General features: G+C 52.8%; 62 protein-coding genes, 1 pseudogene and 1 riboswitch (2 of these 64 running past the window's edge). Of the genes and pseudogenes, 55 read left to right on the forward strand and 8 right to left on the reverse strand.

Translation table 11 applies throughout. From position 1 onward, the window contains the following. The 4 genes in view from JMF85_RS15625 to JMF85_RS15640 are tightly spaced (each overlapping or abutting the next) and all read right to left on the reverse strand, a layout consistent with a single transcriptional unit that may run on beyond the window. Nucleotides 1-66 carry the beginning of an energy-coupling factor ABC transporter ATP-binding protein gene (locus JMF85_RS15625; protein ID WP_236595868.1) on the reverse strand. The gene continues 771 nt to the left of window position 1, outside the view, so the window shows 66 of its 837 coding nt (coding positions 1-66); its start codon is at nt 64-66; the stop codon falls past the left edge of the window. Then, nucleotides 66-806 (reverse strand): energy-coupling factor transporter transmembrane component T family protein, encoded by a 741-nt coding sequence (locus tag JMF85_RS15630; protein ID WP_054795809.1) that lies wholly within the window; start codon nt 804-806, stop codon nt 66-68. Before JMF85_RS15630 ends, JMF85_RS15625 begins: the two co-directional genes overlap by 1 nt. Further along, nucleotides 803-1,081: a PDGLE domain-containing protein gene (locus tag JMF85_RS15635; RefSeq protein WP_054795810.1), complete on the reverse strand. Its 279-nt coding sequence runs from the start codon at nt 1,079-1,081 to the stop codon at nt 803-805. The genes JMF85_RS15630 and JMF85_RS15635 overlap by 4 nt, the downstream gene beginning before the upstream one ends. Next, complete coding sequence (locus JMF85_RS15640; protein ID WP_054795811.1) at nt 1,078-1,716, reverse strand: energy-coupling factor ABC transporter permease; 639 nt, start codon at nt 1,714-1,716, stop codon at nt 1,078-1,080. The genes JMF85_RS15635 and JMF85_RS15640 overlap by 4 nt, the downstream gene beginning before the upstream one ends. Nucleotides 1,717-1,891: 175 nt before the next feature. Between JMF85_RS15640 and nikR the strand changes: the two genes are divergently transcribed. The 4 genes from nikR (at nt 1,892) to hrpB (ending at nt 5,854) form a co-directional block, all read left to right on the forward strand. Then, entirely contained in the window at nt 1,892-2,356 is a 465-nt protein-coding gene (nikR, locus tag JMF85_RS15645) for a nickel-responsive transcriptional regulator NikR (RefSeq protein ID WP_127604436.1), read from the forward strand. 148 nt (nt 2,357-2,504) lie between these two features. Next, on the forward strand, nt 2,505-2,690 hold the full coding sequence (locus JMF85_RS15650) for a hypothetical protein (RefSeq protein ID WP_054795813.1): 186 nt from the start codon (nt 2,505-2,507) through the stop codon (nt 2,688-2,690). Between the two features lie 63 nt (nt 2,691-2,753). Beyond that, the gene (locus tag JMF85_RS15655; protein ID WP_127604434.1) at nt 2,754-3,158 is read left to right on the forward strand and encodes a YmaF family protein; all 405 of its coding nucleotides are present in this window, start codon (nt 2,754-2,756) and stop codon (nt 3,156-3,158) included. A gap of 185 nt (nt 3,159-3,343) precedes the next feature. Continuing rightward, entirely contained in the window at nt 3,344-5,854 is a 2,511-nt protein-coding gene (gene hrpB / locus JMF85_RS15660) for an ATP-dependent helicase HrpB (RefSeq protein WP_201318474.1), read from the forward strand. Nucleotides 5,855-5,918: 64 nt separating this feature from the next. On the opposite strand, the gene JMF85_RS15665 is transcribed toward hrpB, so the two are convergent. Next, the gene (locus JMF85_RS15665) at nt 5,919-6,242 is read right to left on the reverse strand and encodes a hypothetical protein (protein WP_127604431.1); all 324 of its coding nucleotides are present in this window, start codon (nt 6,240-6,242) and stop codon (nt 5,919-5,921) included. Between the two features lie 207 nt (nt 6,243-6,449). On the opposite strand from JMF85_RS15665, the gene JMF85_RS15670 reads away from it, so the two are divergent. The 8 genes from JMF85_RS15670 to JMF85_RS15700 all read left to right on the forward strand — a co-directional run bounded on the left by JMF85_RS15670 (nt 6,450) and on the right by JMF85_RS15700 (nt 15,563). After that, nucleotides 6,450-7,706 carry a M48 family metallopeptidase gene (locus JMF85_RS15670; RefSeq protein ID WP_201318475.1) on the forward strand — a complete coding sequence of 419 codons (1,257 nt, stop codon included), beginning with the start codon at nt 6,450-6,452 and terminating at the stop codon, nt 7,704-7,706. 25 nt (nt 7,707-7,731) lie between these two features. Continuing rightward, nucleotides 7,732-8,385: a hypothetical protein gene (locus JMF85_RS15675; protein WP_127604429.1), complete on the forward strand. Its 654-nt coding sequence runs from the start codon at nt 7,732-7,734 to the stop codon at nt 8,383-8,385. Between the two features lie 468 nt (nt 8,386-8,853). Next, nucleotides 8,854-11,205 carry an RNA polymerase recycling motor HelD gene (gene helD, locus JMF85_RS15680; protein WP_201318476.1) on the forward strand — a complete coding sequence of 784 codons (2,352 nt, stop codon included), beginning with the start codon at nt 8,854-8,856 and terminating at the stop codon, nt 11,203-11,205. A gap of 141 nt (nt 11,206-11,346) precedes the next feature. Then, nucleotides 11,347-12,228, forward strand: a complete 882-nt coding sequence (locus tag JMF85_RS15685) for a YihY/virulence factor BrkB family protein (protein ID WP_201318477.1) — start codon at nt 11,347-11,349, stop codon at nt 12,226-12,228. 122 nt (nt 12,229-12,350) lie between these two features. Then, nucleotides 12,351-13,349 carry an HD domain-containing protein gene (locus JMF85_RS15690; protein WP_155614333.1) on the forward strand — a complete coding sequence of 333 codons (999 nt, stop codon included), beginning with the start codon at nt 12,351-12,353 and terminating at the stop codon, nt 13,347-13,349. Between the two features lie 227 nt (nt 13,350-13,576). Then, on the forward strand, nt 13,577-14,536 hold the full coding sequence (locus tag JMF85_RS15695) for a D-alanyl-D-alanine carboxypeptidase family protein (RefSeq protein WP_201318478.1): 960 nt from the start codon (nt 13,577-13,579) through the stop codon (nt 14,534-14,536). 101 nt (nt 14,537-14,637) lie between these two features. Further along, a complete protein-coding gene (locus JMF85_RS28410) occupies nt 14,638-14,772 on the forward strand; it encodes a hypothetical protein (protein ID WP_269103453.1) in 135 nt (44 codons plus the stop codon). Further along, nucleotides 14,769-15,563: a lipid II flippase Amj family protein gene (locus tag JMF85_RS15700; protein ID WP_141333921.1), complete on the forward strand. Its 795-nt coding sequence runs from the start codon at nt 14,769-14,771 to the stop codon at nt 15,561-15,563. The genes JMF85_RS28410 and JMF85_RS15700 overlap by 4 nt, the downstream gene beginning before the upstream one ends. A 145-nt stretch (nt 15,564-15,708) precedes the next feature. Here JMF85_RS15700 and JMF85_RS15705 read toward each other — a convergent pair whose 3' ends face one another. Continuing rightward, a complete protein-coding gene (locus JMF85_RS15705; RefSeq protein ID WP_127604421.1) occupies nt 15,709-16,047 on the reverse strand; it encodes a WGxxGxxG family protein in 339 nt (112 codons plus the stop codon). Between the two features lie 267 nt (nt 16,048-16,314). On the opposite strand from JMF85_RS15705, the gene JMF85_RS15710 reads away from it, so the two are divergent. The 32 genes from JMF85_RS15710 (at nt 16,315) to JMF85_RS15865 (ending at nt 45,376) form a co-directional block, all read left to right on the forward strand. Beyond that, nucleotides 16,315-16,710 carry a DoxX family protein gene (locus JMF85_RS15710; RefSeq protein ID WP_127604714.1) on the forward strand — a complete coding sequence of 132 codons (396 nt, stop codon included), beginning with the start codon at nt 16,315-16,317 and terminating at the stop codon, nt 16,708-16,710. Nucleotides 16,711-16,784: 74 nt separating this feature from the next. Continuing rightward, nucleotides 16,785-17,480, forward strand: coding sequence for a pirin family protein (locus tag JMF85_RS15715; RefSeq protein ID WP_127604419.1), 696 nt, complete (start codon nt 16,785-16,787; stop codon nt 17,478-17,480). 149 nt (nt 17,481-17,629) lie between these two features. Then, nucleotides 17,630-18,793 carry a HEAT repeat domain-containing protein gene (locus JMF85_RS15720; protein ID WP_201318479.1) on the forward strand — a complete coding sequence of 388 codons (1,164 nt, stop codon included), beginning with the start codon at nt 17,630-17,632 and terminating at the stop codon, nt 18,791-18,793. Between the two features lie 181 nt (nt 18,794-18,974). Next, nucleotides 18,975-19,706: an MBL fold metallo-hydrolase gene (locus JMF85_RS15725; protein WP_201318506.1), complete on the forward strand. Its 732-nt coding sequence runs from the start codon at nt 18,975-18,977 to the stop codon at nt 19,704-19,706. Between the two features lies 1 nt (nt 19,707). Beyond that, nucleotides 19,708-20,337 (forward strand): TetR/AcrR family transcriptional regulator, encoded by a 630-nt coding sequence (locus JMF85_RS15730; protein ID WP_201318480.1) that lies wholly within the window; start codon nt 19,708-19,710, stop codon nt 20,335-20,337. A gap of 78 nt (nt 20,338-20,415) precedes the next feature. Continuing rightward, nucleotides 20,416-20,991, forward strand: a complete 576-nt coding sequence (locus JMF85_RS15735; RefSeq protein ID WP_201318481.1) for a permease — start codon at nt 20,416-20,418, stop codon at nt 20,989-20,991. A gap of 348 nt (nt 20,992-21,339) precedes the next feature. Then, entirely contained in the window at nt 21,340-21,768 is a 429-nt protein-coding gene (locus JMF85_RS15740; protein WP_201318507.1) for a GNAT family N-acetyltransferase, read from the forward strand. Between the two features lie 35 nt (nt 21,769-21,803). Next, nucleotides 21,804-22,415 (forward strand): TraX family protein, encoded by a 612-nt coding sequence (locus JMF85_RS15745; protein WP_127604411.1) that lies wholly within the window; start codon nt 21,804-21,806, stop codon nt 22,413-22,415. A gap of 126 nt (nt 22,416-22,541) precedes the next feature. Further along, a complete protein-coding gene (locus JMF85_RS15750) occupies nt 22,542-22,763 on the forward strand; it encodes a cysteine-rich CWC family protein (protein WP_201318482.1) in 222 nt (73 codons plus the stop codon). A 69-nt stretch (nt 22,764-22,832) separates the two neighbouring features. Next, nucleotides 22,833-23,558 carry a ZIP family metal transporter gene (locus JMF85_RS15755; protein WP_127604407.1) on the forward strand — a complete coding sequence of 242 codons (726 nt, stop codon included), beginning with the start codon at nt 22,833-22,835 and terminating at the stop codon, nt 23,556-23,558. 35 nt (nt 23,559-23,593) lie between these two features. Further along, nucleotides 23,594-24,055, forward strand: a complete 462-nt coding sequence (locus JMF85_RS15760) for a DinB family protein (protein ID WP_054795828.1) — start codon at nt 23,594-23,596, stop codon at nt 24,053-24,055. 34 nt (nt 24,056-24,089) lie between these two features. Further along, entirely contained in the window at nt 24,090-24,626 is a 537-nt protein-coding gene (locus tag JMF85_RS15765; RefSeq protein ID WP_054795829.1) for an NUDIX hydrolase, read from the forward strand. 273 nt (nt 24,627-24,899) lie between these two features. Further along, on the forward strand, nt 24,900-27,014 hold the full coding sequence (locus JMF85_RS15770) for an LTA synthase family protein (protein WP_201318483.1): 2,115 nt from the start codon (nt 24,900-24,902) through the stop codon (nt 27,012-27,014). A 183-nt stretch (nt 27,015-27,197) separates the two neighbouring features. Next, entirely contained in the window at nt 27,198-27,434 is a 237-nt protein-coding gene (locus tag JMF85_RS15775; RefSeq protein WP_164751699.1) for a DUF6953 family protein, read from the forward strand. After that, nucleotides 27,431-27,988: a cyclase family protein gene (locus JMF85_RS15780; RefSeq protein WP_141333927.1), complete on the forward strand. Its 558-nt coding sequence runs from the start codon at nt 27,431-27,433 to the stop codon at nt 27,986-27,988. The genes JMF85_RS15775 and JMF85_RS15780 overlap by 4 nt, the downstream gene beginning before the upstream one ends. 65 nt (nt 27,989-28,053) lie before the next feature. Then, complete coding sequence (locus JMF85_RS15785; RefSeq protein ID WP_201318484.1) at nt 28,054-28,932, forward strand: radical SAM/SPASM domain-containing protein; 879 nt, start codon at nt 28,054-28,056, stop codon at nt 28,930-28,932. Nucleotides 28,933-29,107: 175 nt separating this feature from the next. Beyond that, nucleotides 29,108-30,712, forward strand: coding sequence for a LytS/YhcK type 5TM receptor domain-containing protein (locus JMF85_RS15790; protein ID WP_201318485.1), 1,605 nt, complete (start codon nt 29,108-29,110; stop codon nt 30,710-30,712). A gap of 7 nt (nt 30,713-30,719) precedes the next feature. Then, on the forward strand, nt 30,720-31,463 hold the full coding sequence (locus JMF85_RS15795; RefSeq protein WP_054795830.1) for a LytR/AlgR family response regulator transcription factor: 744 nt from the start codon (nt 30,720-30,722) through the stop codon (nt 31,461-31,463). A 184-nt stretch (nt 31,464-31,647) separates the two neighbouring features. Further along, nucleotides 31,648-33,708, forward strand: coding sequence for a carbon starvation CstA family protein (locus JMF85_RS15800; protein WP_127604397.1), 2,061 nt, complete (start codon nt 31,648-31,650; stop codon nt 33,706-33,708). A gap of 4 nt (nt 33,709-33,712) precedes the next feature. Beyond that, nucleotides 33,713-33,907, forward strand: coding sequence for a CstA-like transporter-associated (seleno)protein (locus JMF85_RS15805; protein WP_054795831.1), 195 nt, complete (start codon nt 33,713-33,715; stop codon nt 33,905-33,907). Nucleotides 33,908-34,142: 235 nt separating this feature from the next. After that, nucleotides 34,143-34,227, forward strand: a riboswitch (cyclic di-GMP riboswitch). Nucleotides 34,228-34,305: 78 nt separating this feature from the next. Next, a complete protein-coding gene (folE, locus tag JMF85_RS15810; protein WP_174817546.1) occupies nt 34,306-34,890 on the forward strand; it encodes a GTP cyclohydrolase I FolE in 585 nt (194 codons plus the stop codon). A 16-nt stretch (nt 34,891-34,906) separates the two neighbouring features. After that, nucleotides 34,907-35,722 (forward strand): 6-carboxytetrahydropterin synthase, encoded by an 816-nt coding sequence (locus tag JMF85_RS15815; protein ID WP_127604395.1) that lies wholly within the window; start codon nt 34,907-34,909, stop codon nt 35,720-35,722. 1 nt (nt 35,723) lies between these two features. Next, nucleotides 35,724-36,443: an SDR family oxidoreductase gene (locus JMF85_RS15820; RefSeq protein ID WP_127604393.1), complete on the forward strand. Its 720-nt coding sequence runs from the start codon at nt 35,724-35,726 to the stop codon at nt 36,441-36,443. Between the two features lie 158 nt (nt 36,444-36,601). After that, on the forward strand, nt 36,602-37,393 hold the full coding sequence (locus JMF85_RS15825; protein ID WP_127604391.1) for an ATP-binding protein: 792 nt from the start codon (nt 36,602-36,604) through the stop codon (nt 37,391-37,393). A gap of 16 nt (nt 37,394-37,409) precedes the next feature. After that, complete coding sequence (locus JMF85_RS15830; RefSeq protein ID WP_201318486.1) at nt 37,410-38,456, forward strand: alpha/beta hydrolase; 1,047 nt, start codon at nt 37,410-37,412, stop codon at nt 38,454-38,456. Nucleotide 38,457: 1 nt separating this feature from the next. Next, nucleotides 38,458-38,700, forward strand: coding sequence for an acyl carrier protein (locus tag JMF85_RS15835; protein WP_201318487.1), 243 nt, complete (start codon nt 38,458-38,460; stop codon nt 38,698-38,700). Beyond that, nucleotides 38,697-40,139, forward strand: coding sequence for a class I adenylate-forming enzyme family protein (locus JMF85_RS15840; protein ID WP_201318488.1), 1,443 nt, complete (start codon nt 38,697-38,699; stop codon nt 40,137-40,139). The genes JMF85_RS15835 and JMF85_RS15840 overlap by 4 nt, the downstream gene beginning before the upstream one ends. Nucleotides 40,140-40,158: 19 nt before the next feature. Then, nucleotides 40,159-41,748, forward strand: a complete 1,590-nt coding sequence (locus JMF85_RS15845; protein ID WP_127604383.1) for a methyl-accepting chemotaxis protein — start codon at nt 40,159-40,161, stop codon at nt 41,746-41,748. Nucleotides 41,749-41,799: 51 nt separating this feature from the next. Beyond that, on the forward strand, nt 41,800-42,111 hold the full coding sequence (locus JMF85_RS15850) for an STAS domain-containing protein (protein WP_196426869.1): 312 nt from the start codon (nt 41,800-41,802) through the stop codon (nt 42,109-42,111). Nucleotides 42,112-42,115: 4 nt separating this feature from the next. Then, nucleotides 42,116-42,958 carry a PP2C family protein-serine/threonine phosphatase gene (locus JMF85_RS15855; RefSeq protein WP_127604379.1) on the forward strand — a complete coding sequence of 281 codons (843 nt, stop codon included), beginning with the start codon at nt 42,116-42,118 and terminating at the stop codon, nt 42,956-42,958. A gap of 13 nt (nt 42,959-42,971) precedes the next feature. After that, the gene (locus JMF85_RS15860) at nt 42,972-45,035 is read left to right on the forward strand and encodes a FapA family protein (RefSeq protein WP_127604377.1); all 2,064 of its coding nucleotides are present in this window, start codon (nt 42,972-42,974) and stop codon (nt 45,033-45,035) included. 14 nt (nt 45,036-45,049) lie between these two features. Next, nucleotides 45,050-45,376: an STAS domain-containing protein gene (locus tag JMF85_RS15865; protein ID WP_127604375.1), complete on the forward strand. Its 327-nt coding sequence runs from the start codon at nt 45,050-45,052 to the stop codon at nt 45,374-45,376. Between the two features lie 22 nt (nt 45,377-45,398). Here the strand turns inward: JMF85_RS15865 and JMF85_RS15870 are convergent, their stop codons facing one another. Further along, nucleotides 45,399-45,695, reverse strand: a complete 297-nt coding sequence (locus JMF85_RS15870; RefSeq protein WP_054795846.1) for a hypothetical protein — start codon at nt 45,693-45,695, stop codon at nt 45,399-45,401. A gap of 153 nt (nt 45,696-45,848) precedes the next feature. On the opposite strand from JMF85_RS15870, the gene JMF85_RS15875 reads away from it, so the two are divergent. Then, nucleotides 45,849-46,199 (forward strand): hypothetical protein, encoded by a 351-nt coding sequence (locus JMF85_RS15875; RefSeq protein WP_054799160.1) that lies wholly within the window; start codon nt 45,849-45,851, stop codon nt 46,197-46,199. Nucleotides 46,200-46,268: 69 nt separating this feature from the next. On the opposite strand, the gene JMF85_RS15880 is transcribed toward JMF85_RS15875, so the two are convergent. After that, nucleotides 46,269-47,180, reverse strand: a complete 912-nt coding sequence (locus JMF85_RS15880; protein ID WP_054795848.1) for a DMT family transporter — start codon at nt 47,178-47,180, stop codon at nt 46,269-46,271. A 100-nt stretch (nt 47,181-47,280) separates the two neighbouring features. Here JMF85_RS15880 and JMF85_RS15885 point away from each other — a divergent pair, with 100 nt between their 5' ends. The 10 genes and pseudogenes from JMF85_RS15885 to JMF85_RS15930 form a co-directional block, all read left to right on the forward strand. Further along, nucleotides 47,281-48,168 (forward strand): LysR family transcriptional regulator, encoded by an 888-nt coding sequence (locus JMF85_RS15885; protein ID WP_127604373.1) that lies wholly within the window; start codon nt 47,281-47,283, stop codon nt 48,166-48,168. A 133-nt stretch (nt 48,169-48,301) separates the two neighbouring features. Continuing rightward, nucleotides 48,302-48,516 (forward strand): annotated as a pseudogene (locus tag JMF85_RS15890) (hypothetical protein); the annotation flags it as partial. Between the two features lie 60 nt (nt 48,517-48,576). After that, nucleotides 48,577-49,524: a DMT family transporter gene (locus tag JMF85_RS15895; protein ID WP_164751696.1), complete on the forward strand. Its 948-nt coding sequence runs from the start codon at nt 48,577-48,579 to the stop codon at nt 49,522-49,524. Between the two features lie 161 nt (nt 49,525-49,685). Further along, nucleotides 49,686-50,438 carry an IclR family transcriptional regulator gene (locus JMF85_RS15900; RefSeq protein ID WP_258313361.1) on the forward strand — a complete coding sequence of 251 codons (753 nt, stop codon included), beginning with the start codon at nt 49,686-49,688 and terminating at the stop codon, nt 50,436-50,438. 54 nt (nt 50,439-50,492) lie between these two features. Further along, the gene (locus tag JMF85_RS15905) at nt 50,493-51,227 is read left to right on the forward strand and encodes a class II aldolase/adducin family protein (RefSeq protein ID WP_127604367.1); all 735 of its coding nucleotides are present in this window, start codon (nt 50,493-50,495) and stop codon (nt 51,225-51,227) included. Further along, nucleotides 51,224-52,474, forward strand: a complete 1,251-nt coding sequence (locus JMF85_RS15910; protein WP_127604365.1) for an aromatic ring-hydroxylating dioxygenase subunit alpha — start codon at nt 51,224-51,226, stop codon at nt 52,472-52,474. The genes JMF85_RS15905 and JMF85_RS15910 overlap by 4 nt, the downstream gene beginning before the upstream one ends. A 1-nt stretch (nt 52,475) precedes the next feature. Beyond that, on the forward strand, nt 52,476-52,673 hold the full coding sequence (locus JMF85_RS15915) for a hypothetical protein (RefSeq protein WP_054795852.1): 198 nt from the start codon (nt 52,476-52,478) through the stop codon (nt 52,671-52,673). A gap of 3 nt (nt 52,674-52,676) precedes the next feature. Next, nucleotides 52,677-53,879 carry a Gfo/Idh/MocA family protein gene (locus JMF85_RS15920; protein WP_127604363.1) on the forward strand — a complete coding sequence of 401 codons (1,203 nt, stop codon included), beginning with the start codon at nt 52,677-52,679 and terminating at the stop codon, nt 53,877-53,879. A 99-nt stretch (nt 53,880-53,978) separates the two neighbouring features. Further along, nucleotides 53,979-55,100 (forward strand): TAXI family TRAP transporter solute-binding subunit, encoded by a 1,122-nt coding sequence (locus tag JMF85_RS15925; protein ID WP_201318489.1) that lies wholly within the window; start codon nt 53,979-53,981, stop codon nt 55,098-55,100. Nucleotides 55,101-55,159: 59 nt separating this feature from the next. After that, a protein-coding gene (locus JMF85_RS15930) for a TRAP transporter permease (RefSeq protein WP_155614318.1) crosses the window boundary here: on the forward strand, nt 55,160-56,786 show its 5' portion. The gene runs 314 nt beyond the window's last position; 1,627 of the gene's 1,941 nt are visible here — the first part of the coding sequence; the start codon lies at nt 55,160-55,162; its stop codon lies off the right edge, out of view.

Below are 56,786 nucleotides of genomic sequence, written 5' to 3' on the forward strand. Positions count from 1 at the left end.
TGCAGGCTGAGCGTCGCTGCCGCCGTACCGGTATACGACGTTGTCGAATTGAAACATAGGCTCCATCATCCGATCTCCTTCCATAGCTTGTCCGCAAGGAACAGCAGTGCGACCGGCACGGTCGCGAGCGCCGCTAACGCGCCGTCTGCCGAACGGTAGGCGGGGAGCGGGGATTGCGCAGGTACGCCGCGGTAGCCGCGGGACATCATTCCCCAATAAATACGTTCGGACCGCTGCAGCGATCGCTGTAACAGCAGTCCGAGCAGCCGGGCAAGCTCGAGCGTTTGCCGGTAGTTGAAGTAAGCGCGGAGCCGCAAGCCGCGGCTGCGGCGCGCTTGCATCATGCGGAATGCTTCGTCCCGAATGACGAGAGTAAAACGCAGCGTAAACAGAATCAGTTCGATGAAAATCCCGGGAACTTTCAATCGAAGCAGCGCTTGGAAAAACGAGGGAAGCGGCAGCTCGTGGAAACAAACCGTCAGAGCTTGTACGGTGAAAAGCAGCCTGGCCGCATACACGGCCGCCTTCTCTGCGCCAGCGGCGGACAAGGTTAAGCCGTTCCCAAGGGCAATGCCCGTCCCGCTCTCATACAAGGGGAAAAATAAAAACGAGAACAGGACGAACGGAACGATAAGCCGAGCTCTTCCCCAGAAAGAGCGGAGCGGTACATTTGTCATAATCAGGTAAAGCTGTCCCCAGACAAGCAGCGCTCCGAGTATGTCCAACCGGTTCATGCTGACCGCCATCACGATACAAAGCAAGGTTGCCGCAATCCGGAGCGGGGGATAGCGTACGATGGTCTTCATCGGGTTTTGCGGCTGATCAGCTTGCCCAGCAGCAGAAACAGGACGAATGTCAGCACAGTGCCGAATATACCGGCCAGACTGCCCGAATACCAGCCTTCGACTCCCGGAAAGGTATAGTCCGGAAACCAGGACCCAAGCAGCGTGCCGGCCTGTTCGATATATCCGATTTCCTCACCGGCTTTCTCGAAGCCGTCCGGGTGGCTGGAAGCGAGCAGGGAGACGAAGGCGGCGATCAGCAGCGAAGCGATCAGCCAGAAACGAACCGGTTTGTTCATAAGGAAGCGGTCTCCTTCCCTGGCAAATAAAACGACGAACGCAGCGCGATAGGCAGAACGACGGCTGTGATCAGGCCTTCACCGATCCCAATCCACGTATGCCAGAATACAAGCGCCGCCGCCGCGTCCCCCAAACCTACGACGCCGGACAAGGCAAGCTGCACCGAGGCGGCCAAAGAGACGAGTACGACCGAGCACCAAGCGGATACGAACGCCGCCGCCGCTTTGGGGATGAATGAGAGTTTGCTCAAGAGCTTATGGGTGACGACGGCGAAGGCAGGAGCTAGAATCGCCATGTTCAGCACGTTCGTGCCAAGCGCCGTAATGCCTCCGTCTTGAAAGACGATAGCTTGAATGGCCACAACCACTGTCATGACCAGCGTTGCCGGCCAGAAGCCGAACAGCAGTGCCGCCAGTGCGCCGCCGATCAAATGGCCGGAAGCCGCTGCGCCGAGAATCGGAAAGTTGACCATCTGCGAAGCGAAAATAAACGCGGACATGACGCCCATTACCGGTACAGCCCGATAGTCAAGCTGACGGCGCGAGTGCCGGACGCTGCCTGCCAATACCGCAGCCGATACGATGGCGGAAGCGCTCCAAACCGCGGGGGATAAAATCCCGTCCGGGATATGCATTCGTTTCTCCTCCTTCTGTATGTAGGAATATGCATGATTTCAAACCATATCATATCACTGTGCTACTTTTATGTAAATGAATAGCACGATATTCGCACATCAAGGTGGAAGGTTTATTTCTTCAGCGCGCATATGCTAGAATAAACAGAGAGATTGTACGCGTCGAGGTGTAAATATGGAAAAAGACGTCTTAACACGATTTGGCGTGTCGATGCCGGAAGAGCTGATCAAGCAATTCGATCTCTATCTGACGGAACAAGGTTATACGAACCGTTCGGAAGCGATCCGGGACCTCGTCCGGCGGGTCCTCCTTGAACCGGGCGGCATGGATACCGATCAGCTGGTCGCCGGAACTATCGTGATGGTTTACGACCATCACGCTTTCGAGCTGCCGCTCACCTTGATGGAGCTCCAGCATGATTATCACCATCAGATTATTTCCACGATGCATGTGCATCTGAATCACCATCAATGCATGGAGATTATCGTTGTTCGTGGCATGCTCGGTCAGCTGCATGAGCTTCGGCAGCGTATACAAGTGTTGAAGGGCGTACATTACGCCGAGCTTTCGGTTACGTTCGTCGACAATCACGAAACGCCGCAAGACCCTCACACGCCGCACGGACATTCGCACGCTTAGGCGAACCGATCGGCAATTGTTTCTGGATGGCTTCAATAATTTGTCAAGGAAAAGTCGGCTCCGCTATATGCTTCCTCTTTTATTTATGGTATTTTGTAAACGGTAGGGCATTTGCCCGTAATGTGAAGCAAAGGGGAAGTTATATCGGATGGCGACGATCGTCATGTTAGTTTGTTTGGTTGTGATGGGGTCATTCTTCAGTCTCTCGTTCGTATTGGCCTTTAAGAAGAAGAAAACGGCAGCTATTATGTGGCTGATCGTCGGCTTCGTCAGTGCGTTTCTGTTTTATTACGGGATTTATCAAGGGTGGATTTTGATTCCCGAGCAAAAATAAGGCATGAACGGACGATACTCCCGCGTACAATGTGAAGAAATTCGGCGTGGGGGGGGGGAGTCGATGCGGAAATTTCAGGAGCTGCCCGGGGCCACCGCGCCAAGGCCTCTGGCCCATGCGCATTACGCGGGCGGCTGGACGGACACCGTGCTCGGACATGCGCATTCGCTCGAGCTGTTTACTTATCCGGTGAACGGAAGTGCGGCCGATGGACATGTACATACGTTTCAAGGCCATACGCATATGAGCGCCGGACATTTTCACCGATTCTTCGGTTCTACGGGTCCGGCCATCGCGCTGCCGAGCGGGGAGCATATCCATCGGGTCGAATTCAGTTTGGACGATGAGCCCTTCGAACCGAAAGGGAACTTTTATAAAACGGTGCTTTCGGTGAAGCGGCACGTCCATCATTTTGCAGCCGCGTCGGGGCCGGAGATCGGACACGATCTCGGGACTTGGGACGAGTGAGCGGGGGGGAAAGATCTGGCGGCTCCACTTCGGAGAAGCCGGGTCTTTTTGTCGTGGCGTCTTGGCCCAAGCTTCGGCAGCTTAGGCGTCGGCCTGCCGCATTTTACCTGTAAGTCAGGGTGTTCGGTGAGAGGTCGGCCTATCCTGAAACCATGAGTTGATATTCAGAGCAAGAGGTGACCGGGTTGTTACAATTGCCAATAGATGCACTCATTCCGGACGTTCGCCGTACGCTGTCCGCACATGCGCGGGCGGTGCTGGTGGCGGAGCCGGGAGCGGGGAAGACGACAAGGGTTCCTCTGGCGCTGTTGAACGAGCCCTGGCTGCAAGGACGCAAGATCCTCATGCTGGAGCCGCGGCGTTTGGCGGCGAAGGCAGCGGCGCGTTATATGGCCGAAATGCTGGGGGAGAAGGTCGGTCAAACGGTCGGGTATCGGGTAAGACTGGAGACGAAGGTAAGCGCGCAAACCCGGATTGAGGTTATTACCGAGGGCGTGCTTACGCGTCTGCTGCAGGCCGATCAGGCGCTGGAGGATACGGGCGTCGTCATCTTTGATGAATTTCATGAACGCAGCCTGCAAGCCGATCTCGGTCTGGCCCTTTGCTTGGAGTCGCAAACGGTGCTGCGTGACGATCTGCGGATTCTGGTTATGTCGGCGACGCTCGACGCAGCGGCGGTTAGTGCGCTGATGGGCGATGCGCCTGTATTGGTTAGCGAGGGACGGAGCTATCCGGTCGTCACGCATCATTTGCCGCGTAAACGGGACGAGACGGTTGAGCAGGCGACGGCAAGAGCGATCGAAATGGCGCTTGCGCGGGATGAAGGCGATATTTTGGCCTTTTTGCCGGGAGCGCGGGAAATCCGGCGTGTCGAAGCCATGTTGGCAGGTTTGAAAAGGGTTCCGGGCATTCGTATCGCGCCTCTGTACGGCATGCTGCCGCAGCAAGCGCAGGAGGCAGCGCTGCAGCCCGGACAACAGGGAGAGCGGAAGATCGTGATCTCGACGCCGATCGCCGAGACGAGTTTGACGGTCGAAGGCGTGCGCATTGTCGTCGACAGCGGCTTGATGCGTGTGCCGCGGTTTTCGCCGCGCACCGGCATGACGCGTCTCGAAACGGCCAAGGTGTCGCGGGCGTCCGCCGATCAGCGGCGAGGACGCGCCGGCCGGCAGGCGCCGGGCGTCTGCTACCGGCTATGGTCGGAAACGGAAGACCGGGCGCTGGCGGAGCATCGTACGCCGGAGATCGCCGAAGCCGATTTGGCCCCGCTTGCCCTGGAGCTGGCCGCCTGGGGAGTCGCGGATCCCGGAGCGCTCCAATGGTTGACGCCGCCGCCGGCTGCCGCCTATGTGCAAAGCGTCGAGCTCTTGAAGCAGCTCGGCGCGTTGAATGCGAGCGGCGCTCTTACCGGGCACGGCCGGCAGATGGCCGAGCTGGGGATGGAGCCCCGTCTCGCGCATATGGTGCTCCGCGCGATTCCGCTTCACCTGGGGGAGATGGCCTGCGAACTGGCCGCTATGCTGCAGGAGCGGGATGTGTTCGGCGGCGACCGGCAGGGCGACGATGCGGATATTCGGCTGCGATTCGCCGCGCTGCACGATTTTGCGAGGCAAGCCCAGGCTGCGCAGGGGACGGCTGCCGACGCGGCGGTCAAACGGCGCGTTCTGGAGGAAGCGGCGCAGTGGAAGCGGAGGCTTGGCTTGAGCGGTGCGACTAGCGCGGACAAGGACGCAAACTGCGGGCTGCTGCTTGCGCTGGCTTACCCGGATCGAATCGGGCAAAACCGCGGGGACGGACGGTTTATTCTCAGCGGAGGGCGCGGAGCGGTGTTCGGCAAGCCGCAGCAGTTGTCGCAAGAGGCTTATCTGGTGGCTGCCGAGTTGGACGATCAGGGAACGGACAGCCGCATCCGGCTTGCCGCACCGCTAACCTTGGACGACCTGTACCGGCACTTTGACGAACTCATCGTCCGGGAAGCGGTTGTCCGATGGGACGACCAAGCCCGTAATGTGCGGGCGCGCAAACGCGAACGGCTCGGTGCGCTGCTGCTGAAAGAAACGGTATGGCCGAATCCGGAGCAGGGCGAGGTCGTCCAAGCGCTGCTCGAAGGTGTGCGTACGGAGGGCCTCGACCTGCTGACGTGGACCAAACCGGCGAAGCAGCTGCGTGAACGGCTTGCTTTCATGCATCGCCATGCGCGCGGGGACGGCTGGCCGGACGTTTCCGATGAAGCGCTGCTGGAGGGGCTGGACGAATGGCTGGCGCCGCATCTGTACGGGATGAAGCAGCGCGAAGATCTGCAGCGGCTGCAGCCTGCCTCGCTGCTCGAAGGCATGCTGTCCTGGCCGCAGCGTCAAGCGCTGGAGCAGGATGCGCCTACGCACGTAACCGTGCCCAGCGGCTCGCGCATTCCGATCGACTACAGCGATCCGGATGCGCCGGTGCTGGCCGTGCGGCTGCAGGAGATGTTCGGGCTGCAGCATACGCCGCGATTGGCCGGTGGCCGGGTGCCGGTTGTTCTGCACCTGCTGTCGCCGGCACACCGTCCGGTGCAGGTGACGCGGGATTTGGCCAGCTTCTGGCGGGATGCGTACTTCGAGGTGAAGAAAGATCTGAAGGGCCGGTACCCGAAGCACGTCTGGCCGGACGATCCGCTGGCGGCGGCCCCGACGAATCGGGCCAAGCCGCGAAGCTGAAGGCATAAAGAGAAGAGACCGCCCGGCACGATGGCCAGGGCGGTCTCTTTCGAGATTGGAATTGTTATTTTACGCGGTACGTGAAAGACTTTGCTTGGGCAGTCCGGAACAAATACCAGCCGCCGATGATCATGGCTGCCGAGATCAGCAGCGCGATAAATTTAGGCAGCCAGTAGAGCAGCAGTACGCCGCCTGCGATGAGGCCGAGCACGCTGCAAATTTTTTTCAGCGCGTTGTCCGCTGTTCGGAGAAAGCGAAATCCGAAGTACAGCAGAATGAAAGCTAAAGCGTACGAGATAAACGCTTCAAACCCGCCCCAAACAAATAATGTGCATACGCCAAGCAATCCCAGCGCGATGCCTCCGATCGATCTGCCGTTCCATACCATATTGTTCTTCACCTGTCCTTTATTCAGTAGTTCGTCATAGGTTTATTGTAAACGATTTAGGCGCAATCGGAAACCGTCCGAAGACGGACGCTAAGCTGGACCTAGGTCGGGGTTGCGTATGATGCGCGTAGGAGGGGAAGCCGCGTTGCAACAACAGAGTCCGAACAGGTTATAATGGACGTATATCCCATTTAAAGGAGGTCGGTTATGCAGGCGCAAACCTCTTGGCGAAAAAAATTCGCGGTTGCTTTTATCATTTACGCTGCTGCGATTGGTCTCTACCTCGCTGCGGCGACAATCCATCCGATTCCGGAAGCTTACCGCGGAACGGCGGCCGATCCCGCCACGTTCCTCGATCCGGCGAAATACAGGCAGAGCCTCCTATATTCGGCACAGCGGAACTGGATTTTTTTCATCAGTTATCCATGGGAATGGGCTGTTTATTTGTACCTCTTGTTCAGTCGAAAAGGGGCGGCTTGGCAATCCAGGCTGGAGCAATCGCCGAAGCTTCGGAAGTTCACGCTGCCGTTATTTGTGCTACTGCTGCAAGGCTTCGTGTTCCTATGCTTTTTGCCGCTTCGGGTGCTCAGCTATATGTTATCGCGAACGAACGGCATCTCGACCCAAGGATGGGGGAGCTGGCTGCAGGACCGGGCCGTCGACTTTGGCGTTAACTATGTGCTGATCGTGATCGTGGCTTCCGTCGCTTTCCTGATTATGCGAAAGGGCGGGCGCTGGTGGCTGAAGCTGTGGCTGCTGTCGATTCCGTTCACGCTGTTTATGATGTACATCCAGCCGGTCGTCATCGACCCGCTCTATAATCAATTCAACCGGCTGTCCGATCCGCAGCTGGAAGCGAAAATTTTGTCGCTTGCGGACAAAGCGCACATCCCGGCCGAGCGCGTGTATGAAGTCGATATGTCGGAGAAAACGAACGCCTTGAACGCGTATGTGAGCGGCATCGGGGGGAGCTTGCGGATCGTGCTGTGGGATACTACGCTTCAGCGTCTGAACGAGCCGGAAATTTTACTGATCATGGCGCACGAAATGGGGCATTATGTGAAGCATCACTTGGAGTGGAGCGCGATCGGTGCCGTCGGCTCCAGCTTCGTGCTTCTGTGGGCCGGGAGCTTCGCCATTCGCCGTTTGCTGAAGCGATACGGCGATGACTGGGGCATCCGCCGTCTGCATGAGCCTGCTGCGCTGCCGGCGGTGCTGCTGCTCATCTCGGTGCTCACCTTCGTCTCCCTGCCGGTCAGCAATGCCGTTTCCCGGCAAGCGGAGCATGCGGCCGATATCTATGCGTTTCAGCTGATCGGCAGCAAGGAGGGGGCCGTCACGATGTATCAGAAGCTGGCCGAATCGTCATTAAGCGAAATGAATCCGCCGTTGCTCGTCAAGCTGTTTCGCTCCACCCACCCGAGCCTGATGGACCGCATTTTATATTCCCAAGATGCGCCGTAGACGTCATATTGTGTTGATGCCGGGTATGGCTACAGCGCCTCGCTTTATGGATGCGATCGGCGAAGCGCTCGCCGATCGGCTGAAGGCGCATGGCGATGATCGCCCCTCGGTGCAGACGGTGTTTCCTTATGGTGACTGGGGACGGCATCTTGTGCTGCAGCTTCGCGAAATCTCCGTCGACCTCGGCTTGTCCCCGGGACGCGCCGAGCGTTCTATCGGCGCCAGACGTATCCGGGCCGAGCTGCAGGAGTTAACGACGCTGGAAGAAGTGCTTATCGTCGGTCATAGCGGCGGTGGCGTAGCAGGGCTTCACGTATCGCGGTGGCTGCGGAAGGAGTTTCCGCACCTGCGCCTTCGCAACGTGCTCGTCGGATCGCCCAAATGCCGGGTGCTGCCTGACGAGCAGCATGCGGTTCTGGCGATCCGGGCGTCATCCCTTGACGGCCGAACCGTCGACCCGGTCGGACGGCTCGGCAGCTGGGGCGGATGGGAACGGACCCTGCTGGGTCTTGTCCGGTGGAACCGCTGGAAGTTCGCACCGCAGACGCGTATCGAGCTGCCGATCGTCGGCGGGCATCCGGATTATTTTCGCGGGTATGCGCCGTATGTGGATGAGACGGGGATGTCGAACCTGGAGAAAACGGCAGGATGCATCGAGAATTGGTTATCTGCCCATTAATCGCGGGGGGGCGTGGAGCAGAGCGTAATAGCGTCCCGCTGCACAGCAGGATAATGAAAAAAAACGACCTGAATCAGGTCTCGAATTAGGTAGGGGTCGCCGGCTTGGCGGGGGGCGGTGCGAGTTTGGCCCGTTCCCCGCACCAGGCGTATTTTTTGTCAAAAGGCCGCGTTTGGTGCGGTTGCCCGGGAAATGAAGATTAGGAAATAAGGGAAATACGGAAAATACGGAAATCCAAGAGATCCAAGAAAACCAGCCTCTGCTGCAAACAGAAAAAGAACGATTGTGGAATCGTTCTTCGAAGTTAACAAGTATGAAATTGATTTACATGACGGGCCGTGTTAAAATCAAATATAACGCTTGAAAATTTAAAGATAAATAATCATAATTATCTAATTTAATATTACCACAATAAAAAGCCCGTGTCAAGCGTTTCCCCTCACATTTTTTTATTAAAGGAGAAGTCGCATGAATTCCAATGAACATCCGCAATGGCAAGAGGAACAACAACGCGTCCGTCACGTGGCGGCGGAAATCCGGGAACGGATCGGATCGCTGCAGGAACAGCTTGGCGCGATTCGCTCCGATATCGTCACGCTCCGCACACACTTCTGGGACGATGTAACGGTTAACTTCGAGGATGCGGCCGAAGCGGCCGAAACGTATGCGAGCATGAAGCAGCAGGCCGAGGTATTGTCCGAGCGGGAACGCAGTCATAAGCATGCCCGGGCGCAGCTGCTCGTTCTGGAGCGGCTGAAAGACTCCCCTTACTTCGGGCGCATTGATTTTCGCGAAGACGGAGAATCCGCTGCCGAGCGAATCTATATCGGCATCGGCTCGCTTCTTGAGAAATCGGGCGAGACCTTCCTGATTTACGACTGGCGCGCTCCCGTCTCCGGCATGTATTACGATTATGCGCCCGGCCCTGCGCAGTACGATACGCCGATGGGGCGAATAAGCGGAACGATGGAGCTGAAGCGGCAGTACATGATCCGGGGCGGCGAGATCCGCAGTTTGTTCGACACCGGGATTACGATCGGCGACGAGCTGTTGCAGCAAGTGCTGGGCAAGCAGTCGGACACCCAGATGAAAAGCATCGTCGCGACGATCCAAAAGGAGCAAAACTCCGTTATCCGCGACACCAGCAGCAAGCTTCTTGTCGTTCAAGGAGCGGCAGGCAGCGGGAAGACGTCCGCCGCTCTGCAGCGGGTTGCTTATTTGTTGTATCGGTATAGGGAGACGTTAAGCGCCGAGCACATTTTATTGTTTTCGCCGAACCCGATGTTCAACAGCTATGTGTCGACCGTCTTGCCCGAGCTGGGCGAAGAAAACATGGAGCAGACGACGTTCCAGGAATACATTGAGTTCCGTCTTGGAGATGCGTTCGACATTGAGGATCCGTTCCGCCAGCTGGACGATGCATTGACGATGATGGACACGGCCGATTATGACGTGCGTATGGAGAGCATTAAGTTTAAAGCGAGCCTCTCGTTCCTGCAGGTCATGGAAAGGTATGTGAACGGTTTGAAGGAGGAAGGACTTGTTTTCAAACCCGTTATGTTCCAAAACCGCGAGCTGATCGGTGCGGAGGCGATGCGTCAGCAGTTTTATGCGTACGACCCGAGCTGGTCGATTCCGAACCGGCTGCGCCAGCTGGTTGAATGGCTGCAGCAGCAGCTCAAACAATTCGCGCGGGCCGAGAAGCGCAAGCCATGGGTCGAGGACGAAATTGAGCTGCTCGATCAGGACGCTTACATGGAAGCGTATGAGGCGCTGCGCCGCAAGAAACGGTTTACCGAAGAGTCGTTCGACGATTTCGAACAGGAAAAGGCAGCTTTGGCCGCGATGGTTGTCAACGGGCATTTTAAGCCGCTGCGCAGCTGGGTGAAACGGCTCAAATTTGTCGATCTGCCGGCGACGTACGCTGCGTTATTCGCAAGTCCCCGGAAAGCTCTCGATTGGGCCGGCGAAGCGGGGCTGCCCGGATGTTGGCCGGCGGTTTGCGCTCTAACCCTTGATCGGTTGAAGCGTGGAGAGCTGGCGAACGAGGACACGACGCCGTTGTTGTATTTGAAGGACCGCATCGAAGGCGCGCACCGCAATCTGAAGGTGCGGCATGTGTTTATTGATGAAGCGCAGGATTATTCGCCGTTCCAATTCGCGTATTTGATGCAAATGTTCCCGAGCAGCCGATGGACCGTGCTGGGCGATTGGAATCAAGCGATTCACGTACAGGCGGCGGACCGCGACCGGTTCGGCGATTTGATCGCGCTGTTCGGCGAGGAGCAGTCCAAACGTATCGTGTTCACCAAAAGCTACAGGTCGACCCGGCAAATCGTCGAATTTACGCGCGGGATGCTGGTCGGAGGGCAGGTTATTGAGCCGTTCAACCGCGACGGTCTCCTGCCGACGGTAACTTATGCCCCCGATCTTGGCGCCATGCGCGAACAAATCGTACGGCAGCTTGAGACACTGCTCGAAGAAGGGCACCGAACGCTTGCCGTTATTTGCAAAACGGCGGCCGAAAGCCAGGACACGTATGCGGCGCTGAAAGAGCGCTTGCCGGTTCGGCTGATCAGTACGGAGACGGTTACGTTCGAGCCCGGTCTGCTGGTCATCCCCGCCTATTTGGCCAAAGGGGTGGAGTTCGATGCGGTTATACTGCATAACGCCTCGGAGGAACGGTACGGGCGGGAGAGCGAAAGACGTTTGTTTTACACGGCATGTACGCGGGCCATGCATGAGCTGCACTTGTTCCATACAGGGAAAGTAAGCCCCTTTGTGGCGCAAACGCCGCCGGAAACTTATATAAAGCGCTGATGCGGAAAACGGCCGGTCTATTCAAAACCGGTCGTTTTTGCGTCAGCCGGGAAGAAATCGGTTATAGTGAATAAAATAAAGTCTACGGACTATGCTGGTAAGGAAGCCCAAATTAACGATTGAAGGAGGTGCGGGAGTCGGATGAAGAAAAAAAACGTTTTTTTTCAAACCTTAATTTGCCGGTTTCAAGATGACGATGTGTCGGCGTTGGCCGCTCAATTGACTTATTATTTGATCCTGTCGTTCTTCCCGTTTCTCATCTTCGTCGCGGCACTGCTTAGTTTTACCCGTTTTTCGGCTATAGACGCGCTCGAGCGGTTAAGCTTGTTTTTACCGGAGATGTCCAATCAGACGATCTCGGAGGTTTTTTATGAAATCGAGCAGACCCGCAGCGGCTCGCTGCTTTCGTTCGGATTGATCGCGGCGCTCTGGTCGGCGTCCAACGGCGTCAATGCGATTATTAAGGGACTTAACAAGGCGTACGATGAAGAGGAGAACCGCCCGTTCTGGCTCGTCCGTTCGATGTCGCTGCTGACGACGGTCGTTCTTGCGGTTGCGATCCTGTTAAGCTTCAGCATGCTCGTGTTCGGCCGGATGATCGGCGAATGGATTTATCATACGGCACATTTGCCGGGCGATTTCTCGCAGTTATGGGGATGGGTTCAGTATGCAATCCCGCTCGTCGTGTTATGGACGATGTTCGTGCTGTTATATTCGTACTTGCCAAATGTGCGGCTAGGGTATAAAGCGGTCATTCCGGGCGCGATCTTTGCGACCGGCGGCTGGATTGTCGTCTCGATGCTGTTCTCCTTCTACGTGAATCACTTTGACAGCTATTCGAGAACGTACGGCAGCATCGGAGGCATCATCGTTCTGCTGACCTGGTTGTACTTATCGAGCATGATTATATTGTTGGGCGGCCAAATCAACGCAACGCTTCATTTTATGAAGACAGGAAGGGAGAAGCCGCCGTGCAAAGCGTTCTCGTTGTCGCTTTTCGGATGGAGTCGTAAGTCAACGTGAATGAAGTTAATTACATAAATTATTAATTACATTAATTAAAATCCGGCAAAACTGCAAGGAGTAGACGCCATGTCTTCGCCGCCGTATAATAAGATTTCATCTTTTTGGCGGGAGGCCCCTATATGAACCATGGAAAAGATCGCTATGTCAGACAGCCGGCGAACGCAAGCACCTGCTGGGAGCCGATGTATCGCTTGGACGTGCCGCTCGACCCGCTTGAGCGGGGGCTGCTTATGACGGGCGAACTATGGCGGCTGCATCGCGTATCCCATTTCGGAGCGGCCGCTTTAGCCAGTCCGGTCAAACACTCGCGGTACGAGCATACGTTAGGGGTATGGGCGCTCGCCAAGACGTTTTTCCCGGAATGGCGCGAGCTGCATGCGGCGGCGCTGCTGCACGATATCGGCCATCTGCCTTTCTCTCACGCGGTGGAGAAAGCGATCGGGCAAGATCACCATCGCATGACCGAACAATTGATCTTGTCGGCGCCGATAGCCGGTTTGCTGAGCAAACACGGCTTGTCCGCATCGGATATCGTCGACTTACTGAATACCGACTCCCCGTTGACGCACCGATCCGGTTTTTTGGGCTTGGATCACCTGGACAGCTTCCTGCGCGACACGCATGCAGCGGGCTTGTACGATCGGCATCCGGCGGAGCTGATCCGAAACATTCGTTTCGAAGGCCATGTTGTGAGCACCGATGAAGAGACGGCCTCTCATATACTGGAAGCCGTTGTTCGCGATCACCGCATATTCCTGCATCCGTACCATCTGGCCCTGGATGCGCTGCTGTCGAAGGCCGTGCTGGGTCTCATTCGCGAAACGCCCTGTTTCGCGGAGGAGATCCGGACGATGACGGACGACCGGCTGCTGGCTCGATTCGAGTCGTCCGGGGACGACGAGGTTCGGGCCATGGCGAAGGTGCTGTTTCATCAACCGCATCGGCTCCGCCCGAGTGAGGCGCATGCCCCGCATGCGATTCGGGCGGAAGTCCGCAAGCTGTATCCGAAGCAGCCGCTCGTCAATGGCGTTCCGCTCACCGAGCTGCGGGATGATGCGAAGCTTCTCCTGCAGGAGCTGGAATCGCTGCGCGGCGTGTTCTTTTACCGGATCGATTAGCCGCCGCGTTCGTCGGGAAGGGAGAGTTCTGATCGGCAGATGCAGGGAATCGGATCGCTTGAAGCGTCTCTACAGAGAAGAGGCGCTTTTTGTATTGCCAATCATACCGATACGACCTCAAAAAAATTTGCAGCCTTTATTCAGCGGAACATACAGTTGTGACGTCTATATTAGAGTAAGGCTCAAATCTTGGTCGAAAATGTTGAAGCAGGGAGGAGTATTGCGTCATGAAATGGATTCGCCGCATGTTGTTAATTGGCATAACCGCCGTTATCCTGGCTATAGGTTGGCCGCACCTCGACCGCCTGAAGCCGGCAGCGGCCTTCGCGTGGCGCTCCGTCAGCAGCGGGGAATTTCTGAAGCCGGGCCCCGTCATTCAGGGGGAAGCCGCCGTGCTCGTGAATGGGGAGACGGGGGAACTTCTGTTCAGTAAACGGGCAAGCGAACGCATGTACCCCGCAAGCACGACGAAAGTGATGACGGCGCTTATCGCCTTGGAACGGTTGAAGCCGGAAGATCGGATTACGGTTGGCGACGAGGTGAGCTTGCGTACGCCCGGTGAAAGCTCCGCAGGACTGACCGCCGGTCAAAAGCTGACGCTGCGCGATCTGATCGCGGCCATGATGCTGCCGTCCGGCAACGACGCCGCCCGCACGGTCGCCGTCCATGTGGCCCGCAAATCGTGCGGCGCCAAGCTGAAGACGCGGGAAGCGATGAACTGCTTTGCGAAGCTGATGAACGAACGGGCGAAGCAGCTGGGGGCGGACGACTCCCACTTCGTCAATCCGCACGGGCTGCACGACCCTGACCATTATTCGACGGCTCACGATCTTGCGATCATCGCCGTGAAGGCGATGGAGCAGCCGGAGTTTCGCCGCATCGTAGCAGAGCCCGAGCATCGGGTTGCAGGCAGCGCGGGGACCGGTTCTACGGTTTCGAGCAGCGGTTCCCCGGCCCCGCAGCGCTATACGAACCGCAATTTGCTGGTGCAGCCGAGCGGCGGTTATTATTTTCAAGGCGCTAACGGGGTGAAAACAGGATTTACCGATGAAGCCGGCTATTGTTTGGTCGCTTCGGCTCAACGCGGCGGCACTCAACTGATCTCCGTCGTGCTGCGGTCGACGCAATCGGAAGTCTGGACCGATTCGACAGCGCTGTTGACGTACGGTTTCGGGAAATCGTCGTAACGCGTAGAATTGCGGCGCATGCAAAACCGCCGTATGACGGCTTATTTACATTCGGTACCGAATTCGATATAGTGTCTGTAGCTGCTGGAAAGTTATTCCTAATGGACGAGCTTGCCGTATTCATTCGGGGGGTGAACCGGACACCGGGTTCGGTTCCGGCAGCCGGACAGAAAGGACTGTCGGAGGAGACGCAGTACAACGATGTCTTAGGCGGGATGGGAGAGGGAGTCCGGTGATCAGTACGTTGATGTGGGTGTGCATCCTTACTCTGGTGATTCATAGCGTTGAAACGCTGTCTTACGCCATCCGGTTGTCGGGCGTACGCGCCGGGAAGCTGGCTGTCGCGCTATCCATAACGGGGGTCGTCGTGCTTGTGTCGCGTACCGCGAATTTGATTCAAGCGCCGTTAACGGCGAAGCTGATCGACCAGGCGAAAGGCAGCGAATCGTTTCCGCTGGAAACGTATTTCAGATACATTTTGGGCGCATCTTCGCTCGGGACGCTGGTCGCGATTGCGCTGTTTCCGACCTTTGTCTTTTTGTTCGCGAGGGTCATTGCGCATTTGGAAATCGAGGGCTCGATCCCGAAGCTGATCTCCAGCGTCACTGTCGATAAAATCAGGCACGCGAAGCATCACCTGCGCAAACCGCGTCTTTCCATGCTGCGTAGTCTCCGATATTACGGCATTCCGAAGCGGCTGCTCGTCTTGAACGCCGTCGTCACCGCAATCTATACGGTAGGCGTCCTGTCTTCGTTGTATGCGGCTCATCTGGTACCGGCCTACAGTATGACGGCATCGCAATCGTCCGGACTCATCAACGGAATTGCGACGATTATGATGACGGTGTTTGTCGACCCTCAGCTGGCGCTCATTACGGATAAAGCGATTGCGAACGCCGAGGCGCGGAGCAAGCTCGGACGTATTTTCGGCCTGCTGATGATTTCGCGGTTTGCGGGCACGCTGCTTGCGCAGCTTTTTTTCTTACCGGGTGCGTACTGGGTCAGTTTGGTAGTACAGTGGCTGTAACATGGAGGCACTCGACGTTAGCGGGGAATTGACGCACGGATTGATGGATGGAGGATGACCGGGAATGGAGAACAGGATGCATTCGCCGCTGGGCCCCTTGGCTATTAACGTACGGATTCGAACCCGAAAAGCAGCCCGTGATGCATTAACTTTCGTTCCGACCCCGTCTTCCGGCAAGCCCGCACAGCCCGAGCAAACCGAGCAGCCCCCAGTTGGCCCGGCTGGTGGCGTCGGCTGCATTCGTCTGGAAAGCTTGAATCCCGCCGTAGGGAAGAGGAGTTCCTCCGAGGCCTGGCGGTACGAAGCCCGGCGTACTGCCGGATCGACCGAGCTCCGCCGTACGGTCGAGGCCGGCGCCGGCCGGGCTTGCTGGCGCGGCTGCGAGGGGCGTTATCTGCAGCGACACAGCAGCGAAAGCCGTCGTCACAGGCACGGACGCAGACAGAGCGGCGAACACGATGAAAAAGAACCAGCTTTTCAACATTCAACATGACCTCCGTTAGCCGGGGAACCCATTTTTCTGATAGCATTCCCCAATTCGCCTGCGCGCTTGACATCAATCAAGGAATATTTCGATACCTGTTGACAGCGGTCAAACGATCCGATATATTTATCTTAAATTAAAGATAATTCGACGGGGACGATCGGCCGAAAGGTTGAATTATTTTTATGTATAAATCTTAATATTAAGATTTTATTGCGTGAAGTCTTAACTTTAAGATAAAATAAAACTTTGGGAGGCTTTTTTATGATGATGGACACCGGATTGTTGATCATTCGTTTGGTTGTTGGCTTGACGTTAGCGGCGCATGGCGCTCAGAAGCTGTTCGGCTGGTTCGGAGGCTACGGTCCGAAAGGCACGGGGGGCTGGATGGACTCCATCGGTATCAAGCCGGGCGTACTTATGGCGGTGCTCGCCGGGTTGATGGAGCTCGCAGGCGGCATATTGTTCGCTGCGGGGCTGTTCACACCGGTTGCCGCCGCGTTGATCGCGGTCACGATGCTTGTTGCGATCGTGAAAGTGCACGCTGCTAACGGCTACTGGGTTTCGTCGAACGGATACGAATACAACCTGGTGCTGATTGCTGTTTCGGTCGGCATCGCATTCATCGGCGCCGGCGCTTATTCGCTTGACGCGCTGCTGTGAGCATTGGGCCCGCTGCGCCCGATGGGAGCGTACCTCCTCACCTAATACTGTCAAGAGAATGGAGGATTTATTCGATGATACGCATTTATCCCGCTGCTTCCCGTTACTCTGCTGACCACGGCTGGTTGAAAAGCAATTTTAGTTTCTCCTTCGGCGACTACTACGATCCTGAGAACATGAACTTCGGCGTCTTGCGGGTGTTGAACGACGACACGATTGCAGGCGAACGCGGCTTCGGGGCTCATCCGCATCGCGAGATGGAGATCGTCACGATTGTCCTGAAGGGTCAGCTGCAGCATGAAGACAGTACCGGCCACAAAGCCGTCACAACGTTCGGCCAAGTGCAGCGGATGTCGGCGGGCACGGGCATCATTCATTCGGAGGTCAACCCGTCCAGCGAAGAAGTACAGCTGCTGCAGCTTTGGTTCATACCGGCCGAACGGGGATTAACCCCGTCATACGAAACGACGGATTACGACTTGACGAAGCTGCGCCACCAATTGCTGCCGGTCGTTTCCAACGCATCCGGTCCCCATATCGCGCACATCCATCAAGATATGACGATCTATTTGAGCGAGCTGGAGAACGAAACGATCGACTTTCAGCAGAAGGAAGGGCGGCGTACGTTCCTGTTCGTCATTGAAGGCTCGCTGACGTTGAACGGTGACAACAAGCTCGATCGCCGGGATTCCGCGCGAATCGAGGACGTTACCAACCTGTCCCTTCAAGCCGAAGGTCAGACGCTGTTTATGCTGATTGACCTTCCCTAAAATCAAGATTCCGTAAACGAGGTGCCGGTCCTTCGCTGCAAATGCGGGGACCGGCACTTATTTTTATGTGAAAAATCTATATTTTTCAAGTTCAAGCGAATACGTTATACTGTTGCTATATCTTTTCCATCTTGGGGGTTGAACCGTACATGAGCCAGAATGGCGATTACGGCGCGATGGGGCGCCAATATTTACAAGCGGAATCATATGGCGTCGCGGCTTTTTGTTTATATCGCGCGATTTTGGAAAATAAGGAAAACGCCAGTGCGTGGAACGGCTTGATCCTCGCCTTGACTTTCATGCGTAAGGAGTACGATGTCCAGACGGTGCTTGCGAGATTTGCCCTGCAGCCGCAGGTCCCTTATGATCCGGACATGATTTCGTTCGCGATGATGATGTGGCAGAACAACCCGCGTGCGCTTGGGGAATGGATGGCCGCGGTGTCCCGGATGCGGGGGACCGGCGAGCATAAAGCGATGCTGACCGGGCTGGAGGCCGACCTGAAGAAAGCATACGGCGACCTTGTGGAGCAGCACGGCGAAGAGACGTTACAGGAAAAAGGCATGATCCCGCTTGCGGAATATGCCGCCAGACGGATTGAACTTGACTGGATTCACGAAGGCGGATCCGTCGATACGATATATAACAACGCGAAAGAATGGATCGAAGATCCCGAGCAGGCGCTCTCGTGCGTTCGCTTGCTTTGTATGCTGCCGGACCCGCGCAGCGAGAAGCTGCTGCGTCGCGTTTGCCGCAACGAAGAGCTGGATAGCAAGGTGCGCACCCATGCGCTGCTTGCGCTGCGCTGGCTGGGCATACGCGGCAACGTGAAGTTCCATAACTTCGGCGAATCATTCGTCGTTAATCTGGACAATCCGCAGCCGGAGCTGACGGTCTCGGTACCCGCCGTCTTCAAGCCGGCCTTGAACCGGATGATGCTGTGGGTTGCTAAAGAACAAGGTCATGTTACAGCGGACGAATACGAAGCGGCCGCGTCCACCGACGAACCGGAATTTTCGGACGAACTGGCCGAGAAGGTGAAGAATGCCGAGCTTCCTTCGCTGCTGCAGGAAGTCGTGCATACGCTGATTCGTGCCGCCTATGACAAATATTATCCGCTCGTCCCCACGATTCGCGGGACTCGGGACTGGGCAGCCGCATTCCTGATGCTGATGAAGGATTACGCCGTCGGCGTCGGGATGGGTTGGCCGCTCGGCGAACCGGAGCAGATCGAGCAAGCTGTGCTTCACCGCAATTGGCTGCTGAGCGGTTCGCCGGACTTCTATGAAACGCTGCAGTCCGTCCATGCTTAACGCGCCGACCCCGTTATGAAGAGAAGAACCGATTTCCCGCATAGAGCTGACGGCGGGGAGGCGGTTCTTTTTGTTATTGAACATAAAATGAAGCAAGCTGCCATTTTTTACTTGCCAAAACTAATAACATTAGTTATTATAAAACTAACGATATTAGTTTATGGGAGCGGTGAATCTTATGATGCGTATGAAAAGAGAATTGACTTTGGCGCAACTGACATTTTTTCCTAGGTTATTTCCGGTAAATTGTTATTTGATTGAGGAAGAAGACGGTTTAACGCTTATCGATGCCGCGCTTTCGGTAAGTTTGAAGGGGATTCTGCAAGCGGCTCGGCTCATCGGGAAGCCGATCGTGCGCATCGCGCTGACGCATGCTCACGGGGATCACGTAGGGGCGCTTGACGGACTGAAGCGCCAGCTGCCGGACGCGCCGGTTCTGATCTCGGTCCGCGACGCACGGTTAATGCGCGCGGATTCTTCCTTGGATCCGGGCGAGCCTCAACGGCCGATCCGCGGCGGCCTGCCGAAGAAGCTGCAAACCCGTCCCGATGTTCTGCTGAAGGATGGCGACCGGATCGGTTCGCTGACGGCCGTCTCCGTACCGGGGCATACGCCTGGCTCGATGGCCTTCTACGACGAACGCACCGGCTTTCTGATCGCCGGGGACGCGATGCAAACAAGAGGCGGAATTGCGGTATCGGGCCAGATGGTGCCTTGGTTTCCTTTTCCGGCGATGGCTACGTGGGATAAACAAACGGCGCTGGACAGCGTCCGGAAGCTGCGCGAGCTGCAGCCCTCGATGCTGGCGGTCGGTCACGGCGATCTGCTGCCGAACCCGCTTCAGGCGATAGACCGCGCGATTGCCCAAGCCGAACTGCGATTAAACGGAAAACCCGCACAAAGGAGCGTTTAGCATGTCACCGAGAATGGGATTGGATTTACCGGCTATTTTACAGGCAGCCACCGAAATCGCTGATCAGCAGGGGCTGGAGAACGTCAGTTTGGCCGGGCTTGCGAACAAGCTGGACGTTCGCTCTCCATCGCTTTACAACCATGTGAACGGGCTTCCCGGTTTGCGCAAGAAGATGGCCGTGTACGGCATCGGGCTGCTCACGGCCGACATGAGGCACGCTGCCGTCGGCCGGTCCGGCGACGAGGCGCTGCGCGCCATTGCCCGCGCCTACGTGAGCTTCGTGAGGAAGCATCCGGGCTTGTATGAGGCGACGCTGCGGGCGCCGGAGGCTGACGATGAGGACCACCGCCGCGAATCGGAGGCGCTTGTCGCCCTGGTCGTCCGTGTGCTTGACGTGTACGAATATCAGGGGGAGGACGTTTATTACGTCGTCCGCTGCTTTCGCAGTATGCTGCACGGCTTTGCCTCCCTGGAGCAGCAGGGCGGCTTCGGGATGCCGCTTGGCTTGGACGATACGCTCGAGCTGCTGATCGATGCGTTTCTGGCCGGCATGCGGGTGTTGAAGCAGCAGCGGGTTAGCGGTCTGACGAAACCCGATGCATGGAGCGAGAGAGCGGGGGATACGCGATGACTTTTATCGGATTCCTGTTTTTGTTCAGTGTGGTCTGCGGAATTTTAGATGCGAAAGCACGCAAGGGGGGATGGTAAGATGTTTGCCGGACATTTTGGATTGGCTGCCGCGGTGAAGGCGAAGACGCCTGAAGTACCGTTGTGGGCATTAGTCGTAAGCACGCAGCTGCTGGACGTCGTCTTCGTCCCTTTGTTTCTGGCGGGGGTGGAAACGATGGAGCCGGTCGGGGCGGGAGGCTACGGAGAAAGCATCATTCATGCCGATTATTCGCACTCCTTGCTGGGAGCGCTGCTCATCAGCCTGCTGGCCGGCTGGATCGGCGGCCGCTTATGGGGGCGGCGAGGAGGTCTCGTTATTGCCGCCGTAGCGTTCAGTCACTGGCTGCTCGACCTGGCGGTGCACCGGACGGATATGCCGATATTGCCCGGCAATACCGGAGATTTGCCGCTGCTCGGATTCGGCTTGTGGACCTCGGCATCGGCCAGTATCGCCGTTGAGGCGATCCTGCTTGCCGTCGGCTTCTTCTTATACACGCGCTCTATAGTAGGCGCGAAGGGAGTGAAGTCGAACCGCGGAATAAGGTTTGCCGCGATTGGAACGATGGGGGGGCTGCTCGTTTTGTCGCTGCTGGCGGATGTGCTGGGGATCGGTTGACAGGCTGATTTTGTAACTTTTTCCTGGCGGCTTGCGTTAGTTAGGTGAACGTACCGATAGGAGGAAACAAGCTCATGTGGAAAAAGCGCTGCTGCTTGCCGCTTCGCTGCTGCTGCCGCTAACGTGCGCTCCTGCAGAGGCGGCTAAAGTCAGGCCGCTCATAGGCAAAGCCTCCAAAGCCGGTTGCGGATGACGCGACGGTGATGGGGGCTGCTGTTCGTAAGCCCGAACCACCCGGGCAAGGGGAAGCAAGCTATTCCTTCGCAGGCTTGCAGGAGTCGGGCCGTCTGGTGTCGAAAGCAAATGCGAAGCAATTTCCTGTATAAACAAGAGACGGAGTGAGACATGATGTTAACCAACCTCAAAACCCAATTGCAGGAGCCTGCCGTCCGGGAGCTCCTGGAGTATTCGATATTTCCCGATCCCGACCTGCTGGAGCAAGTCGTCGGCGAGTACGAGCGAAGTGAGGAACTCGAGCTGTATGGCTATGAAGAACAGGGGGAACTGGTCGGCATTGTCGGTTTTACGGTGTCGGATCGGAACGAGATGGAAATTAAACATCTAGCCGTTCACCCCGACGCGCGCGGGCGCGGTTACGGCAGGGGACAAATACTAGAACTGCTCGCGCTCAAAAAACCGGCCCGTATCGTAGCGGAGACCGATGAGGAAGCGGTAAATTTTTATCGGAATATCGGGTTCACCGTGATCGGATTGGGGGAAAAATATCCTGGGATCGAACGGTACCGCTGTGAATACGAGGCCGAAATCGACGAATAACCGGTCCTAATCACGCGTAAGGGGGAGTGGTTGTCATGTGGCAATGGGTCGCCATGATCAGCATGACCGCGGATCATATCGGTTACGTTTTTTATCCGGATGACCCGTTATGGCGGGTTGTCGGAAGGATGGCTTTTCCCGTTTATGCGTATTTGCTCGTTCAAGGCTACCTGCATACGCGCAGCGTCTGGCGCTATTTGCTGCGTCTGTTGTTTATTTTCGCCGTCGCGCAAATTCCTTATATGGCTTTGTTAAAGACGCTGGAGATGAATGTCGTCGGCACGCTGTTGATTAGCTTGACGGTTCTCTGGGCGATCGACAAGCTTTCATGGGGGTTGAAGACGGCCGTAATCGCGGCTGCCGCGGGTCTGCTCCTATGGATTCCGTTCGATTATGGGGTGTACGGGCTTATCCTCGTGCTCGTGTACCGGTATGTCCGCACGTATTGGGCCGTTGCCGCACATGCCGTCTTGACGCTAATCCTGTATGCGGGCGTTCCTATCCAAATGTTCAGCGTATTGGCGACGCTGCTTTTATATGCCGGGGCATTGCCGATAAGCCGTCAGGTGCCGGCTTGGCTGTGGCGCAGTTTTTATCCCTTGCATTTAGGGATACTGTTCATTTGGTTCACGCTTCAGATCAATTAGCGGCATAAATTATTAATCGAATTAAATAGATAGAAGGGGCATCCCTGGGAGTGTCCTTTTTTGACAAGTCCATGATATGATAGAGCACATGAAGACGGGGCCGGAAGCGGGAAAGGCGGTGAGCGCGTGAATAATGGAACGGCCTGTGCCGGGCAATGTCCGCTTTGCGGAGCGGATAACGGGTGCAGTTACGTGCAGGGGAAGCCGATCGAAGCGTGCTGGTGCTGGAAGGCGCTGGTCCCCAAGACGCTGCTGGAACGGATCCCGGACGAGCGAAAGGGGAAGGCGTGCGTTTGCAGGCCATGCGTGAACGCCGGCGAGAGCGCTGAACGAAACGTGCAGGGCTGATTTTCGGGCAGCTTTCGATATAATGGAAATACTTACATCATAGTCTAGTCGTACAAGGAGGCGAAATCTATCGAGACGTTGCTGATCGGGAGCATTTGTTCGGCGCTGTCGACCGGATTAGGCGCGTTACCGATCTTATTTTTCAAAAAGCTGACCCACCGTTGGCGGGATTTGCTTCTCGCCTTTACGGCGGGCGTGATGGTGTCCGCTTCGATGTTCGGTTTAATCCCTCAGGCGCTTGACGTTTCCAACACGTTCGTCGTTTCCGTCGGCGTCATGATGGGGGTAACGATCTTAAGCTTAATGGAGAAGTTCATTCCTCACATCGATGTGGAGCGTCCGCAGAAGGTCATTTCGGATAAAGCGTTCTTGGTGGTGGCGGCATTATTCCTGCACAATATACCCGAGGGTCTTTCGGTGGGGGTCAGCTACGCGCACGTGAACCCCGAGCTCGGCGCTATCGTGGCGATCGGAATCGGGCTGCAAAACATGCCGGAGGGGCTGCTCGTCGCCTTGTTTTTGAGCTATCAGGAGATTAGCCGTTGGAAGGCGTTTCTGGTGGCGACGCTGACCGGTGTTGTCGAGATTTTTGCCGCGCTGCTCGGTTACGGAATGACCCATTACGTGCAAGGGCTGGTCCCTTACGGTCTGTCGTTTGCCGCGGGTGCCATGATGTTTATCGTATACAAAGAGCTGATTCCGGAAAGCCATGGCGACGGGAACGAGCGGATTTCCACGTTTTCTTTCATCTTCGGGCTGCTCGCCATGATTGTCCTGATGGACCTCTTTAGTTAATTGACCGATCACTCCTGGACGAAAGGAACTACCGTATGATAACGATCAAAACACATCTGGAACGTATGTTTGATCATGTGCATTGGGCCAACCTGCGCATCCTCGCAGCGCTGCAGGCCTCCGATGGCAAACCGGATAAAGCCGTCAGGCTGTTCGCCCATATTTTGGGCGCCGAGAACGTATGGTTGACCCGGATGAACGGGGAAGACGGCGGATCGTTTCCGATCTGGCCGGAGGCCGATTTGGCGGAGTGCGGGCGTATGGCGGAAGCGAATCGGGCCGGGTATGCACGATTGTTCGAACGCTTGAACGAGAGCGACTTGTCCGAAGCGACGACGTACCGGAACACGAAAGGCGACGTTTTTCAGACGGTGCTGGCCGATATTTTAACGCATGTGTCCATGCACGGCAGCTATCATCGCGGTCAAGTGAACGCGCTGCTGCGCGCCGAAGGCTTCGAGCCGGCCAATACGGATTACATTACGTTCGTCCGGTAATGCGGCGATAATTTCCTGTTCAAGAAGGTGCGGTATGTTAGCCTATAACATTTGTTTTATTCGAAGAAGCGATGAAATTTTACTGCTAAACCGGAATAAGCCCTCCTGGATGGGCAGATGGAACGGCGTAGGCGGGAAGGTCGAGAACGGCGAGACGCCGCGGGCTTCCGTCCTGCGGGAAGTATATGAGGAGACCGGCATCCGGCTGGATACGGTTCGCTTCAAAGGGATCGTCACTTGGCTGGTGGACGGCCGGCATTACGGCGGCATGTATTTGTATACGGCCGAGCTGGAAGCGGCTTACCCCTATGAAACGCCGATCAAGACGGAAGAAGGCATCCTGGACTGGAAGAAGATCGATTGGATCCTCGACCCGAACAACGAAGGGGTCGCGTCCAATCTCCCGCGGTTTATTCCGTTGATGCTTCAGGAGGACGGCTGCTACGATCATCATTGCCTCTTTATGAACGGTGCGATGACCGGCGTCGTGTCCAGACCGATCGCCGCCGCCACGGAGACCGATGCGGCGCTGCTGGCAGGCGCCAGGGAGAAAGCGGAGCTCACCCCATAACGTAATGCGATTTACACCCCGCAACCTGCGCCTGCGGCTATGTTGCGGGGTGTTTGCTTGATCCGGACAAAAACAGAACGTAGCCGGGAATATGCAAACGGGGGAAGATCGAATGTCGCGCGGGTAAACCGAAATCCATGGACTGGATATTAACTAAAAATTAATGCAAGAGAAGCTGAAAAACGTAAAGTATGCTATACTGAGACTAGGTGCTTCATAAAAAATTTATAATTCGAGCGACCTACTATATCAGACATCGAATGTGAGGAGAACATGGGGGAACTACAGCTTGCGATTCGTCATTATGGCATTCAAACGGCGCGGCGGTTGCCGTTATTTTTATGTTCAGTTTGGATCGTATTTTTAGTCGAGCTTCTGAGCCGGGGCAAGTGGGGCGATACGTTCGGCTGGACGTTCCTGGCGATTCCGAAACTGACGCTGAACGCCTTGGTCGTGTTGGGGCTGTTGCTGCTGCTCAGCGCGCTTACGAACAGTGTCCGGCTTTCGTTCTGGCTGGTGGCCACCGTCTGTCTGGCGTTCAGTCTCATCAGCGGGATCAAGCTGGAAATTCTCGGCGTCCCGTTCCTGCCCTGGGATCTGCTGCTTACGAGCGAAACGAAGGACATGACACCTTATATCGGCGGCCTGTTCAATTTTACGGTGATATCAGGAGTTGTCGTGTTTATTGCAGTCAGCCTGTTGTTACTTTATAAGCTGCCGCGAGTCGCCGTGAAATTGAAATGGAAGCACCGTACGACGATGGGGTTGTTCTCCGCGCTTCTGCTGGTTTCGATCTATAACGACGGAGCCATTTCCTTGAAGAAACTGGCCAATATAGAAAACCTGGCCTGGGATCAAACGGAAAATGTGAAGACGAACGGCTTTCTGTTGTCGACGATCATGAATTTAAAGTTTTTGAACTTGAAGGAGCCGTCCGGCTATAACGATCAAAGCATCCGCTCGATTGCTTCGTCCGTCCCCCCGGCGGTACCGGTTGCAGGGGATGTGAAGCCGAACATCATTGTCGTCCTCAGCGAATCGTTCTGGGATGCGACGCAAGTGAAAGGCTTGACGTTCAGTCAAGACCCGATTCCCTTTTATCACGCGCTGAGCGCTAAATATTCGAGCGGAACGATGCTTTCTCCGCAATACGGGGGCGGTACGGCCAATGTCGAATTCGAGGTATTGACGGGCAATTCGATGCGCTTCCTGCCGCAAGGTTCGATTCCATATAATCAGTATGTCGATAAAGGCATCGATTCCATGGCCAGCATATTGAAGCGTCAAGGGTACGACACGACGGCGATTAATCCATTCCATAGCTGGTTTTATAACAGCAAGAAGGTGTATGAGAACTTCGGTTTCTCGAAGTACATCTCGCAGGAGTTTTTTGAACCCGACTATGAAGGTCCTTATTTGTCCGACCGCTCCGTGGCGAAGTATATTATCGAATCCGGGGAGAAGACGCCGGGGCCCGATTTTATTTTTGCCAATACGATGCAGAATCATTACCATTACTACCCCGGTAAATTCAAGGAGAATACAATCGAGGTGACCGGCGTGACCGGCGAAGCGAAGGGTCTCTTCGAAACGCTGGCCCAAGGCTTGCAAGGAGCGGACAACATGCTGAAGCAGCTGGTCACGTACTACGAGCAGAAACAGGAGCCGACCATTATCGTATTTTTCGGCGATCATTTGCCAAGCCTCGGCGAAAATTATAAAGCTTATAAAGATAGCGGCTACCTGCAAGAGAACGACCCGGATTTTCTGAATAAAATGTACCGTGTCCCGGTGCTCGTATGGAACAACTACTTGCCTCAGCATCAGGACAAGCTGGACATGAGTCCTTCGTTCCTCAGTTCATACGTATTGAAGCTGGCTGAGCGCCCAGGCACTTATTACACGGATTTTTTATATCAGCTTTCGCAAAAGTCGCCCGTCATCCCGCCGAAAAACATGTACGCGGCGATGGGGATCGATGAGAATGCGCTGCAAAGCTATGAGAAGCTGCAATACGATATTATGTTCGGCAAACAATATGGATACGGCGATTGGGCCGGGACGATCAAGGACCCGAATTACGTATTAGGGCCCGGCAAGCTCGAGATCGAGGACATCCAAGTCCAGGCCTCCGGCGACGATCAGGTTGTGAAGGTGTCAGGGCAAAACCTGCCGCACAATGGCGTCGTGCTTATCAACGGTCAACCGGCTGTCACCGAATGCAAGAAGCTTGGCGAATTAACAGCGGTCGTAACGCCGGAAGCTGCCGGTTCGCAGGAGTTCAATATCGAAATCGTGGTGAAAGATTCCAAGGATATCGTGGTCGCCACCTCCAATAAAGTCGCCTATTCGGCGAATGCGGCAAATGCGGCAAATGAGGTGAAGTAGCCATTCGTACAAACACCCCTTAAGTCAGGCGATGGGATTTACCGCCAGGTAGGTCTAAGCCACTGCCAAGGGGTGTTTTTCTGTTGACGGTACACGTTCCTCCACGCGTACCAACGGTTCGCTAAATCAGCAGGTTTCGGCTATACTGAACAGGGAACCCTTATCAGTTAGGAGAGAATAGATGTGGAATATTCAGCCCAAGATGTTGCGGATTGGATGCTCGCCAAGGTCAAGAATGCGGGCATTTTATATCAAAGCGACGCCGTTAACCATATTGTCAGCCACTTCGGAGAATCCTATATTTATGTGAATGAGAACGGAAATACGTCCATTTCCAAAGAGGTCAAAAAATTATTCAAGAAACTCCATGGCGGCCGGGTTGCCTGGGATCGGGACGGCTTCTTCTGGGGATGGACATGAAGATCATTGATTTATCCGTACCCTTATATACGGGCATGCCTGTTTTTCCCGGCGATCCGGAAGTACGTGTTGCCGTGGTGCAAACCTATGAAACGCATGCGTGGGAATTGCGGCAGCTCATCCTCGGTTCGCATACGGGTACGCACGTTGACGCCTTTTCTCATATGCATGCAGGTCTGGAAACGTTAGATGAAATACCGCTGGAACGTTTTTTTGGCAGGGCTCGGGTTGTCGATCCCCGGCAACCGGATTGGCCCAGAGACAGAGGATTGTTGTTTATAGATGAGGTCGGAATAGAAGCAGCCGGTAAAATCATCGGGTTGAATCCGGGATTTGTAGGCGGGAATCTAACGGAAGAGTTAGAGAGAGCTCTACTCGGCGAGAGAATCATCACGTACACGGATTTAATTCATTTGGACCGGCTGCCGAAGGAAACAGACTTTATGTTTTTTGGAGTGCCCTTAAAGATTAAGGGCGGGGATGGTTCGCCGGTCAGGGCTTTTGCTATTTTGGAAGACGAGTCTCCCGGGATTTCATTGAAAGAAACGCCATGAACGGTTAAAATGAACGGGGAAGCTACTAGCTGCGTACAGCGCAAATAGGATCGGAGTATGGATGGATGAAGAAGTTTAAGAAGTTTTATATCGAAATTACAAGCGTCTGTAATTTGGCTTGCAGCTTTTGTCCGCAAACGAAGCGGCAAGCCAATTTTATTAAAATCGAAGATTTCAAAAAAACGCTCGATCAAGTTCGGCCTCATACGGATTATATTTATTTTCATTTAAAAGGCGAGCCGCTGCTTCATCCCAAGATCGATGAACTGCTCGATATCAGCCATGAAAAAGGGTTTAAAGTCAATATTACGACCAACGGGACATTGCTCCATAAAGCCGGACCTAAAATCATGATGAAACCGGCGCTTCGTCAGATGAACTTCTCGCTGCATAGCTTTGACGGACATGCCGGCTCCACCGACAAGGAAGGCTACATTTCCAGTGTTTTGTCCTTTGTAAAGGAAGCGGTACAGAAAACCGGCATGATCATCTCATTGAGGCTATGGAATCTCGATACGGACAATGCAACGAACCAGCAAAGAAACCGAAATCGCGAAATTCTGGAAATCATCGAACGCGAATTTCATCTGCCCTACAGAATCGAAGAAAAATTCGTGCGAGGCAGCGGATTGAAAATTGCCGACCGTATTTATTTGAATCAGGATCATGAATTTCAATGGCCCGATCTCAAGGCGCCGGAAATAGAGGGAAGCGGATTCTGTCATGCGCTTCGGAACCAGGCGGGTATACTTGTGGACGGAACGGTAGTGCCTTGCTGTCTGGACGGAGAGGGCGTTATTAATTTAGGAAATATTCACCGGACGCCGTTCTCCGAGATCGTGGAGGGAGAACGGGCGAACAATCTGTATAACGGTTTCTCCAGAAGAGAAGCGGTTGAGGAATTATGCAGGAAGTGCGGGTATCGCACAAGATTCAGCGTGTAATCGTTTCGAAGGCTTGGTCAGAACGCTGCTGCTGTGGCGATCTGACCAGCCTTTTTTTGCTTTGCGGTGCAAGAATGTCGACAGCTGACCGTTCACTGGAAACGAAATTGTACTGCAAGTGCGGTTCATATCTGCTAGGATAACGTTAAAAGGGTACGCAGGGGGGCATGAAGCGATGCTGCAGCTATTCGTCGATATGATCGAGCGGGTCGGCTTTCTGATAGCGCTCGCATTTGCCTTTTCCCGCGGCCGCTGGATGCGCAGCTATATGAGCTATCAAGGGGACAAGACGTATCAATGGCGGTTTCTTGTTTTTTTCACCGCCTATGCGGTTATCGGAACGTACTCTGGTGTGACCGTCTCCAATTATACGTATCAACCGGCCCCGTGGATCGGCGAGGTTTCCCCGACAGCGGCCATTGCCAATTCCCGGACCGTGGGCGTTGTCATTGCCGGCTTGCTTGGAGGGGTGAAGAGCGGACTGATCGTCGGTATCGCTGCCGGCGTGCATCGTTACAGCCTGGGCGGATTCGTAGCGGTCGCCTGTATGGTTGCTCCTATCCTTCAAGGCGTGTTGGCGGGGCTTTGCCGCAATGCGTTCAAGAGGCGCTTCCGCAAGGTAGCGTCGGTCCAGCTCGCCTTCGTCGTCGGATTCATGGCCGAGTCGCTGCAGATGGGGCTCATTTTATTGCTGGCTAAGCCATGGGAAGAAGCGGTCGGCTTGGTATCGCTCATCGGATTTCCGCAAACGTTCGCTAACAGCGTCGGGGTTGCGCTTTATTTTGTGCTGTACAATACGATGGAGCGGGAAGAGGACCGTATCGGCGCGGAGCATGCCCACCGAGCGCTGCAAATCGCCGATATGACGATGCCGCTCTGGCGGCTGGAGTTCGAGAAGGCGGTTCAGGAAATCGCCAAGGTGTTGAATGAAGAGACGAAAGCGGTTGGCGCGTTTTTCACCAAGAACGGTTCCGATTGGGTGATGGAAGGAAGAAAGACGAAGTTTTGCATCGACCTGTTCGTTGGCATTCCCAATCAGCGGCCGATCGGACAGTTCCGGTTGTATTTTGAACGGGAGCAGGATGACAATCCATCCCGCCGGCGTATGCTGACTTCCCTGGCCGGACTATTGTCCCAGCAGTATGCGTTTGTCGAATCGGAGAGGCAGGCGCAGCTTCTTGCGGAAGCCGAGATTCGCTCGCTGCAGGCCCAGATGAATCCGCATTTTCTGTTTAACGCGCTGAACACGGTCAAATCGTTCATTCGCACCAAACCGGAAGAGGCGCGTCAGATGGTGATGCATCTGTCGAAATTTTTACGCAAAAATATGAGCAACGGCAACCAAAGAATGGTTACGATTCGCGACGAATATGAATTGGTAATGTCCTATCTGAGTCTGATTAAAGCGCGTCTCGGGGATCAGCTGGAGTTTTACGCCGATATTGACGAACGCGTACTGGATCATCACATTCCTCCGTTTACGATTCAGCCTCTCGTCGAGAACGCTATCGTGCATGGGATCAAGGGCATCGAGAGGACCGGCGTGATCCGGCTCATCGTGAAGGAGGAGCCGGAAAGCGGCGAGAGGCATGCGCGAATTACGGTCGAGGATAACGGAGTAGGCTTGACCTTCATCCGGGAGGACGGGCAGGAAGATCATACAGGCATGGCTTTGCGTAATATCGAACAGCGTCTGAGCTATCATTACGGGAAAGTGCGGCCGCTTGAAATCGAGAGCAGTCCGGGGGAAGGAACGAAAATTACTTTTTGGGTGAGGTGAGGGATCCATGGGTTGGAATATCGTAATTGCCGATGATGAAGCACCGGCAAGGGAAGAGCTTGTATATTTGTTGGAGCAGCTCGCTGACGTGGACCGGGTGACTCAGGCGAACAGCGGCATGGATGCGATTAAGAAAGTGAAGGAACAAGCCCCGGATGTCCTGTTCCTCGACATGGACATGCCGGACTTGAACGGGCTTCAAGTGGCGGAAATCGTCGGCGAGCTGAATTCGCAGGTGAAGATCGTCTTCTCCACCGCCTATGACCAATATGCCGTCGATGCGTTCAAGGTGCGGGCTTTTCACTATATGCTCAAGCCATTCGACGAAGATGACTTGGACAGCGTCTTCCGGGAGCTGCGCAAAACGCGGACGGGAACGGGGACGAAAGCCCCAGCCATCCCGCCGGCCGGAAATTCGTGCGTCAAGCTGGCGCTCGAAATGGAAGAAGGCATTAAGTATGTGTCCCCGAAGGACATCATCTATATTAGCAAGGAGGGCAAGTATGTCCAGGTTCATATTCGCGATAAAGCCTATCACGTTACGTACACGTTGGTAGAGCTGGAACAGAAGCTGGAGCCGTTCGGTTTCTTCCGCTGCCATAAGAGCTATCTCGTCAATCTGGCCGCCATCGCCGAGCTGAAAACGTGGGTCAACGGGGCCTACAATCTGCTGATGGACGATGAGGCGCGAAGCACGATACCCGTCAGCCGCAATTATGTGAAAGCGCTGCGTTTGAAACTTGAAATTTAACATCATAGATGACAAATTCGGCATGATGCGCTTCAGGCGTATCGCGAAGACTCCAAACGATTTATACTATTTGCAAGCGCTCTCAAAACAAACCGGTTGGAGGAATGCAAGACGTACAGCCAGCTTGGGCCTGGTTCGTACGGACTGTGTTCGCGCGACAATAACGCTTACGAGGAGTGGGATCATGAAAAACAAATGGGTTTCGTACGGGGTTTGGGGGCTGATCGCGGCGTTAGGCGCGCTAGGGTTCGCGATGATCGCGCTTGCGAACGGCGAGAAAATTTCGGCGGCCTGGCTCATCATAGCCGCAATCTGCACTTATGCTTTTGGTTACCGTTTCTATAGCCGGTTCATTGCCAGGAAGATCTACGAATTAAACGACAACCGGGCAACGCCGGCCCATGTGCATAACGATTCCAAGGACTACGTCCCGACGAATAAATACGTGCTCTTCGGCCATCACTTTGCGGCGATCGCCGGAGCCGGTCCGCTGGTCGGTCCGATTTTGGCCGCACAAATGGGGTATTTGCCGAGCATTCTGTGGATTATTATCGGAGCTGTACTTGCGGGCTGTGTGCAGGACTTCGTCACGCTTGTCGGATCCATGCGGCGGGACGGGAAGTCGCTCGGTCAGATGGCGAAAGACGAAGTCGGCCGATTCGGCGGCACGTTAGCTTCTATTGCAACGCTGGCGATCCTCATTATCATCGTCGCCGTACTTGGACTCGTCGTCGTGAAAGCGTTGGCGGAGTCTCCGTGGGGAATGTTTACGATCGCCATGACGATGCCGATCGCCATCTTCATGGGCTTCTACATGCGATTTATTCGACCGGGGAAAGTCATTGAGGGCTCCATTATCGGTTTTGTTCTATTGATGATCGTATTATGGGCAGGACAATTTGTTGCCGCCAATCCGGTGCTGGCGAAGATGTTCACCTTCACCGCGCCGCAGATCGCCCTGATGATGGTCGTATATGGCCTGATCGCTTCGATTTTGCCGGTGTGGGTACTGCTTGCACCCCGAGATTATTTAAGCTCTTTCTTGAAAATCGGCGTCATCATTTTACTGGCGGGCGGTATTTTGGTGACATTGCCGGAGCTGCAAATGCCGGCTGTGACCAAGTTTATCGATGGGACCGGTCCCGTATTCTCCGGCAATTTATTCCCGTTCTTGTTCATTACCATAGCATGCGGCGCCGTTTCCGGCTTTCATTCCCTGATTTCTTCCGGGACGACACCAAAGCTGATCGAAAGAGAAAGTCATGCGCCCTTCATCGGATATGCCGGTATGGCCGCGGAATCCTTCGTCGCCGTCATGGCCTTGATCGCCGCGTGCGCCTTGGAGCCCGGCATTTACTTCGCTATGAACTCGTCGCCGGCCGTTATTGGAACCGATCCCGCTGCCGTCGCCGCCAAAATTTCATCCTGGGGCTTCACGCTGACACCGGAACAAATTACGAACACAGCCAAAGAAATCGGTGAAAACACCATTCTCTCCAGAACGGGCGGGGCGCCGACGCTTGCCGTCGGCATGGCGGAAATCTTTTCAACATTCCTGGCCGGGGCCAAGGCATTCTGGTACCATTTCGCGATTTTGTTCGAAGCGGTCTTTATTTTAACGGCTGTGGATGCGGGCACACGGGTAGGACGCTTTATGCTTCAGGATTTGATCGGCAACTTCTACAAGCCGTTTGCTCAAACGAAAGTGTTCAAGTATAATTTCCTGGCTTCGTTTATTGTTTGCTTGGCCTGGGGCTACTTCTTGTATCAAGGAGCCATCGATCCGTTCGGCGGCATCAATTCGTTGTGGGCGCTGTTCGGGATTGCGAACCAAATGTTGGCTGCCATCGCTCTCGCCGTCGCGGCGACGATTATGATTAAAATGGGCAAGGCCCGCTACGCTTGGGTAGGAATCGTGCCGTTCGTGTTCCTCGCGGTAACGACATTAACGGCCGGCTTCCAAAAAACGTTCTCCTCTCAGGCAAGCATCGGCTTTTTGGCGGCTGCGAAGAAATACCAGGACGGGATCGATCAGGGGCAAGTCATCGCGCCTGCCAAAAATATGGACGTCATGCATCAGATTGTGACGAACAACTATATCGATGCAGGCCTCACGATCTTCTTCGAGATTGTGGTGATCCTGATGATTATTGAATCTTTACGCGTCTGGTACAAAATTTTGATCCAAAAACAAAAACCGGTATTAAAAGAAGCGCCGTTTGTCAAATCTACTTTTGGAGCCTGATGCCATGAGAACGATAACGAGCTTTGCCAGCAAGGCCAAAGCGACAATCAAGGTCATTTTCAGTATTCCGGACTATGAGAAATACTTGAAGCATCAGCAAGAGCGCCATCCGCATGAAACCCCTTTGACGGAGAAGGAGTTCTATATGCTGTCACTTCACGAGCGTTATGAAAGCGGTAAGATCAATCGCTGCTGCTAACAAGGAGAGACGGAGTAAGGCGGGTGCATGCAGCCCGTCTTGCCCCGTCTCTTCGTTTATGCAACCTGTGCGGCTTCATCCGGCTTTGGCATCAAATGTCGAAAAATGCGCGATAATATCACGTATTTTTCGACTTTATTCTCATATAGCGTCGAATAATGTCGTTATATCAAAGATTTCAATAAAGAAATCATTGCTTATCTAGGTATAATAGACTATACTTGGCTTATATTCTTAACGATAATGGCAAACTCATCGAAAGGTGGGGACGCAAAGCTTCGGGTCTAAGGCGGTAACGCTATGACGGCTGGGCCGCCGAATTAGGGACGGATCTGTATATACGAATCCAGTTCTATTCGGACTGGATTTTTTGTTGTTTCTAAGGAGGGAAATACTAGATGACCATACGATCAAATACCAATTTGGCAAGTAAAGATGCTCTTGAAGACAGCATTCGAACGATTCTCGAGCAAATAGGGGAAAATCCGGACCGGGAAGGTCTGCTGGATACACCGAAACGAGTCGCGAAAATGTACCGGGAAGTGTTCTCAGGTGTGGGGGTGAATCCGGAATCGGCGCTGACGACAACGTTCGAAGAGGAGTACGACGGGATCATCACCGTAAAGGATATGACTTATTACACCTTCTGCGAGCATCATCTGATCCCGTTCTATGGAAAGGCGCACATCGGATATATTCCGGATGGGAGAATCGTCGGCTTAAGCAAATTTGCCAGATTGGTAGAGCTGGTCTCGCAGCGTCCGCAGGTGCAAGAGCGCATGACGCAGCAAGTTGCGAGTGCCGTATTGAATGTGCTGAAGCCGAAGGGTGTCATCGTAACCGTGGAGGGAACTCACTTATGCATGTGCGCGCGGGGCGTGAAAAAACCGGGAACGTCTACGGTGACAACGGTGAAGAAGGGGATATTTGCCGACAACGTCTCGCTATGTGAAGAGTTTGACCGTTCCATATCCAGAGCCTAGGAAGGGGGAAACGGCGATGCTTTATTTATCGAGAAGAATCGATTTTTCGGCAACTCACGTTTATCGGGTTCCCCAGTGGAGCGAAGAGGAAAACCTCCGGGTCTTCGGGCGCTGCAGCAACTCCAGCGGCCATGGGCATGATTACAAGCTGGAAGTGATGGTCAAGGGACGATTGAATGAAAAATCCGGGATTGTTGTCAATACAACGGATATTAAACAAATCGTGAGTTCATTTGTGGAAGAGGAGCTCGACGGGAAGTTTTTGGACCGTGAACATTCCTATTTTCAGCATCGCATACCGACTACGGAAAATGTAGTTGAGTACATCTGGAATTCGCTGGAACAGCGGTTTCAAGATTGCGAATTGCACCGGATTCAATTACATGAAAACCACTATTTAAGTTCGGTAAAGGAGGCGGGATGCTTGATACGACTTACACGCAAATATCACTTTTGCGCTGCGCACCGATTACATAGCGTGCATTTGTCGCCGGAGGAGAATAAGAAATTGTTCGGCAAATGCAACAATCCGCATGGGCACGGACATAATTATTACCTTGATGTCACCGTCGAAGGCGAGCCGGATCCGGTAACGGGCATGATCATGAATTTGGCGGATTTGGATGCCATTGTGGAAAGAGAAGTGCTCGATAAGCTGGATCATAAGCATCTGAACCTGGATACGGCTGAATTTAAAGAGTTGAATCCGACATCCGAGGTCGTAGCGCTCGTGATCTACAACATGCTGCGACCGCATCTTCCCAAGCTCCGAAAAGTCGGACTGTGGGAAACGGAAAAAAATTATTTCGAGTATTGCGGACCGGGTGAATGAGATGATTGACTTTCTGCAGCTCCAAGGAAAAACCGTTGCAATTACCGGGGCGTCCCGCGGGATCGGCAAAGAAACGGCATTATTGCTCAGTCAATTGGGAGCGAATCTTGTGCTGGGAGCAAGACATGAAGCCGAATTAAAGCAGGCAGCCTCTCAGATGAATGCGAATACGCTAGCCGTACCTTTGGACGTAACGAATGAAGAAAGCGTTAGCCGATTTGCCGAAGAGGCGATATCGCGGTTCGGCACCATTGATGCACTCATCAACAGTGCGGGCACAGGGGTGTTCGAATCGGTGTTGACGATGTCCAGTGACGATTTCGATCGAATGATCGCCGTTAATTTGAAAGGTACGTTCCTCGCCTGCCAATATTTCGGAAGGCATATGGTTGAAAACCGTGCCGGTAAAATGATTAACGTCGTATCTGTCGCCGGCACGACGGCACTGCCCGGCTGCGGCGGTTACTCCGCTTCGAAATTCGGGGTACTGGGATTAACGAGAGTATTGCAAGCGGAATTGAGGAATAAAGGCATACAGGTAACGGCCGTATTGCCCGGCGCGGTAGCGACTCCATTCTGGGACCGGATGGAACTGAAGCCGGATGCATCCGACATGATTCCCGTTCAATCGTTAGCCAAGCATTTGGTGTATCTCTTATGTCAACCAGAAGGTTCGGTCGTTGATGAAATGACGGTTATGCCTCCGCTCGGGATTTTGTAAAGGGGGAAGTGTCGATTGTGAAATCCATATTTCCTAAATTTTTTGGGAATTTTCATGCAGGAGCTCTAAATGCGCGGGCCCCTCTACCTTCCCCCTTATCAGGCGATAATATCCATGATCATCAACGGCGCGCCTTGATTGGATGGATTGCCAATCGTATGAGTCAACATCTGAATAGGGGTAAAGGGGAATCGGGATTTCTGATCTACCTGTCCTTCACTGCAGCGGAGAACGAACCTCAACCTAAGAACGATGAGGGCCGGTATTTATTATCACTGGCTGCTCGTTTGGTGGAAATGGTGGAGAAGCAGGAGGATGTTTATCTGAAAATAAAGGAAATGCATCTTTCGGATCGGCATCATCGCTGCTTCTTGAAGACTTATGAAGAAATTAAACAAGATCTAACCCAATATATCCCTTCCGCTCCTACAATCGAGCCGGTCGGCCATCCCGAAGAGGATGAAGTATGGCAGGTGTACCGCGACGTGATGTATGCCATCACGCAGCGAAAGTTTCTGCTGATCCGCAAACATGAGGTGGAGCCATACAAGGCAGGCAAGCTATTGTGCACAGCCCCGGTTATCGAACGATCGGACATTCCGAAAGCCAGGGAGCTCGCCAAACAAAGTCTGATCGGTATTGGGATCCCGCAGACCGCGATCATGAGCCATCTCCTTGTTATTTCTGAGGCGATTACGAATATTCTCAAGCATGCTCGCGAAGGAAAGATGACCATGTTTATAACCGACGCTGCCATCCATCTCCTCGTGGAAGATCAAGGGCCGGGCTTTCCGTTAAAGCATCTTCCGAATGCTGCGCTCATGGCGGGTTATTCGACAAAAAAATCACTCGGCCAAGGATTCACGCTCATGATGAAAATGACGGAACGGGTGCTGCTTTCCACGATTCCCGGTGAAGGGTCCTCCCTGATCCTCATATTTAATCGTTAAGGGAGAGTACGAAGCTATGATACCGGATGACCCGACTGTAAAGGGCACCATTCAAAAAACATTGATGACCTGCCTTCTTTTTGAAGGCTTTTGGGACCGCTGGATTGCCCATGGCATTCGAAGAGAAGACGTCGCTGGCTTTCAGCGACGGTTAACAAGCGCCGAAGCTTGGAACGGGATTTTGCAGAAATGCGCGGAGGATTTTGCGAAGCAAGCGATCTTCCTTCAGGCTCAGCAGGACAGGAAGGAAGCGGAGGAACATTTCCGCATGGCCGGCTTGTACTATAACCTGCTGCAGTGGCTGTACCCCACAGGGGATGAGAAGCGAAAGTGGTTTGCACGCTGCAAGGAGCTCTTTCAACGGGCGGATAGGCTTTCCGAGGATCAGATCCTGGAGGCCGTCATCGACGTCGACGGAAACGATTGCTTCGGCAGAATCCGTGTGCCTGAACGGAAGAAGGGCATCATGGTCATCGTCAATCCCATTGATTCCTCCAAAGAAGAACTGTTCACCTACGAGACGGATTTCGCAAAGCTGGGTTTCGTTACGATCAGCTTTGACGGGCCAGGGCAGGGGGAAACTTATGTACGCACGTCATTCAAGGCCACCCGTCTTCATTGGGAAAAGTTTATGAATCAAGTCATTGACTACGCATCGAACCAATACCCGGGACTGCCTCTCGCTTTATTCGGAACCAGCTCAGGCGGCGCTTGGGCCATCGAAGGAAGCGCTCATCCGAAAGTGAGCAAAGCGATCTCGGTAAGTCCTGCTTGTGCAAGTGGTGTGAGGATGCCGGATTATTTCATGGAGCGTATGGCTTATATCCTCGATGATTCCGCACAAAGCCTGCTGCCGAAGCTGGATAACTTCGATAATTTCAGCCCGATTCTCCTGTTTCATGGAAATAAGGACGTGATGGTCAAGGATACAGATATTTACGAGCTGTACCAGAAGCTTCCGGCGGGAAAACAACTTATCGAATATGAAAATGAAGGCCACTGCTGCAACTTTAAATTACGCGAGATTAGGAAGATTTCGGCCGAGTGGTCTTTAGGAGGTTAACATGATGGACTTCAAGCAATTTTGCCAGCTGCTCTCCGAGCTGACGCACGTTCCGCACGAGAAGATCAACGAAAGCTCATCCTTTCGCGATGATCTGGGAATCGACTCTCTCCAGATGGTCAATGTATACATTCAATTATCGCAAAGATTTGCAATCGGCTTGGAGCAATGGATCGGTTCGGCAGATATTACGACTGTCGGCGGCGTATACCACGCAATGACAAAAGGAGGCGTACAATCATGACATTAGCTCAGAAGGTTTTTCACTATCCGGATGCGGACAAGGTCGTATTAACGACATTCTCCGGCCATTATACGAGCCGGGATATCCAGGTCGAGATGGACCGGTATATCTCGTTATTGCGTCCGCTGGAATTAAAGGGTAAAAAAGTAGGACTGCTGGTCCCGGCTATCCCTTCTTATGCAGCTCTTGTCCTTGCCATCAATGAACTGGGCGGTACGATTATCCCGTTAAGCTGGCAATTTCGCAAGGAGGATTTGTCCGCCGTTCTTCAATTTCTTGATCCTCATGTCGTATTTTCCATCAACACGCACAATGGCTTTCCTTTTGCAGAGGTCATGGAGGCTTGGGCGATTGGATCCGGGAAGGAAACTTTGCTGTATACGTCGGACGACTGCAAGGAATGGAAATCTAAAGCTATAGCGGGTGCAGAGAGAGCGCTTGAGCAAGACAAAATCGACTTTATATGCTGCTCCTCGGGAAGCACAGGGACGCCCAAAGGGATGGTTGTCGGCATTCATGCGTTTGATTTCTCGTTTCAATTGCTGAAGGATTTTAACGAATTGAAACCGACGGATGTCGTGTTTTTGAACGCGCCTCCCAACTCGGTGTTTGGCATTGCTTCCTTACTGACCGGTATTCGCTCGGGCGTGCGCATCGTATTTCCGGATAACTTCGAACTGCCCCGTATGATTACACTGATGCAGGAGACGGCCTGCAACAAGGTTGTGAGTACGCCGTCCATTTTTAAAGCGATTTATACATTCGGCCAATCCTTGAACCCGGACGTATTTAAGAAGATCGAGTTCGTCGGCTTGACCGGCGAAATGATGACGGAAGATTACGTGAAGCAATTTGAACTGATGCAGCAATGCAAGTTTGTCGGACAGTATGGCAGTTCGGAGCTTGGAGGCGCGATGCTGTGCGATCTTCGTCAACAATTGGAGTTTACGGTTTATGACGGCGTGCAGTATAAAGTCAAGGAAGACGAATTGCTCCTGAAATCGCCCGCTGCGTTTAGCGGCTATTATCAAAATCCGCAGCTAACCGAACAATGTTTTGATGAGGAAGGATGGTTTTACACCGGCGATCTTGTACGCTTGAATGAGAAGAACAAGCTCGAGTTCATCGGACGCAAGAAGGAGTTGATTAAGAAGGGCGGGCAGCAGGTCATCCCGGGCGAGGTAGAGAAAGTGCTGTCTCAGCATGCAGGCGTGAAGCAGGCTGTTGTGATCGGGGCTCCGCATCCCGTATTCGGCGAGCAAATCGTAGCCTTTGTCGTTCCTCAGGATGATCTGCACACCGATGATTTATATGCGTTCTGCCGTGCAAAAATTGCAGGCTATAAAGTTCCCGACCGGATTGTAGCTATTGCGGAAATTCCCGTAGCCCAAGGCAAAGTCGACAAAATTACGCTGAGAACGATGGTTGCTAAGCAATAGCGAAGGAGGAGTGCTACCCATGAGTAAATCAACGGCAAGCCAAACCTTGCGCTGGCAGTTCATTCGCAAGATGCTCATTATGATGATAACCATTGCGTTGATCTCCGGTACGTTTCAATACTTTATTCTGCGTGAACAGATCAATGAAAATGTCATGAATGAGGCTTTGATGATTGGCAACAGCATAGAGCACGGCATCAAAGAAACGGATCTTGCCTCCAAATCGATCGAACAACAAATCGACTATAAATTAGAATCCATTTCCGCGCGGATTGCCGATCACTTGCAAGGAAAGTCCCTTGATCATATTACCGATCAGGATCTGATCCGCTTGCGCGATCAGTTTCAAATTGCCGGGATTACCCTTTTTGCAAGAAAAGGGGATGACATCGTAGGGGTTAAATCCTCGGACCCGAAGGAGATCGGGTTTAGTTTCAAAAGCATCATGCAGGAAGCCTTTCTGGCCTTAGACCATTTGCTGCAAGGGAAAAAGCCGGAAGGCAACGGTATCGTCAGTTATGTGAACCAGAATATCATTAATCTTTATATCGCTCAATCCGGCTCGCATGACGATAAACCGAGATTTTTCAAGTATGCTTATTACCACCAGCCGGGGACGGATTATGTGATCAATCCGTATATTGAAGCGAATGAAGTGTATCAATTCACGCAAGAGGTCGGCCCGGATTCGTGGATTAAGAAGGTGTTGAGCGAGAACAAATATGCGAAGGAAATTGCGGTGCTGGACCCGCGCGTATTTGAGGACCCGAGCCTGGCTGAGAAAATGTACCCTCCTTTGAAAAAGATTGTCTATGGAACCTATAACGATCAGACTCAGGAAGACGAGCAGATTCTCGTGCAGATGGACAAGAGCGCTCAACGGGTATCTTATGTGCAAAAGTTCAATGGCGAAAAATTGTATAAAATGTTTATCCCGTTTGATGAGGGCCGAGTGATTTATATTTCGCTCGATTACGAAACAATGAGCGCGCCTTTGTATCGCCAATCCCTCATTTTGATTATTTTCGGCTTACTTTCTCTCGTAGCGCTCTTTATACTTACTGCCAACTTCTTTAATAGCATTTACCGTAACATTCAAAAGATCATCATTCAAATCAAACAGCTCGAAGCGGGAGATTTGACGGCGAAAAGTCAAATTCTGGACGGGGGAGAACTCGGCGAGCTATCCGACTCAACCAATACGATGGTCGACACGTTACACCAGTTGTTGACCGATACTCGCGAGAAAGCGACGCAAGCACAAAAGCTGTCCGTTCTCTTAGAAACGGATGCAAACGAGTCTCTCGAAAAAGCGTTCACGATGTCCATGGAAGCGACCGCCGAATCCAGGGATACCGTTGAAGAAATTTATTACTTTTTGGATCAGCTCGAGAAGCATCTGGTTCAGCAGTTAGACGATCCGGGCGCCAAAGTCATTATGGACAAACTGGATGAAATGCGACAATTGGCTAATCACCGGACAAACAATACAACCGAGATTACGATTGCCCTTTCCGATCTGTTCAAAGCTTTGCATGAACAATCCAGTGAACTGTCCGATCTTTCCCATTCCCTTCTGGATGATCTTGCAAAGTTTAAGCTTCAATAAATAATTCCGGCGATGGGCGGCTTACCAAACGAACAGCTAGGAGGAATGATCGTGAGATTGGAAATGAAGCAGCACATACAAGGATCTACGTTGCGCGTAGAAATCATCGGTCTCATGGATTATTCGACCATTGACGACTTTGAACTCGGCATTCCCGATAACGTAACGAAGATCATCGTTGATTTGGCCGGATTGGATTTTATTGATTCTACGGGGATCGGTGCGTTTCTATCCATGATCTATGATGCGAGCGAACGTGGAAGTACGGTTGAATTCGTAAGTATGAATGACGTTATTACCGAATTGTTCGACACCATAGGCATATTTCGAATCATGGAGTCTTTGCAAAAAGGGGGACAGTAAGTTGATGTTCCGAAAAGTACTGCTCCAAACCAACAGTGAGGTTGGTTCCACTACAGAAATGAATAAAACGCTGCAGCGGGAGATCCAGATGGCTCGTAATATTCAAACCAAGCTATTGAATGGGGAGAAGCCTGATCTGACGAACGGCGAAGTATCGGGGGTTTCCTTCCCTGCAAGGTTGATTGGCGGTGATTATTATGATTTTTATCCGCTTTCTAACGGGAAGGTCCGAATTATAATCGGAGATGTGATGGGCAAGGGAATCCCTGCCGCCATGCTTATGATTCTTACTCGCGGAGCCTTCCGAAGCGCTGCAGAAGCCACGAAGGGACCCGGTGAGACGCTTACCGCGATGAATAATGCCTTGTACCGGGACTTAAGAGTGCTCAAGTCCTTCGTCACGGTGTTTTGTGCAGATTGGGAACCGGATACCGGCGTTTTTGTTTATGCCAATGCAGGACATAACCTTCCGGTGATCGTTAGGGCGGAGGTTGGCGTCGTGCAGCCTCATGACTTGAACGGCGTCATGCTTGGCGGATTACCCGGACAGGTTTACAAAGAGAAAGAAATGCAGCTTGAGGATGAGGATCTTGTTTTCTTCTATACGGACGGGATCGTGGAATCCCAGAATAGTAAGGGCGAGATGTTTAAATTGGACAGACTGGTTCGAATTCTTGAACAACATGGGCATAAAAGTGCGGCTGAAATCGAGACGATTGTTGTTGATCATATCAACCTTTTTACGGAAGGCTTGCCCCAAAAGGACGATATTACCATGGTCGTGCTCAAGGCAGGCAAGGAACAGACGGAAATCACAAGCTTTAACTCCCCAATCGTATGTACATAAGGAGGGGTAGCTCTTGTTCGCAAAGGGAAAAAGTGTTGTATCCAAAGGGAAAACCGTAAAAGAAGCGGTAGCCATCGCGTTAGACCTTATGGGTGAAACGATGGAGCATGTGGATATTGAAATTCTCGAGACGGAATCCAAGGGAATACTGGGTATTGGCTCAAGACCTGCGGTAATACGGGTAACGCTCAAGGAAATGGGGGCCGTATCCGAAGCGGAGGACCCGGTGTCCATGGCCACGCTGGAAAAGGAGATGGCCTCTATAGAGCCGGCGGAGGATCGCTTGCTTCCCCCGCTCTCGCCAGAGAAGCGGGATGAATCCGATTTATTAGGAAAAGTCTGGGTTGCGGATGGAATGATCTTTTGCAAAGACGCGGAAGATCACTACCCGCTCATTTCACCAGGGAAAGATATCAAATTTTATAAAAATGACGAACTCATTGAAAAAACAGTGGTGGTCAGCGAACAAGATATTCTTCATGTAGAGCTTCAAGACGACATACTGGAGCCGCAATGGGAGATCGTGGTAAGCGATGATAAAATGGAAGCCGTGCTCAAGGTAGTCCCGGGAGCCCGCATCTACCGCAGGCTAAAAGAAAAGGCGCCTCACTCCTATATCCAGCTGGAAGTAGAGGAACATCTGATCCCCGTGACGATTGAAACCGGACCCGTCATGGAAAAGCTTCGCGAGTTGGGGATTGTGTACGGTATCGACTATACCCAGATTGCCTCGGCTTGCACGAGTGATGAGCCAGGTGTATTCGTCATCGCGAAAGGCAATCCTCCGAAACCCGGTAAAAACGGCTGCTTCTTATCGCTGCAAGATATGGAAATCAAAAACGGCTTAAAGGAACGTTCGGACGGTACGGTCGATTACCGGGAGATTCGCGAGTTTCCTTCTACGCAGCCCGGACAAGTTTTAGGTATCGTCCAGCCGCCTGTGCCGGGGATGCCTGGCACAACGGTAACCAATGAACCTGTGTTTCCTCCGGAAGTTTTACCCTTGGTTGTTCATGAAGGGAAGGGCATAGTTCTGGTTGGGGATGGAACCAAGGTAGTTGCAACCGAAGCCGGACATCCGCTCATTAAAGAGAAGGGGACAACCGTCCATATTTCAGTCGTTCCCAAATTAATGATCGCCAAGGATGTCGACCTTCAGACTGGAAATTTGCATTTCGTTGGCGATGTTGAGATTGTTGGCTCCATTCAGGATGCCATGCTTGTGGAGGCTCAGGGTAATGTACTCGTTCATCATAATGTAAATCGGGCAAAAATATTTGCAGGCAGCTCGATTATTATTCGAAAAAATATTATTTCAAGTGAAATCAACGCAGGGAAAAATCATATGTTGATCGCGGAGATTCATCACATTCTTGGGGATCTCATCCAGCAAATGCGGAGCATGATCAATGCGATACATCAGCTCTCGACGGTATCGGCATTTAAAGTTTCCTCTTTTTCCCAGGCGGGGCTTGGTCCCCTAATTAAAATCTTATGCGACGGAAAGTTTAAATCGTTTCCTCAGCTTACGACGTCGCTCATTCATAAGATTCAAAGCGGTACGGGAGTATTGGAGGAAAGTTGGGCGGAATTTAGCGAACGATTGTATAAGGGGTTTATGCTGACCCATTCCGAATTCAGGTCCGTGGAGGAGATGGTTCAGCTTATGAAGCGAGCCGAGCAGCTATTTACCGACACGCAAGAAAATTCGGAAAATGCCGATTGCTTCATTAAAGCAGGCTACACCCTGAACAGCCAGCTGTACTCAAGCGGCGATATCGTCATTATGGAACAAGGGGTGTATAACTCCAAGCTGTATGCGGGTGGATTTATCGAAGTGGACGGATATATCCGCGGCGGTGAAATTTATGCAGCCAAAGGTGTGAAGATTAGCGAGGCTGGAGCTAAGGGCGGCATGAGTACAAGAATCACGGTCCCCAAAGGCGAGACGATTCGGTTGAACAGGGTCATGGAAGATACGATGATCCAAATCGGAACGAAAATGCACAAATTTACGACCCAATCGTCGAACGTGTATGCACGTCTCGATGAAGAGGGGCAGCTGCTGATCAAGTAATAGGGGGTGTCGGAATGTTTCATTACGTCATTGAGCAACAAGGTTCAAAAACCGTCACGTCTTTCGAAGGAGATATGGATATCGATGTAACGGAATTAATGGAAGACGAAATGTTACCGAAGTTATTGGAAAGCAAGGAGATTGAAATCGATTTTGCGAAAGTTCATTTTGTAGATTCGTCGGGCATCGGTTTGTTGATCTCGCTCATTAACAGCCTTCGGGAGCAAGGAAGCCAAGTTGTTATTAAAAAAATTAATCCGGAAGTGATGCAGGTGTTTTCACTCCTCCAGCTTCCGGAAATACTGGGTCGTGATGTGTTTGATGGATTGGAGCAGCAATGAATCATCGCAGCAACCCTGTTGATTAAGCGGTTTGTAAAATTTTCGCTTCCAGGTTGGCTCTGATCATTCTAATCCGCTGCTTCACATAAAAGTCATAAGCCGCTCCTTTCAAATCTTTAACGGAGATGGGCAGGTCCGAATCGTTATCCATAATGATCATTGATCCATCATCAAAAAACTTAAAAGTAAGATCGACCCAATTAGCGTCAGCTATCGTAAGGATCTTCTCAATCTGGGCATCGGAAAGATCGCGGCTGTTCGATTCCATCAGTTTCTTGTAATAGTCTCTTTCAATGAATCTGACTTTGATAGCGTTCATCGTCTACACCCCTCTCCATTATAGAACAAGCGTTCTTATACCTAATTATACAGAACAATTGTTCGCAGTCAAGTGCATTTGGTATAATGAACTTGCAGGGAACACAACCTAACGGGTATAAACAAGGAACCTGCCGAAAGGAGACGCCGGGCTATGGACATACAATTGTTGACGGATATGATCAAGGATGACCGCGGCAACTATTACGTGGCGGTTTACAAGAATGGAAAAGAACTGACCTTAGTAAACGCAGCGGTGGAACGGGCTTTCTATGAGGTATTGGAGTTTAATGAAGATTTTAAAACGAAGCATGCGGAGTATGAGCGCCAGTTCATCGGCAAAATAGCCATGGATAAGTTGCGGCACGACGTTGTTTACGCGTCCAGAGAGGACGGTCATGGACGCATGTACGATCTGGATGCGGTTGCCGGCGCATACCGGGTTACGTTTATCGATTCGATCGAATTTTACCGGAATCCCCGAGCCGGACGCAGCTCGAATTGAAAATACGGTTTGTCAGACAAATAGCTGGCCGCGCTCTGCGCGGCCAGCTATTTGTCGATGTATGCCTGATTAATGATGTCCGGTGGCCGCAGCGGAGCTTGAGATCCCCGGTTTGGGCTTCAGGTTCACGAGTAATATGCTGACGAGGACGAACAAGAGACCGACTCCCAAATGAATCGTAATGGGTTCGTTCATCATAAGAGAGCTTCCGGTAATGGAAACCAGCGGGATTAAGAAGGTGAAGGAGGCCACTTTACTGGCTTCTCCGGTACCGATCAATATAAAGTAAGTCAGCCAGCCCAACGCAATGACGAAAATGGAGATGAAGAGCATAATGGCTACGAAGGATGCGTCCCACTGAATGCTGGACCAGGCTTCCGAGACCGATCCGGAACCCATTAACAGAATGCCTCCGATGATGAGCTGCATCGCGACAAGCCATACGGAATCCGCACGATCTCCGATTTTCTTCATATAGACGGTGCCGAAAGCCCAACAAAGCGCAGTACCGAGAGCAAGCAAAACCCCGACTAACGAAATATTCCCGGTCAGTGCGCCTGCGCTTATGGTGGCAACACCTGTAAATCCGAGAATCAAACCGATGATTTTCAGCCTGTACATCGATTCGCCGAGCCACAGCCAGGAGAAGATGCCGAGCAGTACGGGCTGCAAGAACACGATGGCGGAGAAGAGTCCGGCGGGAAGATAACCCAGTCCTATCGTTTGCAATCCGTAAAACAGAACGATATTAAGTAAGGCCGATAACAAGTAGATCGACCAGTTTTGCTTGAAGCGAAGCTCTTTGTATCGAAACAGCCCAATGAACACCAACAACAGTCCGCCGATTTCCGTTCTCAGACCGGCAAACAGCAGCGGCGGCGCGTAATGCAGGGCAAGCTTGGTTAAAGGCCAATTCACTCCCCACATGACGATTAAAAATGCGAGCAGCAAAGAGGCCTGTTTACGTGACGGTCGATGCATGAATAATCGCGCTCCTTGTTGTTTACTGATTGTATATGATAAGCTAAATGATAAGATAAATAAAATGAATGATTTTTATAAGGAGCATTAGTAATTAGTTATGACGATAACCCAGTATATGGTGTTCGCAAAAGCGATGGAGACCGGTAGCTTCACCAAAGCCGCACAAGCCTTGAATATGACCCAACCGGCGGTCAGCCACGCCATTTCCGGTCTGGAGTCCGATCTGGGCGTCAGTCTGATTGTCCGCGACCGCAGAAAAGGCATTGTCCTCACCGATGTGGGTCAACGGGTGCTTGTTCAGATTCGGGAAATTTTGCAGCGGATCGAGAACATTGAACAGATTGCAGCAGCGGAAAAAGGGCTTGAAGTAGGAACGATTCGGATAGGAACGTTTCCGAGCGCGGCGGCCCATTTTTTTCCTAAAATCATCGATTTCTTTCAACGAAATTACCCCAATCTCCGGCTTGAGCTCCATGAAGGAACGATCGAGGAAGTGAAGGAATGGTTGCGGACGAGGGTCGTGGATGCCGGCATCATCATACTCCCGGACGGGAAGATGGATCATATTCCCATACTGCGGGATAAGATGGTCGCGGTCTTAAGGGACGACCATCCGTTATGCCTTCGAGCCTCCGTCACGATCAACGATCTGGACAGTGAGCCTCTGATCGTTTGTCATGGGGGCTACGATGCGCCGATCATCGAGATGTTTCACCAGGCGGGAGTCAGATTGAACATTGCGTATGGGGTTTACAATGTAAACACGGTGCTGAACATGATCAAGGAGGGCTTGGGCGCGGCCATCCTATCCGGCCTTTCCCTCACTCATTTGCCCCCAGGCATCCAAACGCGCGATCTGGAACCCCGGGTTTACCGGGATGTTAGCATTGCCGTACCTTCCTTGCCGGAATGCTCGCTTGCCGTTCAGCTGTTTATCAAAACGATGAAGCAATTATTCGCCCCGGATTCGAATATGTTTCAATAAAATATTTGTTCTATCTGTTACACATAGCAGAACAAGCGACTTGTTGAGGGAAAGATTCCCGCGATACGATACTAATGCTAGCTATGCTCAAGCCATACGCTTCCTGTTTGATTGAATATAACCATTAGGAGGTATCTTGATCAAAGACAATCACATTAAGGCTGCCGGCGGTTTGCGCGAAGCGGTCACGAAGGCACGGAAATCGGTGCCTCACACGATGACGATTGAGGTGGAAGTCGAGAGGCGTCGGTCGGCGTCGACGTCATCTCCATGGGGAGCCTGACTTACTCCGTGGAAGCGTTGGATATCAGTTTGGACTTATATGCTAAAAAATCGGTATACACCTAAAAGAAAGGGCCCCTTGCGGGCTTTTCTTCTTTTAGGCGAATATGCAGAAAAAGGTGAATGATGGGAGAATTGTTGGCTTTATTATCCATGACGTTATTTGCTGTCAATATTATCATTACGAAGATGGCTACTTCCCGGTTGAGCTTAACGCTAGGGTTTTTTATTTCCGCTTCGGTCAATATTATGTTTTCCACGTTGTTGTTCGCTGTTCAATACATGGTGAAGGGTGACATTCAGCCGTTTCATCTTCAGGCATTTCTCTTGTTCTTATTGTCCGGCTTCTTCGCAACTTTCCTGGGACGATGGTTCTTCTTTGAAACGATTGAACGGCTGGGGCCGGCTAAAGCCAGCACGTTCCAGACGAGCAATCCCGTATTCACCGTCTTGATTTCATGGGCTGTGTTGGGCGAATCTCTAAGTGTAGGCAAATGGTTCGCCGTTATCACGGTATTGTTCGGATTGTTTCTCGTGAATTACGTGAAGCCGAAACGGGCATTGACTGCGGAAACCAGCGCTGCCGATTCGGAAATCGCAGCTGCCGGGCAGTCGGGCGGGAACGTGCTCCGGGCGTTGTTTCATCCTTATATCCTGTTGGCGCTGTTGAGCTCGTTAAGCTACGCCGTCGGGAATATTTTGAGGGGATCGGCGGTACAGCAGTGGAACGAGCCGATACTGGGCGCATGGATCGGGGCTGTAGCCGGACTTTTGCTGCATATGACGTTCAGCATGAAAATCAGTACCGTCGCCGATCAAATTCGAAACGCCGACCGCCGGGGACTGTTGCTTTATGCGAGCAGCGGGGTTCTTACGATCACGGCGCAGATTTTATACATCGCGTCAATGAAATGGCTGCCGGTTTCGATCGCAACCGTGATCAATATGTCTACGCCGATTCTGGTCCTGCCGATCAGCTATTTTCTTTTGAAAAATCAGGAAGGGATCACATGGCGGACCCTGCTTGGCGTCTTGCTGGTGCTGGCTGGAATCAACGTCATCATTTTGATGTAAAATCATGCTTCGGAATTATTAATAGTAGTATTAATAATCCCGCAAGTTCGGATTCGCTCGAGCGCGTATAATGGAGTCATACCACATTACGAAATGAGTTCCGCATCGTGGAATGATAGAGGGGGAGGGGCATAATCGCTGAGCGTGAGAAAGTTCAATCCTTGGAGAGGGCTTTACGAATTTTGGAATGTTTCACGATGGAAAAGCCGGATATGTTTCTTGGCGAAATCGCCGAGAAGAGCAAGCTTTCCAAAAGCACCGTCCACCGGCTGCTCGCAACGATGATCCTATGCGGATACGTCAAACAAAACGAAGACAATCAGAAATACAGTTTAAGCTTGAAATTGTTCAGGCTGGGGTCGATCGTCGGAGGAACGATGTCGCTAAGGAGCGTCGCATTATCGTTTATGAAGCAGCTGTGCGGGGAAATTTCCGAAACCGTCGGCTTGAGTATAGTCGATGACGATTATCGGGTATGCATCGAGATGGTAGAGAGCGCCGAAGTCGTTCGGAATTTCGTCAAGGTCGGCCAACGGGTTCCTTTATATCAGGGAGCATCCAGTATGGTGCTGCTCTCGTTCATGCCCGAGCCACGGAAGCGCCGCCTGATCGAACAAGGAGAGAAGGACGGGCAGCTGCTTATGACAGCACCCGAGCTGATGGACCGCCTCGAACAAATCGTCCGGCTAGGGTACGGCACTTCCGTCAACGATCGAATACCCGGAGCTTTCTCGGTTTCCGCACCGGTATTCGATCATAGCGGTCACGTTGTCGCCAGCTTAACGGCAGCCGGCCCCGTTCAAAGACTGACGGACAATCGGCTGCAATTCCTCATCGAGAAGGTGACACAAAGCGCCCATCAAATTTCCGCTGCTATGGGTCATTCCGGTGTCATGATGGAAACAACCCGATAAACCGCATGATTATGAAAGCGCTCTATTTTGACTTTGTGCAAGGAGGGATGCAGGTTGGATGCTCAAGTCCATGAATTAAAGCTGCTTGTGACGAAGGCTGTCCGGATGCTGGAGCGTATCGAGCTGCTGGATAATAACGGCCATGTCAGTGTCCGAATACCCGGAGCAGACCGTTTTCTGATCAATTCGCGTAAAGCGAGCCGGGCTTCACTTACCGTTCATGATATTGTCATGTGCGACATGGAAGGCCGACTCGTCGAAGGAGATTCGGAACCGCCTAGCGAGTTCCACATCCATACGGAAATCTATAGAAGAAGAGCGGATGTCGGCAGCGTCATTCACAATCATCCTCATTATCAAACCGTGCTGGGCATAGCGGATATTCCACTAAAGCCGGTGTTTGGGGTCGGGGCCTTCGTACGGGATGTACCGATGTTCGAGGACTCCAGTCTGATCAATACCCGGGAATTGGGAGAACAAGTGGCGGAGAAGCTGGGCAAGGCCAGTTCCGTTCTGCTTCGTCATCATGGAACCGTTGTGGCGTCCGAGAATGTCCAAAGCGCGTTTACAATCTCCGTGTTTCTGGAAGAAAATGCAAAAAAACAATATGACGCCGCCTTGCTGGGACCGAACATGAGGGTGCTGGAGGGCGACAATCTGGAACGCACCCGGTCCTCCAACTGGCAGCCGAGCATCATCCAAAAATTGTGGACGTATCACCAGGAGAAAGCGGAAAAGCAAGGTGCGCTTAGCGGAATCGAAGATGACAAGGAGGACGATCATCGATGATTAGTCAAGAACAGAACGAGTTTCTAACGCAAGTCGGTCCAGGGACGCCGCTTGGTCTATTGCTTCGCCGTTACTGGTTTCCGGTTGCTGCCGCATCGGATCTAAATAACACCTATACCAAGAAAGTGCGATTGCTTGGCGAAGACTTGGTTCTATACCGCGACAAGTCGGGCCATTTGGGATTGGTTCAGGAACGATGTCCGCACAGAGGCGTCTCCATGGTGCACGGCATCCCCGAACAAGACGGGCTCCGCTGCCAGTATCACGGATGGTGCTTTAACTCCAGCGGACAATGTACCGAACAGCCTAATGAGCCGGAGCACAGCACCTTTAAAGACCGCATAAAAATCGCTGCCTATAAAGTTCAAGAGATGGGCGGACTGATCTTTGGTTACATGGGTCCGGAGCCTGCTCCGCTGCTGCCCCGATTTGACGGGTTCGTCGTCGACAACGCGATTCGCGTCATCGGTCAGGCGGTGCTGCCGGTGAACTGGCTGCAGATCATGGAAAATTCGATGGATCCGGTTCACACGGAATGGCTGCATGGGCACTACCATGAATACATTACGACACAAAACGGGTCCAAGCAGGAAGTAGCTTTTCAACGCAAGCATTTGAAAATCGAATTTGACCGGTTCCAATACGGTATCGTTAAACGCAGGCTGCTTCACGGTCAAACGGAAGACAGCGATGATTGGAAAGTAGGCCATCCGGTCGTGTTCCCTTATATGCTGGCTGTCGGCAGCGGCGGACTTGGCACTTACGCCTTCCAAATGCGGGTGCCGATTGACGATCACCATACATGGCACGTTTGGTATAACGCTTATGTGCCGGGACCGGACGTAGAAATTCCCGACAATCTGAAAGAGGTCTGTGTCTACGAAGTGCCTTATAAGGATCAGAACGGAGCGTTTATTACCGATTACATTGACGGACAGGACATTATGTGCTGGATTACGCAGGGTGCGGTTGCCGATCGTACCAATGAGAAGCTGGGCACGACGGATAAAGGCATCATTCTATTCAGACAGATGCTGAAGGAGCAGATCGCCAAGGTTGCGAAGGGGGAGGAGCCGATCAATGTGTTCCGCGATCCTGCCGCCAATCAGTTCATTGAACTGCCGCTTGAGCGTAAAAAGCACCATTTCAGCGAAGGCTTCGCCAGTATTACGCAGCGGTTTCAGACGAAATATTGCCCGGTTGCCCAAGATTTAATCGCCTTATTCGAACGGGTAGGAGTCCATTAATATGAGCGAACCAGCCAAGGGACCGGATAAGGTCAAATTTTGCAACGGATGCGGCCATTCGATGCACGATCCCAGCAGCATCATCATTGAATATTGGAGCTCTCATCATACGGTTTATTTCTGCTGGTGCCACGCTTGCGGCTGGAGAGGGGAAGTGGTGGAAGTGAAACGTATGATTACGACCGAGACGGAGGAATAGCCTATGATTTCCGAACCGGGACCGCAGCGTCCGGTGATCCGTGTAGGGATCGCCGGACTCGGGACCGCAACGAAAGCGATGCTTCCCGCTTTCCTTAAACATCCGGGGATACGCATTACCGCCGCCGCTTCCCTGGATGAGGAACAGCTTCGCCAATTTCATGCCGATTTTGCTGCGGAGACTTATCCTAGTGTGGAGCGGATGTGCCTCTCGCCCGAGGTGGACGCCGTTTACATTGCTACACCGACACCATTTCATACGGAACATGTCCTGCTCGCCGCCTCTGCGAAGAAGCACATCATTTTGGAAAAACCGATCGCCACTTCGCTGGAAGAAGCGCTCCGGATGGTAACGGCGGCAGAAGCGGGCGGGGTGACGATGGTGGTCGGCCATTCGCACAGTTTTGACCCTCCTATTTTAAAGATGAGAGAAGTGCTTGAAAGCGGGATCATCGGGAAGTTCACAATGGCCCATACGTGGTGCTACACCGATTGGATGTATAGGCCTCGCCTGCGTGAGGAGCTCCGAACGGAATTGGGCGGCGGGGTGACTTTCCGGCAAGGCGCCCATCAGTTCGATATCATCCGTTTGCTGGGCGGGGGCAAGGTCAGAAGCATTCGGGCGTCTGCCGGCGCTTGGGACCCCAAGAGGCCGACGGAAGGCAGCCATGTTGTTTTTTTCGATTTTGAAGACGGCGCTTCCGCAACCGCCGTGTATAACGGATACGATCATTTCCATACGACGGAATGGACTTCGAACATTGGAGAATGGGGTGAGCGGGTGACAGCCGGAGCTTATGCGTCCAATCGCAAAACGATACGGGCCATGAGCTCGAGCCAAGAGCAGGCGTTAAAGAGCAGCCGCTCCGGTTACAACGGCAAGTCGTCCATGAAATATGCGGACCGTGATGTGCAGCAGCCCTTTTTCGGTCTAACCATCGTCAGCGGGGAACGGGGCGACATTCGGCAAACGCCGGAAGGTCTGATGGTGTATGGCGAAGAGGGAGTCGAGCATCTTAAGCTTCCGCAAGATGTGAATGGGCGTGATAAGGTCGTTGAGGAATTTTATGAGGCGGTGATTCAAGGGAAGCGCCCTGTTCATGACGGAAGATGGGGGCTGGCGAACTTGGAAATTTGTTTAGCCGCACTGAAGTCGTCCCAGGAAAAAAAGGAAATCGTGTTAAGCCACCAGGTGCCGCTGAAGTAGTCAGGATTAGCGATCGTTACTCGTTGATGTCTTCATCGGCACTTCTTAAAGAAACGATTTGTAAGCGATTACAAACAATTTCTAAGGGAGATGAAAATTATGAAACAAACAAAATGGAAGCAACTGCCGCTTACCTTACTGTCGTTCGCCTTATCCATCGGGATGGCCGCCTGTTCCGGCGCCCCGTCCGAGAAAGCCGCCGCCAGCCAGCCGGCTGCTGCTTCCGGCGCATCCGGGGCTTCCGCTGCAGCCGGAGCCGCTGAGCCAAAGGCCGATCTTCAAATTGACAAAAACAATAAAAATCCGATGACGGTTACGCTTGCAGGAGGGTCGGTCGGCGGTTTTTGGTCGGGTATGGGGCAAGTGATTTCCAAGTCGTTCTCGACTTCTTATCCGGGCTCGGCAGCCACCTATGAACCGGGCAGCGGCGCGGGGAATATCAAGCTCATTGACGAGGGGCAAGTCGAATTAGGCATCGTGCAAGCTATTGAAGTGACGGCTGCCAAAAACGGTATCGCTCCCTTCAACAAGAAATATGAAAACCTGATGGCGCTTGCTACGATCTATGACAACGCTGTTCTTCAAGTCACGGTCCGCAAAGATTTTGCAGATAAGTACGGTTTAACCGGTTTAGCGGATATTTCCGCCAAGAAAGCTCCCGCAAGAATCGCCATTAACCAGAAAGGAAATATGAATTCCCTGGGGGCGAATACACTGCTTGAGGTCAACGGCATTACGGAGGCGACCTTGAAGCAGTGGGGCGGGTCTTTAACCTGGACAGGAAGCGCGCAGCGGTTTGAGGCTATGCAGAACAACCGGATGGACATTTCCATCGACTTCGTATTTGCGCCGGATTCGAAAGTGGAGGAAACAGCCGTCAATACCGAGCTTGTCCAGTGGAGCCTCGATCAAAAATCCAAGGACGCCCTGAAGAAAGTATGGGAGCTGAATGATATTGTTGTGCCGAAGGGTACTTATAAATGGCAGAAAGAAGATGTGAATACGGTAACGCTGAGCGCCGTTATTCTCGTAAGTAAGAAAGCAAGCGTACAAGATCAATACAAAATGGCGAAAGCTCTAGTTGACAATGTCGCCATCCTCCGGGAATTGCACCCGGCCATGAAAGAGATATCCGCGCAAAAGCTGGCGGATACCGGGTCCGTTCCGTTAGCGCCCGGAGCCAAGGCCTTATTTGAGGATGTCGGTGCTCTGAAAAAATAATGAACCTCTACGAGTAGAAATCGCTGAAGTCCTAACAAGATGGAAAGGTGGTATTCAACTTGACGAATGAACATACAGAAGCACCAGGCTCCGGGTTCAAGGAGTGGTTTCGGGAAGGGGCTTTGCGAAGACCCCAGGGCCTATTCCGCATCGTCATTATTGGTTTTGCCTTGGCCTTATCGATTTTTGAAATTTGGCTCGGTGCGATCGGGAATATGGATTTGTTTCAATATGCGGCAATCTTTTACCCTTTTGTACTGGGGATCACGTTCTTGTTATACAGTTCCAGGAAGAATGTAAGAAATGATCTTCCGACATGGTGGGATATCATTTATTCCTTGCTCTCATTCGCCATATGGATTTTCTTTATGGTGAACACGCCGGAATATTTACAAAGAATCCCGTTATTCAACGAATTGACTTCGCTCGAAACGTTTGTAGGGATTGTTCTTGTGGTACTGACGCTTGAAGCGACACGCCGCACACTGGGCTCCTCCTTGACGATTATCGTGCTCGTCTTTATGGCCTACACCGCTTTTGGCCATTTAATTCCCGGAGCTTATTCACACCGGCTGATTACGTTAAATCATTATTTGGACGATATGGTTTACACCGTTAACGGTATATTTGGAACCACGATTGGCGTTGCGGCCACTTACGTGTTTATGTTCGTCCTGTTTGGCGCCTTCTACACGCAAGCCGGCGGGGGAGACTTCTTCTTTAAATTTGCTGCCATGCTCTCCGGCCGTTCTGTCGGAGGACCGGCCAAAGTCGGCGTTATTTCCGCCGGGATGTTCGGCATGATCTCCGGCAGTCCGACGGCGGATGTATTGACAACCGGCTCCGTCAATATTCCGATCATGAAGCGTATCGGATACAATCCGGTTTATGCAGGCGCCGTAGAGTCTGCGGCCTCGGCCGGAGGAAGTATTGCTCCGCCGATTATGGGTTCCGCGGCATTCCTGATGGCGGAATATGCCGGCATTCCCTACAGCGACATTATGATTGCGGCCATCATACCGGCGGTATTGTATTATATGGGGATCTTTCTGCAGGTCCATTTCCGTTCGAAAAAATTAAATATGCCCACCATGGACAGTGTCCCTAAATTTAAGGAAGTGATGAAAGAAGGCTGGATGCATCTGCTGCCTATCTTATTCCTGATATGGGGAATCGAGCAGGGATACACCGCGCCATACGTCGCCATTTTGGCTTGCGCTCTGATCATTGTCATGAGCTGGTTTAATCCGCAGCGAAGAATCGGCCTGCGCAAAATCATCGAAGCGTGCGAAGAAACGCTCATACGCGTCATTCCCGTCACCTTGGCTTGTGCGGCGGCGGGCATGTTTATCGATGAAATTATGCTGACCGGGCTGGCCTCCAAATTCGGAACGATGATCTTCGAGTTTACGTTCGGAGATATATTCTTGTCACTGGTAGCCACAGCGATCATGTGTATTATTTTCGGAATGGGCTTGCCGACGTCCACTTCGTACATCTTGACGGCGGCGCTTGCCGCGCCTCTCTTAATTAATTTGGGTGTCAGCGTCATGTCTGCGCATCTGTTTATCGTGTATTATTCTGTGCTTTCGTGTATTTCTCCGCCTGTAGCAACCGCATGTATCGCCGCAGGCAGCATCGCCCAAGCGGACCCGAACAAGATCGGCTGGGCGGCTTGCAAACTCG

Origin of the sequence: Paenibacillus sp. EPM92, from assembly GCF_016586185.1 — a bacterium.
Lineage (GTDB): Bacteria > Bacillota > Bacilli > Paenibacillales > NBRC-103111 > Paenibacillus_G > Paenibacillus_G validus.

Coding starts and splice junctions, on each gene's coding strand:
- JMF85_RS15725 (WP_201318506.1), top strand. CDS start 18,975: ATGCGTATGAAAAGAGAATTGACTTTGGCGCAACTGACATTTTTTCCT.
- JMF85_RS15715 (WP_127604419.1), top strand. CDS start 16,785: ATGATACGCATTTATCCCGCTGCTTCCCGTTACTCTGCTGACCACGGC.
- JMF85_RS15835 (WP_201318487.1), top strand. CDS start 38,458: ATGATGGACTTCAAGCAATTTTGCCAGCTGCTCTCCGAGCTGACGCAC.
- JMF85_RS15720 (WP_201318479.1), top strand. CDS start 17,630: ATGAGCCAGAATGGCGATTACGGCGCGATGGGGCGCCAATATTTACAA.
- JMF85_RS15875 (WP_054799160.1), top strand. CDS start 45,849: ATGGACATACAATTGTTGACGGATATGATCAAGGATGACCGCGGCAAC.
- JMF85_RS15830 (WP_201318486.1), top strand. CDS start 37,410: ATGATACCGGATGACCCGACTGTAAAGGGCACCATTCAAAAAACATTG.
- JMF85_RS15795 (WP_054795830.1), top strand. CDS start 30,720: ATGGGTTGGAATATCGTAATTGCCGATGATGAAGCACCGGCAAGGGAA.
- JMF85_RS15740 (WP_201318507.1), top strand. CDS start 21,340: ATGTTAACCAACCTCAAAACCCAATTGCAGGAGCCTGCCGTCCGGGAG.
- JMF85_RS15870 (WP_054795846.1), bottom strand. CDS start 45,695: ATGAACGCTATCAAAGTCAGATTCATTGAAAGAGACTATTACAAGAAA.
- JMF85_RS15705 (WP_127604421.1), bottom strand. CDS start 16,047: ATGTTGAAAAGCTGGTTCTTTTTCATCGTGTTCGCCGCTCTGTCTGCG.
- JMF85_RS15675 (WP_127604429.1), top strand. CDS start 7,732: ATGGCTACAGCGCCTCGCTTTATGGATGCGATCGGCGAAGCGCTCGCC.
- folE (WP_174817546.1), top strand. CDS start 34,306: ATGACCATACGATCAAATACCAATTTGGCAAGTAAAGATGCTCTTGAA.
- JMF85_RS15665 (WP_127604431.1), bottom strand. CDS start 6,242: ATGGTATGGAACGGCAGATCGATCGGAGGCATCGCGCTGGGATTGCTT.
- JMF85_RS15635 (WP_054795810.1), bottom strand. CDS start 1,081: ATGAACAAACCGGTTCGTTTCTGGCTGATCGCTTCGCTGCTGATCGCC.
- helD (WP_201318476.1), top strand. CDS start 8,854: ATGAATTCCAATGAACATCCGCAATGGCAAGAGGAACAACAACGCGTC.
- JMF85_RS15855 (WP_127604379.1), top strand. CDS start 42,116: ATGTTCCGAAAAGTACTGCTCCAAACCAACAGTGAGGTTGGTTCCACT.
- JMF85_RS28410 (WP_269103453.1), top strand. CDS start 14,638: ATGGACGAGCTTGCCGTATTCATTCGGGGGGTGAACCGGACACCGGGT.
- JMF85_RS15710 (WP_127604714.1), top strand. CDS start 16,315: ATGATGGACACCGGATTGTTGATCATTCGTTTGGTTGTTGGCTTGACG.
- JMF85_RS15735 (WP_201318481.1), top strand. CDS start 20,416: ATGTTTGCCGGACATTTTGGATTGGCTGCCGCGGTGAAGGCGAAGACG.
- nikR (WP_127604436.1), top strand. CDS start 1,892: ATGGAAAAAGACGTCTTAACACGATTTGGCGTGTCGATGCCGGAAGAG.
- JMF85_RS15800 (WP_127604397.1), top strand. CDS start 31,648: ATGAAAAACAAATGGGTTTCGTACGGGGTTTGGGGGCTGATCGCGGCG.
- JMF85_RS15840 (WP_201318488.1), top strand. CDS start 38,697: ATGACATTAGCTCAGAAGGTTTTTCACTATCCGGATGCGGACAAGGTC.
- JMF85_RS15690 (WP_155614333.1), top strand. CDS start 12,351: ATGAACCATGGAAAAGATCGCTATGTCAGACAGCCGGCGAACGCAAGC.
- JMF85_RS15925 (WP_201318489.1), top strand. CDS start 53,979: ATGAAACAAACAAAATGGAAGCAACTGCCGCTTACCTTACTGTCGTTC.
- JMF85_RS15825 (WP_127604391.1), top strand. CDS start 36,602: ATGAGTCAACATCTGAATAGGGGTAAAGGGGAATCGGGATTTCTGATC.
- JMF85_RS15845 (WP_127604383.1), top strand. CDS start 40,159: ATGAGTAAATCAACGGCAAGCCAAACCTTGCGCTGGCAGTTCATTCGC.
- JMF85_RS15885 (WP_127604373.1), top strand. CDS start 47,281: ATGACGATAACCCAGTATATGGTGTTCGCAAAAGCGATGGAGACCGGT.
- JMF85_RS15815 (WP_127604395.1), top strand. CDS start 34,907: ATGCTTTATTTATCGAGAAGAATCGATTTTTCGGCAACTCACGTTTAT.
- JMF85_RS15915 (WP_054795852.1), top strand. CDS start 52,476: ATGAGCGAACCAGCCAAGGGACCGGATAAGGTCAAATTTTGCAACGGA.
- JMF85_RS15880 (WP_054795848.1), bottom strand. CDS start 47,180: ATGCATCGACCGTCACGTAAACAGGCCTCTTTGCTGCTCGCATTTTTA.
- JMF85_RS15790 (WP_201318485.1), top strand. CDS start 29,108: ATGCTGCAGCTATTCGTCGATATGATCGAGCGGGTCGGCTTTCTGATA.
- JMF85_RS15630 (WP_054795809.1), bottom strand. CDS start 806: ATGAAGACCATCGTACGCTATCCCCCGCTCCGGATTGCGGCAACCTTG.
- JMF85_RS15745 (WP_127604411.1), top strand. CDS start 21,804: ATGTGGCAATGGGTCGCCATGATCAGCATGACCGCGGATCATATCGGT.
- JMF85_RS15770 (WP_201318483.1), top strand. CDS start 24,900: ATGGGGGAACTACAGCTTGCGATTCGTCATTATGGCATTCAAACGGCG.
- JMF85_RS15730 (WP_201318480.1), top strand. CDS start 19,708: ATGTCACCGAGAATGGGATTGGATTTACCGGCTATTTTACAGGCAGCC.
- JMF85_RS15695 (WP_201318478.1), top strand. CDS start 13,577: ATGAAATGGATTCGCCGCATGTTGTTAATTGGCATAACCGCCGTTATC.
- JMF85_RS15865 (WP_127604375.1), top strand. CDS start 45,050: ATGTTTCATTACGTCATTGAGCAACAAGGTTCAAAAACCGTCACGTCT.
- JMF85_RS15895 (WP_164751696.1), top strand. CDS start 48,577: ATGGGAGAATTGTTGGCTTTATTATCCATGACGTTATTTGCTGTCAAT.
- JMF85_RS15655 (WP_127604434.1), top strand. CDS start 2,754: ATGCGGAAATTTCAGGAGCTGCCCGGGGCCACCGCGCCAAGGCCTCTG.
- JMF85_RS15640 (WP_054795811.1), bottom strand. CDS start 1,716: ATGCATATCCCGGACGGGATTTTATCCCCCGCGGTTTGGAGCGCTTCC.
- JMF85_RS15685 (WP_201318477.1), top strand. CDS start 11,347: ATGAAGAAAAAAAACGTTTTTTTTCAAACCTTAATTTGCCGGTTTCAA.
- JMF85_RS15765 (WP_054795829.1), top strand. CDS start 24,090: ATGTTAGCCTATAACATTTGTTTTATTCGAAGAAGCGATGAAATTTTA.
- JMF85_RS15910 (WP_127604365.1), top strand. CDS start 51,224: ATGATTAGTCAAGAACAGAACGAGTTTCTAACGCAAGTCGGTCCAGGG.
- JMF85_RS15805 (WP_054795831.1), top strand. CDS start 33,713: ATGAGAACGATAACGAGCTTTGCCAGCAAGGCCAAAGCGACAATCAAG.
- JMF85_RS15820 (WP_127604393.1), top strand. CDS start 35,724: ATGATTGACTTTCTGCAGCTCCAAGGAAAAACCGTTGCAATTACCGGG.
- JMF85_RS15785 (WP_201318484.1), top strand. CDS start 28,054: ATGAAGAAGTTTAAGAAGTTTTATATCGAAATTACAAGCGTCTGTAAT.
- JMF85_RS15780 (WP_141333927.1), top strand. CDS start 27,431: ATGAAGATCATTGATTTATCCGTACCCTTATATACGGGCATGCCTGTT.
- JMF85_RS15760 (WP_054795828.1), top strand. CDS start 23,594: ATGATAACGATCAAAACACATCTGGAACGTATGTTTGATCATGTGCAT.
- JMF85_RS15670 (WP_201318475.1), top strand. CDS start 6,450: ATGCAGGCGCAAACCTCTTGGCGAAAAAAATTCGCGGTTGCTTTTATC.
- JMF85_RS15920 (WP_127604363.1), top strand. CDS start 52,677: ATGATTTCCGAACCGGGACCGCAGCGTCCGGTGATCCGTGTAGGGATC.
- JMF85_RS15650 (WP_054795813.1), top strand. CDS start 2,505: ATGGCGACGATCGTCATGTTAGTTTGTTTGGTTGTGATGGGGTCATTC.